Source organism: Microvirga antarctica, assembly GCF_017921815.1.
Classification (GTDB): domain Bacteria; phylum Pseudomonadota; class Alphaproteobacteria; order Rhizobiales; family Beijerinckiaceae; genus Microvirga; species Microvirga antarctica.
The window spans coordinates 1-57671 of the sequence record NZ_JAGEMM010000005.1 but is presented as its reverse complement, the minus strand read 5'-3'; the positions used below and the strand labels follow the sequence as shown (position 1 = coordinate 57671).

52 protein-coding genes (1 of these 52 running past the window's edge) are annotated in these 57671 nt (G+C 66.3%); 17 read left to right on the top strand and 35 right to left on the bottom strand.

Annotated elements, in window-relative coordinates; all coding sequences use genetic code 11:
* From gyrB to J4G32_RS15080, 13 genes are all read right to left on the bottom strand, one after another.
* Positions 1–1886 carry the 5' portion of a DNA topoisomerase (ATP-hydrolyzing) subunit B gene (gene gyrB, locus J4G32_RS15140; protein WP_210496166.1) on the bottom strand. It extends 541 nt beyond the left edge of the window, so 1886 of the gene's 2427 nt are visible here — the first part of the coding sequence; the start codon lies at positions 1884–1886; the stop codon falls past the left edge of the window.
* 153 nt (positions 1887–2039) lie between these two features.
* Positions 2040–2657 (bottom strand): LysE family translocator, encoded by a 618-nt coding sequence (locus tag J4G32_RS15135; protein WP_210496165.1) that lies wholly within the window; start codon positions 2655–2657, stop codon positions 2040–2042.
* Positions 2658–2709: 52 nt separating this feature from the next.
* Entirely contained in the window at positions 2710–3039 is a 330-nt protein-coding gene (locus J4G32_RS15130; protein ID WP_210496164.1) for a DHCW motif cupin fold protein, read from the bottom strand.
* 46 nt (positions 3040–3085) lie between these two features.
* Entirely contained in the window at positions 3086–4237 is a 1152-nt protein-coding gene (recF, locus tag J4G32_RS15125; protein WP_210496163.1) for a DNA replication/repair protein RecF, read from the bottom strand.
* 91 nt (positions 4238–4328) lie between these two features.
* A complete protein-coding gene (gene dnaN / locus J4G32_RS15120) occupies positions 4329–5447 on the bottom strand; it encodes a DNA polymerase III subunit beta (RefSeq protein ID WP_210496162.1) in 1119 nt (372 codons plus the stop codon).
* Positions 5448–5621: 174 nt separating this feature from the next.
* Positions 5622–7124: a chromosomal replication initiator protein DnaA gene (gene dnaA, locus J4G32_RS15115; protein WP_210496161.1), complete on the bottom strand. Its 1503-nt coding sequence runs from the start codon at positions 7122–7124 to the stop codon at positions 5622–5624.
* A 777-nt stretch (positions 7125–7901) separates the two neighbouring features.
* Positions 7902–8168, bottom strand: coding sequence for a 30S ribosomal protein S20 (gene rpsT / locus J4G32_RS15110; RefSeq protein ID WP_210496160.1), 267 nt, complete (start codon positions 8166–8168; stop codon positions 7902–7904).
* 171 nt (positions 8169–8339) lie between these two features.
* A complete protein-coding gene (locus J4G32_RS15105) occupies positions 8340–9131 on the bottom strand; it encodes a TSUP family transporter (RefSeq protein ID WP_210496159.1) in 792 nt (263 codons plus the stop codon).
* 9 nt (positions 9132–9140) lie between these two features.
* Entirely contained in the window at positions 9141–9914 is a 774-nt protein-coding gene (locus tag J4G32_RS15100) for an enoyl-CoA hydratase (RefSeq protein ID WP_210496158.1), read from the bottom strand.
* 96 nt (positions 9915–10010) lie between these two features.
* Positions 10011–10805 (bottom strand): DUF2189 domain-containing protein, encoded by a 795-nt coding sequence (locus J4G32_RS15095; protein ID WP_210496157.1) that lies wholly within the window; start codon positions 10803–10805, stop codon positions 10011–10013.
* A gap of 162 nt (positions 10806–10967) precedes the next feature.
* On the bottom strand, positions 10968–12062 hold the full coding sequence (locus J4G32_RS15090) for an NAD(P)/FAD-dependent oxidoreductase (RefSeq protein WP_210496156.1): 1095 nt from the start codon (positions 12060–12062) through the stop codon (positions 10968–10970).
* Positions 12062–12484, bottom strand: coding sequence for a hypothetical protein (locus J4G32_RS15085; RefSeq protein ID WP_210496155.1), 423 nt, complete (start codon positions 12482–12484; stop codon positions 12062–12064). Before J4G32_RS15085 ends, J4G32_RS15090 begins: the two co-directional genes overlap by 1 nt.
* A 38-nt stretch (positions 12485–12522) precedes the next feature.
* Complete coding sequence (locus J4G32_RS15080) at positions 12523–14133, bottom strand: phosphoenolpyruvate carboxykinase (RefSeq protein WP_210496154.1); 1611 nt, start codon at positions 14131–14133, stop codon at positions 12523–12525.
* 352 nt (positions 14134–14485) lie between these two features.
* Here J4G32_RS15080 and J4G32_RS15075 point away from each other — a divergent pair, with 352 nt between their 5' ends.
* From J4G32_RS15075 to trxA, 12 genes are all read left to right on the top strand, one after another.
* Entirely contained in the window at positions 14486–15184 is a 699-nt protein-coding gene (locus tag J4G32_RS15075; protein ID WP_210496153.1) for a response regulator transcription factor, read from the top strand.
* A gap of 24 nt (positions 15185–15208) precedes the next feature.
* The gene (locus J4G32_RS15070; protein ID WP_210496152.1) at positions 15209–16981 is read left to right on the top strand and encodes a sensor histidine kinase; all 1773 of its coding nucleotides are present in this window, start codon (positions 15209–15211) and stop codon (positions 16979–16981) included.
* A 5-nt stretch (positions 16982–16986) separates the two neighbouring features.
* Entirely contained in the window at positions 16987–17445 is a 459-nt protein-coding gene (locus J4G32_RS15065; protein ID WP_210496151.1) for an HPr kinase/phosphorylase, read from the top strand.
* Between the two features lie 90 nt (positions 17446–17535).
* On the top strand, positions 17536–17937 hold the full coding sequence (locus J4G32_RS15060) for a PTS sugar transporter subunit IIA (RefSeq protein WP_210496150.1): 402 nt from the start codon (positions 17536–17538) through the stop codon (positions 17935–17937).
* Positions 17938–17942: 5 nt separating this feature from the next.
* Positions 17943–18257: an HPr family phosphocarrier protein gene (locus J4G32_RS15055; RefSeq protein ID WP_210496149.1), complete on the top strand. Its 315-nt coding sequence runs from the start codon at positions 17943–17945 to the stop codon at positions 18255–18257.
* A gap of 94 nt (positions 18258–18351) precedes the next feature.
* A complete protein-coding gene (gene ahcY / locus J4G32_RS15050; RefSeq protein ID WP_210496148.1) occupies positions 18352–19782 on the top strand; it encodes an adenosylhomocysteinase in 1431 nt (476 codons plus the stop codon).
* Positions 19783–20110: 328 nt separating this feature from the next.
* Positions 20111–22705: a sensor histidine kinase gene (locus J4G32_RS15045; RefSeq protein WP_210496147.1), complete on the top strand. Its 2595-nt coding sequence runs from the start codon at positions 20111–20113 to the stop codon at positions 22703–22705.
* A 48-nt stretch (positions 22706–22753) separates the two neighbouring features.
* Positions 22754–24319 (top strand): tRNA (adenosine(37)-N6)-threonylcarbamoyltransferase complex ATPase subunit type 1 TsaE, encoded by a 1566-nt coding sequence (tsaE, locus tag J4G32_RS15040; RefSeq protein WP_210496607.1) that lies wholly within the window; start codon positions 22754–22756, stop codon positions 24317–24319.
* 14 nt (positions 24320–24333) lie between these two features.
* On the top strand, positions 24334–25068 hold the full coding sequence (locus J4G32_RS15035) for a nucleotidyltransferase family protein (RefSeq protein WP_281413579.1): 735 nt from the start codon (positions 24334–24336) through the stop codon (positions 25066–25068).
* Positions 25065–28226 (top strand): double-strand break repair protein AddB, encoded by a 3162-nt coding sequence (gene addB / locus J4G32_RS15030; protein WP_210496146.1) that lies wholly within the window; start codon positions 25065–25067, stop codon positions 28224–28226. Before J4G32_RS15035 ends, addB begins: the two co-directional genes overlap by 4 nt.
* Positions 28223–31666: a double-strand break repair helicase AddA gene (gene addA / locus J4G32_RS15025; protein ID WP_210496145.1), complete on the top strand. Its 3444-nt coding sequence runs from the start codon at positions 28223–28225 to the stop codon at positions 31664–31666. Before addB ends, addA begins: the two co-directional genes overlap by 4 nt.
* Positions 31667–31768: 102 nt before the next feature.
* Positions 31769–32089, top strand: a complete 321-nt coding sequence (gene trxA, locus J4G32_RS15020) for a thioredoxin (RefSeq protein WP_210496144.1) — start codon at positions 31769–31771, stop codon at positions 32087–32089.
* Positions 32090–32157: 68 nt separating this feature from the next.
* Here the strand turns inward: trxA and J4G32_RS15015 are convergent, their stop codons facing one another.
* The 11 genes from J4G32_RS15015 to J4G32_RS14965 all read right to left on the bottom strand — a co-directional run bounded on the left by J4G32_RS15015 (position 32158) and on the right by J4G32_RS14965 (position 42906).
* Positions 32158–33483 (bottom strand): bifunctional folylpolyglutamate synthase/dihydrofolate synthase, encoded by a 1326-nt coding sequence (locus J4G32_RS15015; RefSeq protein WP_210496143.1) that lies wholly within the window; start codon positions 33481–33483, stop codon positions 32158–32160.
* 67 nt (positions 33484–33550) lie between these two features.
* Entirely contained in the window at positions 33551–34411 is an 861-nt protein-coding gene (accD, locus tag J4G32_RS15010) for an acetyl-CoA carboxylase, carboxyltransferase subunit beta (protein WP_210496142.1), read from the bottom strand.
* A 101-nt stretch (positions 34412–34512) separates the two neighbouring features.
* Positions 34513–35352: a tryptophan synthase subunit alpha gene (trpA, locus tag J4G32_RS15005; protein ID WP_210496141.1), complete on the bottom strand. Its 840-nt coding sequence runs from the start codon at positions 35350–35352 to the stop codon at positions 34513–34515.
* 79 nt (positions 35353–35431) lie between these two features.
* Positions 35432–36652, bottom strand: coding sequence for a tryptophan synthase subunit beta (gene trpB, locus J4G32_RS15000; RefSeq protein ID WP_210496140.1), 1221 nt, complete (start codon positions 36650–36652; stop codon positions 35432–35434).
* A gap of 55 nt (positions 36653–36707) precedes the next feature.
* Positions 36708–37370, bottom strand: coding sequence for a phosphoribosylanthranilate isomerase (locus tag J4G32_RS14995; RefSeq protein ID WP_210496139.1), 663 nt, complete (start codon positions 37368–37370; stop codon positions 36708–36710).
* A gap of 12 nt (positions 37371–37382) precedes the next feature.
* Entirely contained in the window at positions 37383–38330 is a 948-nt protein-coding gene (lhpI, locus tag J4G32_RS14990) for a bifunctional Delta(1)-pyrroline-2-carboxylate/Delta(1)-piperideine-2-carboxylate reductase (RefSeq protein WP_210496138.1), read from the bottom strand.
* Between the two features lie 7 nt (positions 38331–38337).
* Positions 38338–38685, bottom strand: coding sequence for a lipopolysaccharide assembly protein LapA domain-containing protein (locus J4G32_RS14985; RefSeq protein ID WP_210496137.1), 348 nt, complete (start codon positions 38683–38685; stop codon positions 38338–38340).
* 47 nt (positions 38686–38732) lie between these two features.
* Positions 38733–39041 carry an integration host factor subunit beta gene (ihfB, locus tag J4G32_RS14980; protein WP_210496136.1) on the bottom strand — a complete coding sequence of 103 codons (309 nt, stop codon included), beginning with the start codon at positions 39039–39041 and terminating at the stop codon, positions 38733–38735.
* Positions 39042–39067: 26 nt separating this feature from the next.
* Positions 39068–40030: a signal peptide peptidase SppA gene (gene sppA / locus J4G32_RS14975; protein ID WP_210496135.1), complete on the bottom strand. Its 963-nt coding sequence runs from the start codon at positions 40028–40030 to the stop codon at positions 39068–39070.
* A gap of 207 nt (positions 40031–40237) precedes the next feature.
* Positions 40238–41944: a 30S ribosomal protein S1 gene (gene rpsA, locus J4G32_RS14970; protein ID WP_210496134.1), complete on the bottom strand. Its 1707-nt coding sequence runs from the start codon at positions 41942–41944 to the stop codon at positions 40238–40240.
* Positions 41945–42273: 329 nt separating this feature from the next.
* Complete coding sequence (locus tag J4G32_RS14965; RefSeq protein ID WP_210496133.1) at positions 42274–42906, bottom strand: 2-hydroxychromene-2-carboxylate isomerase; 633 nt, start codon at positions 42904–42906, stop codon at positions 42274–42276.
* Positions 42907–43101: 195 nt separating this feature from the next.
* Between J4G32_RS14965 and J4G32_RS14960 the strand changes: the two genes are divergently transcribed.
* Together J4G32_RS14960 and J4G32_RS14955 are read left to right on the top strand one after the other, a co-directional pair.
* Positions 43102–44334, top strand: a complete 1233-nt coding sequence (locus J4G32_RS14960) for an argininosuccinate synthase (protein ID WP_210496132.1) — start codon at positions 43102–43104, stop codon at positions 44332–44334.
* 2 nt (positions 44335–44336) lie between these two features.
* Positions 44337–44879, top strand: coding sequence for an MOSC domain-containing protein (locus J4G32_RS14955; protein ID WP_210496131.1), 543 nt, complete (start codon positions 44337–44339; stop codon positions 44877–44879).
* Positions 44880–44897: 18 nt separating this feature from the next.
* On the opposite strand, the gene mazF is transcribed toward J4G32_RS14955, so the two are convergent.
* Positions 44898–45248: an endoribonuclease MazF gene (gene mazF, locus J4G32_RS14950; protein ID WP_210496130.1), complete on the bottom strand. Its 351-nt coding sequence runs from the start codon at positions 45246–45248 to the stop codon at positions 44898–44900.
* Positions 45238–45480 carry an AbrB/MazE/SpoVT family DNA-binding domain-containing protein gene (locus J4G32_RS14945; RefSeq protein WP_210496129.1) on the bottom strand — a complete coding sequence of 81 codons (243 nt, stop codon included), beginning with the start codon at positions 45478–45480 and terminating at the stop codon, positions 45238–45240. The genes mazF and J4G32_RS14945 overlap by 11 nt, the downstream gene beginning before the upstream one ends.
* Before the next feature lie 276 nt (positions 45481–45756).
* On the opposite strand from J4G32_RS14945, the gene typA reads away from it, so the two are divergent.
* On the top strand, positions 45757–47589 hold the full coding sequence (typA, locus tag J4G32_RS14940) for a translational GTPase TypA (RefSeq protein ID WP_210496128.1): 1833 nt from the start codon (positions 45757–45759) through the stop codon (positions 47587–47589).
* A gap of 72 nt (positions 47590–47661) precedes the next feature.
* Here typA and J4G32_RS14935 read toward each other — a convergent pair whose 3' ends face one another.
* From J4G32_RS14935 to ubiE, 8 genes are all read right to left on the bottom strand, one after another.
* On the bottom strand, positions 47662–47883 hold the full coding sequence (locus J4G32_RS14935; protein WP_210496629.1) for a hypothetical protein: 222 nt from the start codon (positions 47881–47883) through the stop codon (positions 47662–47664).
* 3 nt (positions 47884–47886) lie between these two features.
* Positions 47887–48201: a hypothetical protein gene (locus J4G32_RS14930; protein WP_210496127.1), complete on the bottom strand. Its 315-nt coding sequence runs from the start codon at positions 48199–48201 to the stop codon at positions 47887–47889.
* 130 nt (positions 48202–48331) lie between these two features.
* Complete coding sequence (gene cysK / locus J4G32_RS14925; RefSeq protein WP_210496126.1) at positions 48332–49294, bottom strand: cysteine synthase A; 963 nt, start codon at positions 49292–49294, stop codon at positions 48332–48334.
* 74 nt (positions 49295–49368) lie between these two features.
* Positions 49369–49818, bottom strand: a complete 450-nt coding sequence (locus tag J4G32_RS14920) for an RrF2 family transcriptional regulator (protein WP_210496125.1) — start codon at positions 49816–49818, stop codon at positions 49369–49371.
* Positions 49815–50282, bottom strand: coding sequence for a dUTP diphosphatase (dut, locus tag J4G32_RS14915; RefSeq protein WP_210496124.1), 468 nt, complete (start codon positions 50280–50282; stop codon positions 49815–49817). Before dut ends, J4G32_RS14920 begins: the two co-directional genes overlap by 4 nt.
* Positions 50279–51490 (bottom strand): bifunctional phosphopantothenoylcysteine decarboxylase/phosphopantothenate--cysteine ligase CoaBC, encoded by a 1212-nt coding sequence (coaBC, locus tag J4G32_RS14910; RefSeq protein WP_210496123.1) that lies wholly within the window; start codon positions 51488–51490, stop codon positions 50279–50281. The genes dut and coaBC overlap by 4 nt, the downstream gene beginning before the upstream one ends.
* A 2-nt stretch (positions 51491–51492) precedes the next feature.
* Positions 51493–53055 carry a 2-polyprenylphenol 6-hydroxylase gene (ubiB, locus tag J4G32_RS14905; RefSeq protein WP_210496122.1) on the bottom strand — a complete coding sequence of 521 codons (1563 nt, stop codon included), beginning with the start codon at positions 53053–53055 and terminating at the stop codon, positions 51493–51495.
* 1 nt (position 53056) lies between these two features.
* Entirely contained in the window at positions 53057–53806 is a 750-nt protein-coding gene (ubiE, locus tag J4G32_RS14900) for a bifunctional demethylmenaquinone methyltransferase/2-methoxy-6-polyprenyl-1,4-benzoquinol methylase UbiE (RefSeq protein WP_210496605.1), read from the bottom strand.
* 94 nt (positions 53807–53900) lie between these two features.
* On the opposite strand from ubiE, the gene mutM reads away from it, so the two are divergent.
* Positions 53901–54812, top strand: a complete 912-nt coding sequence (mutM, locus tag J4G32_RS14895; protein WP_210496121.1) for a bifunctional DNA-formamidopyrimidine glycosylase/DNA-(apurinic or apyrimidinic site) lyase — start codon at positions 53901–53903, stop codon at positions 54810–54812.
* Here mutM and J4G32_RS14890 read toward each other — a convergent pair.
* Positions 54790–56205 (bottom strand): sodium:proton antiporter, encoded by a 1416-nt coding sequence (locus J4G32_RS14890; RefSeq protein WP_210496120.1) that lies wholly within the window; start codon positions 56203–56205, stop codon positions 54790–54792. The two genes, mutM and J4G32_RS14890, sit on opposite strands and share 23 nt — an antisense overlap.
* A 181-nt stretch (positions 56206–56386) precedes the next feature.
* On the opposite strand from J4G32_RS14890, the gene J4G32_RS14885 reads away from it, so the two are divergent.
* The gene (locus tag J4G32_RS14885) at positions 56387–57178 is read left to right on the top strand and encodes a class II glutamine amidotransferase (protein WP_210496119.1); all 792 of its coding nucleotides are present in this window, start codon (positions 56387–56389) and stop codon (positions 57176–57178) included.
* Positions 57179–57671: the final 493 nt, after the last annotated feature.

Below are 57671 nucleotides of genomic sequence, written 5' to 3'. Positions count from 1 at the left end.
ACCACATCCGGACGCAGCGCGCTGGCGATGGCCGCCTGCTCGACCGCGCGCCGGTCATAGCGCGAATGCAGGCTCTGCAGCACCTGGCGGACGAGGCGGGCCTCCTCGATCAGGCCTTTCAGCTGCTCGCCCTGGAAATCCAGGCCGGATTCCAGCCGCAGGAAAGCGTTGTCGATGCCGGAATCGATCAGGAAGTCTTCGAGTGCGCGCTCGTCCTTGAGATAGAGCGCCTGCTTGCCGCGCGTCGCCTTGTAGAGCGGCGGCTGGGCGATGTAGAGGTGCCCGCGCTCGATCAGTTCGGGCATCTGGCGGAAGAAGAACGTCAGCAGCAGCGTGCGAATATGCGAGCCGTCCACGTCCGCGTCCGTCATGATGATGATGCGGTGGTAGCGCAGCTTGTCGGGGTTGAATTCCTCACGGCCGATGCCGGTGCCGAGTGCGGTGATCAGCATGCCGATCTCCTGGCTGCCCAGCATCTTGTCGAAGCGCGCGCGCTCCACGTTGAGGATCTTGCCGCGCAAGGGAAGCACGGCCTGGAAGGCGCGGTCGCGGCCCTGCTTGGCCGAACCACCGGCGGAATCGCCCTCGACGAGGAGAATTTCGCATTTCGACGGATCGCGCTCCTGGCAATCGGCGAGCTTGCCGGGAAGGGACGCGATGTCGAGCGCGCCCTTGCGCCGTGTCAGCTCACGCGCCTTGCGGGCGGCCTCGCGGGCGGCGGCTGCTTCCACCACCTTGCCGACGACGCTGCGCGCCTCGGCCGGATGTTCCTCGAGCCAGTTGTTGAGCGCTTCGTTGACGACGTTCTCGACTGCCGGCCGCACCTCGGACGAGACGAGCTTGTCCTTCGTCTGCGAGGAGAATTTCGGATCGGGCACCTTGACCGACACCACCGCCGTCAGGCCTTCGCGGCAATCGTCGCCGGTAAGCGAGACCTTCTCGCGCTTGGTCAGGCCGGAGGATTCCGCATAGCCGTTGACCTGGCGCGTCAGCGAGGCGCGAAAGCCCGCCAGATGCGCGCCGCCATCCCGCTGCGGGATGTTGTTGGTGAAGCAGAGCACGCTCTCGTGGTAGGAATTGTTCCACCACAAGGCGACCTCGACGCCGATGCCGTCGCGCTCGGAGCGGATCACCACCGGCTCGCTGATCAGCGGGGTCTTGGCGCGATCGAGATAGCGCACGAAGGCCTCGATGCCGCCCTCGTACATCAATTCCTCGCGCTTGCGCTCGGCGTGGCGGTTGTCCGTCAGGATGATGCGGACGCCGGAATTGAGGAAGGCCAGCTCCCGCAAACGGTGTTCCAGCGTTTCGTAATCGTATTCCACCATCGTGAAGGTGTCGGTGGAGGCGAGGAACGTCACTTCGGTGCCCTGGCGCCCTTGAGCGTCGCCGATGACGGCGAGCGGCGAGACCGCGACGCCATGGCGGAATTCCATTGCGTGCTCTTTGCCGTTGCGGAAGATCCGCAGCTTCAGGTAGCTCGAGAGCGCGTTGACCACGGAGACGCCGACCCCGTGCAGGCCGCCCGAGACCTTGTAGGAATTCTGGTCGAATTTCCCGCCCGCATGGAGCTGGGTCATGATCACTTCGGCGGCCGAGATGCCCTCGCCCGTGTGAATATCGACCGGAATGCCGCGCCCGTTATCGGTGACGGTCACCGATCCGTCAGCGTTCAGCGTCACCGTCACCTCGGTGGCATGACCCGCCAGCGCCTCGTCGATGGCGTTGTCGACCACCTCGTAGACCATGTGATGGAGGCCGGAGCCGTCGTCGGTGTCGCCGATATACATGCCGGGCCGCTTGCGCACGGCATCGAGGCCCTTGAGAACCTTGATGGAATCGGCCCCATAGGCATCGACATTCATGTGGATCGCGGGTTCGGCCATGGAGAGTCCTTGTGGAGCGCGGCGGAGACCATGCGCACTCGGTCTTTGATTCGTCAGATCAACTATTTAGTCACTCATCGTTGAAATTTCACCCCCGCGCGCCTACGCGCGCGGGAAAAGCGTGGGAAAACGACAAGAGCCGGCCTTATCCGCTCACCGCGCCGCGATGGCGACCGCCGCGCCGGCCATCACGGCGCCGGTGCTCTTGTTGAGCCGCCTGATCGCCGTCGCGCTGGTGAACAATCGGCGCGCCCGCACGGCGAGCAGGATATAGCCGGCAAACACCACCGTCAGCACGACCATCGTGGCGGCGACGAGTTCGGCGTAGCCCAGCGCGCTGAGCTGCGTGAGGTCGATGAGGGTCGGCAGGAGCGCGAGGTAGAACACCATCGGCTTGGGGTTGCCGAGCGTCACTGCGATACCGCCGAGAAAGAGCCGGAAGGGCCGTTCGGCCGGCGCTTCGCCGACGGCCACATCGTGCGGCACGACCGGGGCCGTCCAGAGCCTGTAGGCGAGGTACAGGAGGTAGGCGGCGCCGGCCCATTTCACCACCAGAAAGACCCCGTGGAAGGCCTGCGCCAAGGCGGCGAGGCCGACGACCGCGAAGGTCAGCCAGACCACGTCGCCGATGGCGACCCCGAGGCTGAACGCCATCGCACCGCGGGCGCCCCGGCCCAGCACGCGCGCCACGATGGCGGCGATGCCCGGTCCGGGCGAAGCCGCGGCGATGAAAAGGGCGGTCGAGAAGACGAGCAGTCCAGCCAGATCCATGAGGCGTTCTCCCGCCGCGATCTTACGGCATCGCGGGCCAGACGGGTATGGGTCAGTCGACGATGAAGAGGCTAGCGCCCTTTTCGGTGCGCGACCGGTGCGGCTCGGCATTGTCGGCGACCTGATAGCTCTGGCCGGCTGTGAGCGTGAACACCCGGCCATCCTCCAGCTCGGTGACCAGTTCGCCCGCAAGAACCAGCAGGATGTGGCCCTTGCTGCACCAATGGTCGGCCAGGTAGCCGGGCGAGTACTCCACCATCCGCACCCGCACGGTGCCGAAATGCTGCGTGCGCCACAGGGCGTGGCCCTCCTCGCCCGGATGGGTGGTCGGCGCGACGCACGACCAATCGGTCGTGCCGAAGGGGATATCGTTCATTTTCATGGGAGAGGTCGTAGCGGCTTGCGGACGCCGACGCCAGCCCGCGGGCTCATGCCGAGAGCGGCACCACTTGCCCCGGGGTGACGTGCAGGAGGTCGGCCCGGCCCCGCAATTCGACAAAGAGATCGGGATCTGCCCCGGTCATCCAGACCTGGCCGCCCAGCGCCTCGAGCGCCGCAAACAGCCCGGCGCGCCGGCGCGGATCGAGATGGGCCGCGACCTCGTCGAGGAGGATGAACGGGGCGATCCCCGTCATGCTGCCGACGAGTTGCGCATGGGCGAGCACCAGGCCGATGAGCAGCGCCTTCTGCTCGCCGGTCGAGGCGAGATGGGCCGGAATGTCCTTCGGGCCGTGGCGCACCAGCATGTCGGTGGCCTGCGGCCCCACGAGGGTGCGCCCGGCCGCCCGGTCGCGGGCGCGGCCTTCCCGCAGGATCGCCCGATAGCGGTCCTCCGCATCGACAGCGGCATGGGACGCCACCAGGCTGTCGATGTCGCCCTCGAGGCTCAGGGTCGCAAAGGGAAACGGCGAGGTGTCGTCGCGGGTCGCCAGGATCAGGGCCCCCAGCCGATGGACGGTCTCCTGCCGGGCGGCCGCGACCGCGATCGCGAGTTCCGCGACCTCGCGCTCGATCGCGTCGAGCCAGAGCCGGTTGTCCGGAGTCTCATCGAGGATGCGGTTGCGCGAGCGCAGCGCCCGTTCGAGCGCGCTCACCCGCGCCCCGTGTTCGGAATCCACCGCCAGAACGAGCCGGTCGAGGAAGCGCCTGCGGTCGCCGGCAGCGCCGCGAAACAGCGCGTCGAGATCAGGCGTCAGCCAGACGATGCGCAGGTATTCGGAAAACGCCGCCGCCGACGAGACGCCGGCGCCCGCCACCCGGCAAACGCGCGACGGTCGCGCGTCCGGGGCCGTCCGCTCGAGGCCGGTGCCAAGACGCGTTTCGCCGATCGGCGCGTCGAGGCTGACCGAGACGGCAAATCCCGCCGGAACGTCGTGCCGGATCATCTGGGCGAGATCGGCGCGCCGCAGGCCGCGGCCGGGCATGAAGAGCGACAGGGCTTCGAGCAGATTGGTCTTGCCCGCGCCGTTCTCGCCCACAAGCGCGACGAGCGGGCGCGTCACCGAAAGGTCCAGGCTCGCATAGGTGCGAAAATCCTGGAGAATCAGGCGCGTGATGAGCGTTGCGGAGGAAGCGGGCATGATGATGTCATGCCCTTTTCCCGGACGCGGACCGAAAGATCAAGCGCCTCGCCGTCGCGCCGGGACCCGGCGCGACGGAGGCCGCGTGGTCCTAGACGCGCATCGGCATCAGGACATAGAGCGCCGAGGCGCCCTCGCGGTCCTGGACGATGGTGGGCGAGCCGGGATCGGCGAGCTTGAACAGGGCGGTGTCGCCGTCGAGCTGGGCCGTGATGTCGAGGAGATAGCGGGCGTTGAAGCCGATATCGATCGGCGCCGCATCGTAATCGACCTCGATTTCCTCGGTGGCGCTGCCGGAATCCGGATTGGTGACGGTCAGCGTCAGCCGGCCATCACCGAGCGCCAGCTTCACGGCGCGGCCGCGCTCCGACGAGATGGTCGAGACGCGATCGACCGCCTTGGCGAAATCGCTCCGCTCCACGGTCAGCAGCTTGTCGTTGCCGACCGGAATCACCCGCTGGTAATCGGGGAAGGTGCCGTCGATCAGCTTGGAGGTCAGCACCACCCCGTCGAAGGTCAGCCGGACCTTGGCGGCCGAGAGCTCGATGGTGACCGTTTCGCTGCCGTCCTCGACGAGCTTGACGATCTCGGCCACGGCCTTGCGCGGAACGATGACGCCCGGCATCCCGTCCGACCCTGCGGGCGCCGGCAGCTCGACGCGGGCGAGCCTGTGGCCGTCGGTGGCGACCGCCCGCAGCATCGTCGCGCCGCCCACATCGATGGTGTGCAGGTAAATGCCGTTCAGATAATAGCGCGTCTCTTCGGTCGAGATGGCGAATTGCGTCTTCTCGATCAGGCGCTTGAGGTCGGTGGCCGACAGCGTGAAGCGGTGCGGCATGTCGCCCGCCGCGAGATCCGGGAAATCGCTTTCCGGCAGCGCCTGCAACATGAAGCGCGAGCGGCCGGAGCGAATCTGCATCTGGCCACTGTCGCCGCTCATCTCGAGGGAGACCTGCGCCCCGTCGGGCAGTTTGCGCACGATATCGTAGATCATGTAGGCCGGAACGGTCGTCGAGCCGGGCTCCGAGATATCGGCCGGCAGCGTTTCCGTGACCTCGATGTCGAGATCGGTGGCCTTCAGGCGCAGCAAGCCGTCTTCCCCGCGCAGCAGCACGTTCGACAGGATCGGAATGGTATTGCGGCGCTCGACGACGCGGTGCACGTGCCCAAGCGCCTTCAGCAGAGCGGCTCGCTCAACAGTAACTCTCATCGACCAACACCCGTTTTCGTTGGAATTATTGGCTCAAACCCCGGCATCCGTCATCCAGCAGCCGGACAGATCAAGCGGGGCGGCAAGAGTGACGAAGGTTCACCCCAAAAGCAAGGCCGTGGAGGGGTTTCCTCAACAAGCCACCGAGGTTGCCCCGTCGACGGTGCCGGCTCCCTATTCCTGAAGCATGCGTTTGAGCAATTCGACCTCGTCGCTCAAGGTGTTGTCCTCGCCCAGCGCCTTCTCGATCTTGCGGACCGCGTGCAGGACGGTGGTGTGGTCCCGCCCGCCGAAGCGGCGGCCGATTTCCGGCAGGGATCGCAGGGTCAGCACTTTCGACAGGTACATGGCGATCTGCCGTGGCCGGACGACGGCGGCGGTGCGGCGCTCCGACAGGATGTCCGACCGGGAGACGTTGTAGCGCGAGGCCACGAGCTTCTGGATGTCCTCGATCTTGACCCGCTTGGGCTCGCGGTTGCGCACCAGATCGCGGATCGCGACCTCGGCCGTCTCCAGCGTGATGGCCGATCCCGACAGGGTCGCGTGGGCCAGCAGGCGGTTCACCGCGCCTTCGAGGTCACGTCCGTTCGCCGTGATGGCGTGGGCCACATAGGCAATCACATTGGCGCCCACATCGAAGGTCGGATGGACGATCTTCAGCGCCTCGATGCGGGTGGACAGGATCGAGGCGCGCAATGCCTCGTCGAGACCGCCAACCTCGACCACCAGCCCGCCCGCAAGGCGCGAGCGGACCCGCTCGTCGAGCGCCTCGAGATCGGTCGGCGGCCGGTCCGCCGCCACGACGATCTGGCGTCCCGCATCGATGAGGGCGTTGAGGGTGTGGCCGAATTCCTGCTGGATCTGCTTGCCCTGGATGAATTGCACGTCGTCCAGAATGAGCAGGTCGATGCCGCGCAGGCGTTCCTTGAAGGCCAGCGAGGTCTGCGCCTTCAACGAGGCCACGAACCCATACATGAAGCGGTCGGCCGTCAGATAGATGACCCGTCGCCCCTGCGAGCGGACCTCATGGCCGATGGCGTGCAGAAGGTGGGTCTTGCCGAGGCCGACGCCCGCATGGAGATAGAGCGGGTTATAGATGGCCTGCCCGTTCTGATGGTGGGCGACCCGGTCGGCTGCCGCATGCGCCAGGGCGTTGGAACGGCCGACGATGAAGCTGTCGAAGGTCAGCCGGGTGTCGAGCGGCGCGCCACCGAGTTCGCCGGATTCGTTGCGCTCCTCGGGGATCGCGGCAAGCGACAGGGGTTTGACCTCACCGATCGGCTTGGCGCCTGCCAGAGCAGGGCCTGGACCGAGCCGGGCGATCTCGGCCGGGCGGCGCAGGGCGGACTGATCGCGGCCGACGCCGCTGCGGACGGCGACGATCACGCGCTCGAGATGGGGAGCCTCGGTGCGGTAGAGCGCAAGCACACGGTCGGAATAATGCGATTCGATCCAGCTCTTCAGAAAACGGGTCGGGACAGTCAGATAGGCGCAGCCATCGACGACGGTATCCAGTTCCAGACGGCCGAACCAGCTCGAGAAGATATCCTCGCCCAGCTCCGCCCGGAGCCGGCGCTTGACGCGTGTCCAGGTCTCCGTCGCTCCCTGGTCTGCCGCACCCGCAACGCCGCTCTCGCTGGCCGCCGCAAAGGTGCGGTGATCCTCGCTCCGAAACATCAAGATTCCTCCCCTAAGGGCCGCCGCAACGCGCGATGGTCCTTACGCCCCATATTGATCGTCAAAAACACAAAGAAACTGCCCCGCCCAGGTTGTTCAAGCACCTGACGCCACAACTTTACCGAAGATGATCTCTTAACTATTCCGTCGGGCCGTCCGCTGCGGAAGCCCTGCGTCAAAGCCCGTCAAGTTTTATCAAGAGAAGCCATCAGGCGGTGCTGAGCCAAGTCTTGCTTCGTATTCACATGAAACAACGCTCTATCCCCGCAACTGAGCTGTATACCTTGCAACTTGATTGGATAACTTCGCGGCGGACCGCTGAAGTGAGGTGACCTTACACAGGGGGTCGGGGGGGTGCAACACGCCCGAGGCGGATCGGACTGCGCGCGACGGGTCGCAGATGCCCACAGCGTCGTCCACAGCTTTTCCCGGGCTTCCATAAAGTGCTGACTCCGCAACTGATTCAGTGTTCCGCCGACCCCCCTGAGACCCTCCTCAAAAAAGGTTTTCGGGTGATGTTGAATCAGAGGCGATTCGGGTCCGGGCCGCACGTGATTCCGATGCGTTGCGAACCTTTGCCTGCTAAACTGTTGAATATATTCGGGCTTTCGTGCGCGATTGAAACTCGCAGAGGGCAAAAATCACCCCTTGAAGAGACCATGAAGTCAAGGGGCATTGTGGACAAATCGGCAGGTTGGAAAGCCGGCTCCAGACAAGCAAAAACCCGGCGCGAAGGCCGGGTTTTCAGGTCGTCTCGATGTCCCAATGGGACGAAATTCAGGCCGTCAGCGCTTTCACGCGGCTCGCCAGGCGCGAGACCTTCCGCGAGGCGGTGTTCTTGTGAAGGATGCCCTTCTGGGCGGCCCGCATCATCTCCGGCTCGGCCGCGCGAAGGGCCGCGGCCGCATCCGTCTGGTTGCCGGTGGCGAGCGCTTCCTCAACCTTGCGGATGAAGGTGCGAACGCGGCTGCGACGCGACTTGTTGACCGCGGTACGCTTCGCGATCTTGCGGGTCATTTTCTTGGCCGACACGGTGTTGGCCATGGGCCTGTCCTCGTCTTTAAAAATCCGATACGCGAAACCAGGCTCGATGTGGCCCTGGCGGCGGTCGGTTGATTGCATGGAAACCGGAAAGCCCGCTTCAAGCGCGGGCTCGTGTGGGGCGGCTTATAGCCAAGAGACCGCGGAACGTCAACGGCGACCCGGCAGGGGGCGTCAAAAAAGCGTCGCGAGCGCCCGCCGCCACGGATTGGCCGGGTCGAGCAGCAGCCGCAAGGCCATCAGGCTCGACACCGCCACCAGCAACGGGCGGATGATCCGGACGCCGAAGCGCAGGGCCATGCGCGACCCGAGTTGCGCGCCGATGAGGGAAGCGCCCGCCATCACCAGGCCCAGGGGCCAGACCACCGCACCGGTCGCCGCGTAAAGCAGCAGGGACCCGAAATTGCTGGCGAAGTTCAGCAGCTTGGTATGGGCGGTCGCGCGCACGACGCCGTAGCCATGCAGCGTGACGAAGGCCAGCATGTAGAAGGAGCCGGCCCCCGGCCCGAAGATGCCGTCGTAAAAGCCGATGGCCACCGGCGCCGTCAGCCCGAACGTCAGCGCTGTCATGCGGGCCGCCGCATCCGCATCCTGGAGCTTGCGCGAGAGCGCGAAATAGATCGCGATGACGATCAACAGAACGGGAATCAGGAGATCCAGCACCGCGCGGGGCAGAAAGCGGACGCACAGCGCGCCTGCGATCCCGCTCAGAAAGGCCATCAGGGTGAACCGCCAGGCGCTTTTCCAGTCGATCATTCCCTTGCGCCAGAACGTCCAGGTGGCGGAAGCGGCCGCGACCGAACCCTGCACCTTGTTGGTGGCGATGGCCTGGGCGGGATCGAGGCCCGCCAGGATGAGGGCAGGCACGGTGAGGAGGCCGCCGCCCCCCGCAATGGCGTCAACAAAGCCCGCCAGCAGGGAGATCGCGGCGAGCGCCGCGAGCGTGTCGAATCCGAGGTCGCCCATGGATAAGGGTCAACGCGCCTTGAACTGGGCCGGACGCTTTTCGACGAAGGCTTTCATGCCCTCGCGCTGGTCGTCGGTGCCGAACATGGAATGGAACACCCGGCGCTCGAAGCGCACGCCTTCCGCCAGCGAGGTTTCATCGACCCGGCCGATGCTTTCCTTGGTCATCATCACGGCGGCCGGCGACATGGACGCGATGGTCTCGGCGGTCTTGATGGCCTCTGCCAGAAGGTCGGCCGTCGGCACCACGCGCGCGACGAGGCCCGCTCGTTCGGCTTCTTCTGCTCCCATCATCCGCCCGGTGAGGCACATCTCCATCGCCTTGGCGCGGCCGATGAGGCGGGTGAGGCGCTGGGTGCCGCCCATGCCGGGCATGACGCCCAGCTTGATCTCCGGCTGGCCGAACTTCGCGTTCTCGGCAGCGATGATGAAGTCGCACATCATCGCGAACTCGCAGCCCCCGCCCAGCGCGAAGCCGGCAACGGCCGCGATCATCGGCTTGCGTTGGCTCGCAACCGCGTCCCAGCCCGAGAAGAAGTCGCCCAGATAGGTATCCGGATAGGTGAGATCGGCCATTTCCTTGATGTCCGCACCGGCCGCAAAGGCCTTCTCGGATCCGGTCACGACAATGCAGCCGACACCCCGGTCGGCCTGGAACGCCGCCAGTGCGGAGAGCACATCGGCCAGCACGGCGGAGTTGAGCGCGTTCAAGGCCTGGGGCCGGTTCAGGGTGATGAGGCCCACGGAGCCGCGAGTCTCGACGAGGATGGTCTCATAGGTCATGCATCTGCCCCCGGGAATGATCGCTCACCGGTAGGCGAGGCATCGCATCCGGGCAAGAAAAATCAGGTCCCGGCAGGCGTGCCGCCGCGCACCTGATCAGGGGCCGACAATGCGCCGGTAGAGATGCCACGTGGCGTGGCCGAGGATGGGGAGCGTTACCGCCAGGCCGAAAAAGAACGGGATGAAACCGATCAGCAGAAAGGCCGACACGATCAATCCCCAGACGATCATCGTGCCGGGGCTGGTGGCAAAGGCCCGGATCGATGTCTGGATGGCGGTGGCGATCCCCACATGGCGATCGACGAGCATCGGGAACGAGACGACGCTCAGCGCCAGAACCGCCATGCTGAAGACGAACCCGATGGCATTGCCGACAATGATCAGCGTCCAGCCTTTCGGAGTGGTCAGAACCTCCCGCACGAAGGCCGTCAGCGAGGCGGGCGTCGCGGACCCGAAGATGGATTGGTAGAGGGCCTGCGCGACCCCGAGCCAGACGAGGAAGATCGCCAGAAGCAGCAGGCCCAGCAGGGCAATGGAGCCGATCGCCGGCGACCGGACGACCTGGGTGGCGGCCGAAAGCGGGATGTCGCCGCCCTGTTCACGGAGCCTGCTGAGTTCGTAAAGCCCGATCGCCGCCACGGGACCGAGCAGCCCAAACCCAGCCATGATCGGGAACAGCAGGGGCAGGATGTTGTTGCCGAAGATCATCGCCGCGAGCAGGACGCCCAGGATCGGGTAGATCACCGCAACGAAGAGGGCGTGGGTGGGCATTGCGCGGAAATCGTCGACGCCCAGTCGGAGGGCGTCGCGCAGGTCGGCGGTTCGGATGTGCCGGATGTGGGGGATTTCGAGATCCAGGCCGGCCGTGGGCATCGTCGTGAGCTTCGCCATGTCACACCTCGCAAGGAAGACCGGATGGCGGGTTCGGGAGGATGGACGCTGCCCTCACGGTCGACCCGTCCGGCGTTTCGCAACCTTGAGTATTCTAACGCGCCAGCAGGCCGTTTGATCCGTCGATCTGGGGCGAGGCGTTCACTTTTCGCGGACGCGATCCTACGCCTCGAGGCGACGTGCCACATCCTCGGCAATAGCGAGCGACGCGGTCAGGCCCGGGCTCTCGATTCCGAACAGCTGGACCAGCCCGGACAGCCCGTGCTCGGCGGGGCCGTCGATTCCGAAATCAGCAGCGGGCTCGCCCGGGCCCGTCAGTTTCGGCCGGATCCCCGCATAGTCGGGAAACAGCGCGTCGTCAGGCAGACCGGGCCAGTAGCGGCGGATGGATCCGGTAAAGCGCGGCGCGCGGGCCGGGTCGACCGCATAGGCCTCCGCGTCGATCCACTCGACATCGGGGCCGAAGCGTATCCGGCCGGCCAGATCAAGAGTCACATGGATGCCCAATCCGCCCTCCACCGGGGCCGGATAGATCAGCCGAGAAAATGCGGGTTTGCCGACGCACCCGAAATAATGGCCTTTGGCCAGAACCAGTCGCGGCACCCGCGCTGCCGGATACGCCGCGATGCTACGGGCCAGCGCCTGCGCGCCGAGGCCGGCGGCGTTGACGACCGCATCCACCGCAACGACAGCCGGCTCGTCACCCCCCACATGGGCCTGCCAGCGGGAACCCTCGCGGTCGATGCGCGACACCGGCGCGCGAAACGCAATCATGCCGCCCGCATCCTCCAGGTCGCCCTGCAGGGCGAGCATCAAGGCGTGGCTGTCGACGATCCCGGTCTCTTGCGACAACACCGCGCCGGTGCAGGCGAGATGGGGTTCGAGGGCTTTTGCAGCCGCGCCGGACAGGCAGGACAGACCCTCGACCCCGTTTTCCAGGCCCTGGGCATAAATCCCCTCGATCTTCTGCTGTTCGAGCGGATTGGTGGCGACGATCAGCTTGCCGCAGCGCCGATGCGGCACTCCGTGGCTGGCGCAGAAATCGTAGAGCATGCGGCGCCCCGCGACGCAGTGCCGGGCGCGCAGGGAGCCCGCGGGATAATAGAGCCCGCCATGGATCACCTCGCTGTTGCGCGACGACACCCCGTTGCCGATCCCGCCGGTCGATTCGGCCACGATCACCGCATGGCCGCGCTGCGCGAGCGCGCGGGCGACCGCAAGGCCGACGACGCCGGCGCCGACAACCAGCACCTCCATCAGGCCTGCTCGCGGGCTGTGGAATCCGTGGCCCACAGGAACGCGCCAAGCAGGAGCGCGGCGAGAAAAGCCGCCACCACCGCGCCGGCGATCGAGGCCTCGCCGCAGCCCTCAAGGCGGGCGGACAGCATCAGGCGATCCGGGAACACATTGTCGCCAAGGGCCGTGACGGCCTTCACGGCCGCCACGAGCCCGGCAATCAGCGCCATGCCGCGCAGGCGGGGAAACCGCGTCGCGGTGAGGATCGCCAGGGCGATCAGCCCGAGGGTCAGGGGCGACAGCAGCCGGTCGCCCACATGACGCCAGACAGAGGCATGCAGAAGCCGGTCGAAATCGGATCCGAGCAGCTTTTCGCAGACCTCGGCGGCGGCCGGCCCGACGGACAGCAGGAGCGCGAGAAGAATGGCCGGAAGGCGGTTCATGGCCGCCTTCCGGGGAACCGGATCAGCACAGCGCGCCGTCAGGCGGCGATGGAGGCGTGCGGGGCGGCAGCCCGCACATCGGCATCCACATGGTCTTCGAACCGTTTGAAATTCTCGTTGAACATGGCGACCAGGCGCTTGGCCGACTGGGCGAACGCCGCCTTGTCCTGCCAGGTTTTCACCGGGTAGAGAATGTGCGGCTCGACGCCCGGCACCGAGGTCGGCACGGCGAAGCCGAAATACGGATCCCGGCGGAAATCGGCGCGCGACAGGGAGCCTTCGAGGGCCGCCGAGAGCAGGCGGCGGGTGACGCGGATCGGCATCCGCCGGCCGGTGCCGTATTGGCCGCCGGTCCAGCCGGTATTCACCAGCCAGCAATCCACATGGTGCTTGGCGATGAGGTCGCGCAGCAGGTTGCCGTAGGCGGAGGGGTGGCGCGGCATGAAGGGCGCGCCGAAGCAGGTCGAGAACGTTGCCTCGGGATCCTTCACGCCCTTCTCGGTGCCGGCGACCTTCGCCGTGTAGCCCGACAGGAAGTGATACATCGCCTCGGCGGGCGTCAGCTTGGCGATCGGCGGCAGCACGCCGAAGGCGTCGCAGGTCAGCATGACGATGTTTTTCGGGATGCCCGCCCGACCGGTGATGCTGGCATTGGGAATGAAATCGAGCGGATAGGCGCAGCGCGTGTTCTCGGTCTTCGACGCATCGTCGAAATCGGGCTCGCGGGTGATCGGGTCGACCGTCACGTTCTCCAGCACGGTGCCGAAGCGCTCGGTGGTGGCGAAGATTTCCGGTTCGGCCTCCCGCGAGAGGCGGATGGTCTTGGCGTAGCAGCCGCCTTCGAAATTGAAGACGCCGTAAGGGCCCCAGCCGTGCTCGTCATCGCCGAGAAGAATGCGGTCCGGGTCGGCCGACAGGGTGGTCTTGCCGGTGCCGGACAGGCCGAAGAACACCGCCACATCGCCCCCATGGCCCACATTGGCCGAGCAATGCATCGGCATCACCGATTGCGGCGGCAGGGCAAAGTTGAGGTAGGTGAAGACCGATTTCTTCATCTCGCCCGCATAGGAGGTGCCGCCGATCAGCACGATCTTGCGGGTAAAGTCGCAGGCGATGACCGTGTCCGAGCGGCAGCCGTGACGCGCCGGGTCGGCCTTGAACGACGGCAGATCGATGATGGTCAGATCCGGCACGAAGCTTTTCAGGTCGCCCATTTCGGGCCGGATCAGCAGGTTGCGGATGAACAGGGAATGCCAGGCAAATTCGGTGAAAACGCGCGCCTTGACCCGGTAGGACGGGTCGGCGCCGCCATGCAGGTCCTGCGCGAACAGCTCCTTGCCCTCCGCATGGGCGAGGAAGTCCTGGAGCAGCACATCGAACTGGTCCGGCGAAATCGCCCCGTTATTGTCCCACCAGACCGTGTCCTCGGTGGTGGCGTCGCGGACGATGAACTTGTCCTTGGGCGAGCGGCCCGTATGGATTCCCGTCTCGGCCAGAAGGGCGCCGCCCTTGGCGATTTCGGTCTCGCCCCGCTTGAGGGATTGCTCGTAGAGCGCGGGCGCCTCCAGGTTCCAGAAAACGGTCTTGAGGTTGCTGAAGCCGCTGGCCTCAGCGCCGTGTGCGCTATTGAAGACGCCGATAGTGTCCACTGAGACTTCTCCTGATCACCGGATTGAAAACCGGTCCGGGCATAGGCCAGATAGGCTGAACGCAAGCTCTTGAAGAGGCGGGACGATGCCCGGCGACGGCTTTTGTTTCAGACATCGGGCAGCCTCGTCAACACGCCTGTTCCATTTCGTTCTATTTCGCCTACCCCAACGTCACTTCCGACCGTTCATCTCTCGTTCCAGCAGGGGACCTATGGTGCGGACCTAGCGCAGGAGCGGCCGGAACCTTACTTATGCCATGAGAAAGGCGCAGTTCGGCATGCTTTGGGGCCTTGTGCGTTACTTGGGCCACGACGGCGTGGCCATCATCCGCGTTCTGTTTAAGGAAGTGTTCATGCCAACGATCGCTCTTGTCGACGACGATCGCAACATTCTAACGTCCGTTTCCATCGCCCTCGAGGCCGAGGGCTACCGGATCCAGACCTACACGGACGGTGCGTCCGCCCTCGACGGCCTGAAGCACGCCCCGCCCGATCTGGCGATCTTCGACATCAAGATGCCGCGCATGGACGGCATGGAATTGCTGCGTCGGCTGCGCCAGAAATCCGACCTGCCGGTGATCTTCCTCACCTCCAAGGACGAAGAGATCGACGAGCTGTTCGGTCTCAAGATGGGCGCCGACGATTTCATCCGGAAGCCATTCTCCCAGCGCTTGCTGGTCGAGCGCGTGAAGGCCGTTCTGCGGCGCTTTGCGCCCCGCGACCAGTTGCAGACCCGCGAGGCCGACGCCAAGGCGCTGGAGCGCGGCCAGCTCAAGATGGACCCGGAGCGCCATGCCTGCACGTGGAAGGGCGAGCCTGTCACGCTGACCGTGACGGAGTTTCTCATCCTGCAGGCGCTGGCGACCCGCCCCGGCGTGGTCAAGAGCCGCAACGCCCTGATGGACGCGGCCTATGATGACCAGGTCTACGTCGACGACCGCACCATCGACAGCCACATCAAGCGCTTGCGCAAGAAGTTCAAGTCCGTTGACGACAGTTTCGAAATGATCGAGACCCTCTACGGCGTCGGCTACCGCTTCCGGGAAGGGTGACGCGGGGTCTCGCGTGAGAGTGGCATGAAGGCTGATCTCAACCTCGCCGAGGCCGGGGCCGACGAGCTGCCGGCCCCGCGCGGCGCCATGGCGCGCCTGAAGGCCTTCGGCCGGGCGCTGGCGCAATGGATGTCGTCCAGCCTCACGCGCCGGATCGTGGTGCTCAATCTTGCCGGCCTCGTGGCGCTCCTAGTGGGGTTTCTCTACCTCAACCAGTTCCGCCAGGGGCTGATCGAGGCGCGGGTCCTCAGCCTGGTGACCCAGGGCGACATCATCGCGGGCGCCATCGCGAGCTCGGCCACGGTCGAGACCGACACGATCACCATCGACCCCGACCAGCTTCTCCAGATGCAGGCCGGCGATACCGCCCGGTTCAACGACGATGCGCCCTCGGCGCTGGAATTCTCGATCAATCCGGAGCGGGTCGCGCCCCTCCTGCGGCGGCTCGTGACCCCGACCCAGACCCGCGCGCGCATCTTCGACCGGGAAGGCTCGCTCCTCCTCGATTCCCGCACGTTCTACTCCCGCGGCGACATCATGCGGATGGATCTGCCGCCGGTGACCGACGACGATCTCAGCTTCATCGAGCGCACCTGGCACAATCTGCGGACCCTGTTCCGCACCAAGAAGCGCCTGATCCTCGAGGATGTGGGTCCCAGCAACGGCAAGACGCTGCCGGAGGTCCAGCGCGCGTTCTCGGGCGAACGCTCGAGCGAGGTGCGCACCAACGCGCGCGGCGAGACGATCGTCTCCGTCGCCGTGCCCATCCAGCGCCTGCGCACGGTGCAGGGCGTCCTGCTGCTGTCGACCCAAGGGGGCGACATCGACACCATCATCGCGTCCGAGCGTTTCGCGCTGCTCCAGGTCTTTCTTGTGGCGGCGGTGGTGATGATCGTGCTGTCGCTGTTTCTCGCCGGCGCCATCGTCGGCCCGGTCCGCCGCCTCGCCGAGGCGGCGGAGCGCGTGCGACGCGGCACAAGGTCCCGCCAGGAGATCCCCGATTTCACCGGCCGCTCGGACGAGATCGGCCATCTCTCGGGCGCGCTGCGGGACATGACGGGTGCCCTCTACAACCGGATCGACGCCATCGAAAGCTTCGCGGCCGATGTGGCCCACGAGCTTAAAAACCCCCTGACCTCCCTCCGCAGCGCCGTCGAGACCCTGCCGCTCGCCCGCAACGACGAGTCGCGCGGACGACTGATGTCGATCATCCAGCACGACGTCCGGCGTCTCGACCGCCTGATCAGCGATATTTCCGACGCCTCTCGCCTCGATGCCGAACTGGCGCGGGCCGATGCGGAACCGGTCGACATGCAGCGGCTGCTGGTGGCTGTGGTCTCCGTCGCCAACGAGCGCCGCCATGCGGGCGATCCGGCCATCACGCTGATGGTCGACCCGGCCCCGCGCGACGCCTATCTGGTGGTGGGCCACGACAGCCGCCTCGGGCAGGTGTTCAACAACCTCATCGACAATGCCCGCTCGTTCTCGCCGCCCGACAAGCTGGTCAAGATCCACATGCGCCGACGCCGGAGCGAGATCGAGATCCTGGTGGACGATTGCGGGCCGGGGATCGAGCCCGATGCCTTGGATCGCATCTTCGAGCGCTTCTACACCGACCGTCCGGAACAGGGCTTCGGCCAGAATTCCGGCCTCGGCCTGTCGATTTCGCGCCAGATCATCGAAGCCCATCGCGGCACCATCCGGGCCGAGAACCGTCCCGGGCCTGCCGGCGAGGAGCCTCTCTCGATGGGTGCCCGTTTTATCATCCGTCTGCCGGCGGTCGGCAAAAAAGGATAGTGGCCGTGTCCGTGACCGTCACCGTTCACGCGACGGCGCTCGTCATCGGCGAGGCGGGGATCCTGATCCGCGGCGAGGCGGGCGCGGGCAAGTCGTCGCTCGCCCGGCAGCTTCTCCACGAGGCAGCGGGACGCGGACTGTTCTCGCGGCTCATCGGCGACGACCGGGTCATCCTGTCGCCCTGCCACGGACGGGTGATCGCCCGCCCGGTGGCGGTCATTGAAGGCGCCATCGAAATCCGCGGCATCGGAATTGCCATGCGCCGGAGCGAGCCGGCTGCGGTGATGCGGTTGGTGGTGGATCTGTCATCGGGCGCGCCGGAACGGATGCCGGAAGCGGGCGATGAAACGATTGCGGTCTGCGGCGTTCTGCTCCCTCGCATCCGCGCGGGTTTCGGCTCACTGATCAGCGATGTCATCTTCCAACACGCGAGTGGCAATTGCGACGCCATCGTGACACTGTGATGAAGATTTTATCGGAAGTGCCCTTGCGCTTGGCTTCGCAGTGCACAAAATAGCGGCTCCGCTCTCAGGAGCGATCGGACCAGAAACATTATGATTGGCATGGTGCTCGTCACCCACGGGCAACTCGCGACGGAGTTCAAGGCCGCGCTCGAGCACGTTGTGGGGCCTCAAGAGCAACTCGAGACGATCACGATCGGACCTGACGACGATATGGAGACGCGGCGCAAGGATATCATGTCCGCCGTCGTCCGCGTCAATTCTGGCAACGGCGTCGTTGTCCTGACCGACATGTTCGGCGGGACGCCCTCGAATCTCGCTTTGTCCTGTATGAACGGTCACACCGTCGAGGTGGTGGCGGGCATCAATTTGCCCATGCTCATCAAGCTTGCGAGCGTCCGCGACGAGGAGAACCTCGAGGATGCCGTGTCGCACGCCCAGGAGGCGGGCCGCAAATACATCAACGTCGCGTCGCGCGTGCTCACCGGGAAATGACTGCGATGGATCTCGACGACGATTGTCCGCCGGCCCCGATCCCCGAGGGTGCCAACCATCGCGAACTCCCCATCATCAACCGCCGCGGGCTGCATGCCCGCGCCTCCGCGAAATTCGTCCAGACGGTCGAGAAATTCGATTCCGACGTCACCGTGACACGCTGCGGCGAGACGGTGGGCGGCCGCTCGATCATGGGCCTGCTGACGCTGGCGGCAGCCCAAGGCACCACCATCACGGTCACGGCCAAGGGACCGGACGCCGTTCCTTGCCTCATCGCCATCGGCGACCTCCTCGCCAACCGGTTCGGTGAGGACGAGTAGGTAGCCATATAAAGATATCTTTATATCTTGATTGCCTCTGAGGCTCTCCTCTGCTAGAGACGCGCCAGTCAAACGACGCTGAAAAGAGAGTGCTATGAGCCAAGCTGCCGTGAAAGGCGCGTCCGACGCGCAGGATTATATCGTCAAGGACATCGGTCTCGCGGAGTTCGGCCGCAAGGAGATCTCGCTCGCCGAGACCGAGATGCCCGGCCTGATGGCGGTGCGTGAGGAATACGGCCCGTCGCAGCCCCTCAAGGGCGCGCGGATCGCCGGCTCCCTGCACATGACCATTCAGACGGCGGTGCTCATCGAGACCCTGAAGGCGCTCGGCGCCGATATCCGCTGGGTCTCGTGCAACATCTACTCGACCCAGGACCATGCGGCCGCAGCGATTGCCGCCTCCGGCATCCCGGTCTTTGCCTACAAGGGCGAAACACTTTCCGAATACTGGGATTACACCGCCCGCCTGTTCGATTGGCATGGGGGCGGCGTGCCCAACCTCATCCTCGATGATGGCGGCGACGCCACGATGCTGGTCCATCTCGGCCTGCGCGCCGAGCAGGGCGATGTGGCGTTCCTCGACAAGCCCGGTTCGGAAGAAGAAGAAATCCTGTTCGCGCTGATCCGGCGCCTGCTCAAGGACAAGCCCAAGGGCTGGTTCGCGGAGCTCGCCAAGGCCATCAAGGGCGTGTCGGAGGAGACCACCACCGGCGTGCACCGCCTCTATGTGATGGCCAAGGAAGGCAAGCTCCTCTTCCCGGCCATCAACGTCAACGACTCGGTCACCAAGTCGAAATTCGACAACCTCTATGGCTGCCGCGAGTCGCTGGTGGACGCCATCCGCCGCGGCACCGACGTGATGATGGCCGGCAAGGTCGCGATGGTCGCGGGCTTCGGCGACGTGGGCAAGGGCTCGGCCGCATCCCTGCGGCAGGCCGGCTGCCGCGTCCTCGTCTCGGAGGTCGATCCCATCTGCGCCCTGCAGGCCGCGATGGAAGGCTATGAGGTCACGACGATGGAAGATGCAGCGTCCCGCGCCGACATCTTCGTCACCGCCACCGGCAACAAGGACATCATCACCCTCGACCACATGCGGGCGATGAAGGACCGGGCGATCGTCTGCAACATCGGGCACTTCGACAACGAGATCCAGATCGCGGGCCTCAAGAACCTGAAGTGGCAGAACATCAAGCCGCAGGTCGACGAGATCGCGTTCCCGGACGGCCATCGCATCATCCTCCTGTCGGAGGGGCGCCTGGTGAATCTCGGCAACGCCATGGGACACCCGTCCTTCGTCATGTCGGCGTCCTTCACCAACCAGACGCTGGCGCAGATCGAGCTGTGGAACAACGCCGGCAAGTACGAGCGCAAGGTCTACACCCTGCCCAAGCATCTCGACGAAAAGGTCGCGACCCTTCATCTCGAGAAGATCGGCGTCAAGCTGAGCAAGCTCAGCAGCGAGCAGGCGGCCTATATCGGCGTTTCCGAGAGCGGTCCCTTCAAGCCGGATCATTATCGTTACTGATCGGCCAATCTGCGCTTTACATCCCGAAGGGCCCGGCAATGCCGGGCCCTTTTTTGTGCTGGCCCGTCATCGTCTGCGGCGAAATCGGCCGCTTGCCACAGATCCGTCAACTGTTTGTCCACAGGTTCTCCCCGGTCGGTTTAAGCCGCCCTTAACCCTCTTCCTGGCGGAGTCACCGGTGGTCTAAGGTGGGGGCGATTCGTTCCGATCCGTCGAATGTGCCCGGTCGGCGGTCCAGTTCATCGCGTCACGAGCGTCCCGCCGGCAGCAAAGCCGGCCCGCGTCACGAAAAACGCCCCATACGGGGTTCCAAAGGAGTCGTTGGAGAATGCGCGGCACGGTCTGGCGCGGGGAGCACCCTCGCAGAGGGGGGACGGCGGCGAGACGGCTCGTGGCCTGCGCGCGGACGACGCTGTCCGCCACGCTTCTGGCCGGATCGTCCTTCAAGGCGCTGGCCCTGGACATCGCCATCCCGTTCACCGGCCGCACCCTGGCGGTGCCCGACAAGCCGGGCGATCTCGCCCGGGTTCTCCAGCGTCTCGACCTTCACAACGCCTATTTCGGGCTGTTTCTCGGCCTCGTGGCGTTCTCGGCGGCCGCCGCAGTCCTGCTGGTGCGCGAGAAGCGTCTTGGGGCCCGGCGCGAGCGGGCGCTGCGGGCGGAGATTGCCGAGCTGCGCGGGGCGGACGATCTGGCGCGGCTTCTCATGGGCTCCGAGCGGCAATTGCTGGTGAGCTGGCAGGGCCGCGACGGCGAACCCCGTTTCGAGGGCGATCCGTCTCTCGTGGCAGACGGTGCGCCGGCCCAGCGGGCGCTGGCCTTCGGCGCCTGGCTCAGCCCCACCGACGCGGCAGCGGTCGATTCCGCCCTCGATCGTCTCAAGCAGCGCGGCGAGGCCTTTCGCCTGACCGCCCGAGCCTCCGGCGACCGCTTCATCGACGTCGAGGGACGCACGATCGGCGGCCGCGCCATCCTGCGTCTTCGAGACGTCACCGGCGACCGGGCCGAACTGCTGCTCGGACGCGCCGATCTTTCGGCGGCCCAGGGCGATCTGCTGGCCATGACGAGCCTGCTCGACGCGGTCGCGCATCCGCTCTGGATTCGCGACGGGGACGATGTGCTGGTCTGGGCGAACCACGCCTATCTGCGCTCGGTCGAGGCGGCCGACATCGCCGATGCGACGAACCGTTCGCTCGAACTCTTCGACCGCTCGACCCGCGAGGAGGCCGGGCGCAAGCGCAAGGCCGGCGCGACCTATGCGGCCCGCGTCACCACGGTGATGGCCGGCAAGCGCACGGTCCTCGACGTGGTCGAGCGCCCGACCGGCACCGGCAGCGCGGGCATCGCCGTCGATGTGTCGGAACTCGAGGCGGTGCGGATCGACCTGCAGCGCCAGATGGACGCGCAGCTGCGCACCCTCGACCAACTCCCGACCGCCGTGGCGATTTTCGATGCCGGCCAGAACCTGATCTTCAGCAATGCGGCCTACCAGCAATTGTGGAGCCTCGATCCGGCCTTCCTCGCCTCGCGGCCGAGCGACAGCGAGGTGCTGGATCGCCTGCGCACCGCCCGCAAGCTCCCCGAGCAGGCGGATTTCCGCGCCTGGAAGGCCGATATCCTGTCGGGCTACCGGGCGGTGGAATCCAACGAGACCTGGTGGCACCTGCCGGACCGGCGCACGTTGCGGGTGGTCGTCAATCCGAACCCGAAGGGCGGCGTCACCTACCTGTTCGACGATGTCAGCGAGCGCGTGCAGCTCGAATCCCAGGTCACCGCGCTGACCCGCGTCCAGAGCGAGACGCTGGACACCCTCAAGGAAGGCGTCGCGGTGTTCGGCTCCGATGGCCGCCTCAAGCTGCACAACCGCGCCTTCGCCGATTTATGGGAGCTGCCCGCATCGCTGACGACCGAGCATCCGCACATCGATGCGATCATCCGCGCCTGCCGCCGCCTCGCGCCGCAGGACGAGATCTGGGTCGAGTTGCGCGGCGCCGTCGCGGGACTGGCGGATTCGCGCACCGGGATGGATTGCCGGATGGATCTCAGCGACGGTTCGGTGCTCGAATGCGCCGCCCAGCCGCTGCCGGACGGCGCGACGCTGCTGACCTTCATCGACGTCACGGCCAGCGTCAGCGTGGCGCGCGCGCTGACCGAGCGCAATGACGCCCTCGAACGCGCCTCGCGCCTGCGGGACGAGTTCGTCCACCACGTCTCCTACGAGCTGCGCTCGCCGCTGACCAACGTCATCGGCTTCGCCCAGCTCCTGGGCGACGAGACGGTCGGGACGCTCAACCCGCGCCAGCGCGACTATGCGGATCACATCATGCGCTCCTCGGGCGCGCTGCTGGCGATCCTGAACGACATCCTGGATCTCGCCTCCATCGATACCGGCTCGCTCGAACTGAGTCCGGAACTGGTAGACATCCGCTCAACGATCGAGGCCGCCATGCGCGGGCTCGAGGACCGCCTGGCCGAGGCGTCCCTGCGCGTCGATATCGACGTGCCGGACGATATCGGGTCCTTCACCGCCGATGGAAAACGCATCCGGCAGATCCTCTTCAACCTCCTGTCCAATGCGGTCGGCTTCTCGTCTCCCGGCCAGACGATCCGGGTGCTCGCCCGCAAGCGCGGCCCGGAGGTGATGTTCGAGGTCAAGGACGAAGGGCGCGGCATCCCGCCGGAGGTGAAGGCGCGCATCTTCGAGCGGTTCGAGAGCCACACGCTGGGCACGCGCCATCGCGGCGTGGGCCTCGGCCTGTCTATCGTGCGCTCCTTCGTGGAGCTGCACGGGGGCCGGATCGAACTCGTGTCGGCGCCTGGCATGGGCACGACCGTCACCTGCACGTTTCCGGCCGAACGCCATGAATCGCCGTCGGATGGCCGATCCGCTCAGAATGCGCTACCACCGCTCGCCGCCGAATAAATTGACCGGCCGCTCCACATTCGACGAAGGTGAGACAGATTGGACCTCATGCACGCGCAGGATTCATCGCAGCCCGGTTGGACGATCTCGCTGGACGACCATGCGGCGACGGAGCGTTTCGCCCGGATTCTCGTGGACGAACTGCGCGCTGGCGATCTCGTCACGCTGTCGGGCGGCCTCGGGGCCGGCAAGACGACGCTGGCGCGCGCGCTGATCCGGCTCCTCGCGGAGGACCCCGATCTTGAGGTTCCAAGCCCCACCTTCACGCTGATGCAGACCTACGATTCGCCCGCGTGTCCCATCGTGCACGCGGATTTCTATCGTCTGGGCGGCGGTCAGGAGCTGGTTGAACTCGGCTGGGAGGACGCGACCGACGCCGCCATCACGCTGGTGGAATGGCCGGAGCGCGCCGACGACGCCTTGAAGGCGGAACGGCTTCACATCACGCTGGAATTCGCGCCCGGCACCGCCGGCCGTGGCCGCATCGTCTCCTTGAGCGGGTCCGGCTCCTTTGCTGCCCGCCTTCGCCGTCTGCGGGCCTTTCAGGGGCTGGTGGAGCAGAGCGGCTGGGCCGATGCGACGCGCGCGCCCATGCCGAGCGACGCCTCCGTGATTCGCTCGTATGAGCGTCTGGTGAAGCCGCGCGGCGACACCGCGCTTCTGATGATTTCCCCGCCGCGGCCGGTCGGCCCGCCCGTGCGCCGGGGCCGTCCCTACACCACCATCGCGAAGCTCGCCGAGACGGTCCACGCTTTCGTCGCCATGGATCGCGGCCTGCGGGCACTGGGGCTGAGCGCGCCTCGCATCTATGGCGAGGATCTCGAGGCTGGTCTTCTGCTGGTGGAGGACCTTGGCGCCGAGCCCGTCGTCGACGAGGCCGGCCCCATCCCGGAGCGCTATGCGGAAGCGACCCGGCTTCTGGCCAAGCTTCACACCAGCGCGCTGCCGCATGTGCTGCCGGTGACCGAGGGCCAGGAGCATGCGCTTCCGCCCTACGATCTCGAGGCCCTGCTCATCGAGGTCGAGCTGCTGACCGACTGGTATGTGCCGCACATCATCGGCACCCACCTGTCGGGCTCGGCCCGGGCGGAATTCGTCAATATCTGGACCGAAACCCTGCAGGAAATCCTGGCTGCGCCCGCCACCTGGACCCTGCGCGACTACCATTCGCCCAACCTGATCTGGCTGCCGGAGCGCGAAGGGCTCGCGCGGGTCGGCCTCATCGATTTCCAGGATGCGGTGCTGGGCTCGCCCGCCTACGACGTCGCTTCCCTGCTGCAGGATGCCCGGCAGACCGTCCCGCCCGATCTCGAACTCAAGCTCATCGGCGTCTATGCGCGCGAGCGCCGCGCGGTGGATCCGGGCTTCAACGTGGCGGCTTTCGCCCGCGCCTACGCCATCATGGGCACCCAGCGCGCCACCAAGATCCTGGGCATTTTCGCGCGGCTCGACCGGCGCGACGGCAAGCCCCATTACCTGCGGCATCTGCCGCGCATCGAGGCCTATCTCATGCGCAATCTCGCCCATCCGTCGCTCTCCAAGCTGAAGGCATGGTATGAGAATTACCTGCCGCGGCTGATCCCGCATCCGGACGATTCGCCCCCCGCCGCCTGAACCCGAGCCGCCCCTTGTCCCCCATCCTGCTGAACGCCCCCACCACCGCCATCGTGCTTGCCGCGGGTCTCGGCAAGCGCATGCTCCCGCTCACCGCCACGATGCCGAAGCCCCTCGTCAAGGTCGGTGGCCGGACGCTGATCGATTTCGCCCTCGACCGGCTGGATGAGGCCGGGATGGATGTGGTGGTGGTCAATGTCCACCATTTCGCCGACATGCTGGAGGCGCATCTCCGGCAGCGCCGGAGCCCGGCCATCGTCATCTCGGACGAGCGCGAGGCGGTTCTCGAAACCGGCGGCGGCGTCAGGAAGGCCCTGCCCTTGTTGGGCGGCGCACCGTTCATCACCTTCAATTCGGATTCGATCTGGGTCGAGGGCGGAAGGCCCAATCTCGGGCGGCTGATCGCGGCCTGGGACCCGGACAGCATGGACATCCTGATGCTGATCGCGCCGCGCGAAACCAGCGTCGGCTATGACGGCATGGGCGATTTCAGCATGGCGGCGTCGGGCCGCCTCGCGAGAAGGCCATCCGGCGGCAGCGTGCCGTACGTGTACGCGGGCGTTGCCATCGTGAAACCCGAATTGGTCCATGGCAGCCCCGAAGGGCCGTTCTCGGCCAATCTCTTCTACGATCGGGCGATCGCCCGGGACCGCCTTTATGGTCTGCCGCTCGACGGGCAATGGCTGCATGTGGGCGAACCGCACGCCATCGCCGAGGCGGAAGTCTGCCTGTCCGCCGGGGTGCGATGAGGGAGCAGGCCGCGCACGTCTTCTCCATCGCGCCGGGCAGCCCCTTTCTGCCGACCCTCGTCGATGCGCTGTTCGACGGCCGCCTTGTGGGAAAACTGGGCGACGATCCGGCGGCGCTTGCCGATATCACCATCTATGTGCCGACCCGCCGGGCGACGCGGGCGCTGATTGCGCTCCTGGCCGAGCGCGGCGGCGGACGGGCGCAGCTTCTGCCCCGCATCGTGCCGCTCGGTGAAGCCGACGGGGCGGAGTTCGAATTGTCGGGGCTGGAGGGCACGCCGCTTGAGGGGGCGGCTGCTCTCAAGCCCCCCATTCCGCCGCTCGAACGGCGGCTGATCCTGACCCGCCTGATCCAGCGCTGGTCGGCCGAGGTCGACCGCACCCTGCTGCAACTCGGCCCCGACGTCCCGTTCCTGGTGCCGGGCTCGCCTGCCGATGCGGTCAATCTGGCGGCCGATCTCGAAACCCTGATGGATTCCTTCACCACGGAAGGGATCGACTGGCAGGCCCTCGACCGCGCCGTCGAGGCGGATTTCTCGGAATATTTCCGCATCACCCGCAACTTCGTGCAGATCGTCAGCGAATACTGGCCGCAGATTCTCGCCGACCGTCAGGCGAGCGATCCGGCCGTCCGGCGCGGCGCGCTGATGGACGCGGAAGCCCGGCGGCTCACCCGCGATTGCCCGTCAACGCCGATGATCGTGGCGGGCTCGACCGGCTCGATTCCCGCCACCGCCAATCTCATGGCGGCCATCGCCCGCCTGCCCCGGGGCGCGGTCGTGCTGCCGGGGCTCGACACCGATCTCGACGACGAGAGCTGGGCCATGATCGGCGGCCTGGGCGACGAGGATACCGACCCGGTCCATACCCACCCGCAGGCGATCCTGCGGCGGCTGGTCGAATCCCATCTCAAGGTCGCGCGCGCCGACGTCGTGGTGCTGGGCGACCCGCAGGAAGGCGCCAGGGCCCGGCTCCGGGTCCTGTCCGAGGCCCTGCGCCCGGCCTATTCCACCGACCGGTGGTCGGCGATACCCACCGATGAGCGCCTGGCCCTCAGCGCTGCGGGATGCGACGGCCTTGCCGTGGTGGAGGCAGCCGACGAGCGCGAGGAGGCGCTTGCCATCGCGGTAGCCCTGCGCGAGGTGCTGGTCGATCCGCACCGGACCGCAGCCCTGGTCACCCCCGATCGGGCGCTGGCCGCACGGGTTTCGGCCGAGCTCGACCGCTGGGGGATCGCGGTCGAGGATTCGGCCGGCTGTCCGCTCTCCGACACCCCGGCGGGGCGGCTCGCCCGCCTGGCGGCTGATGCGGCGGCCGACGATCTGCGGCCCCTGTCGGTGCTGGCCCTGCTGGCGCATCCGCTGTTCCGCCTCGGATGGCCGCGCGAGACCGTGGAGCTGGCCTCCTCGGTTCTCGAGATCGGCGTCCTGCGGGGTCCTGCGCCGGGCGAGGGCCTGTCCGGCATGCGGGCGACGCTTGCGGTCAATCGCGCGGACACAAGCCGTCGTCTGCCGCGCGCCCGTCGGAATCTGTCGCCAGAGGAGTGGGATCTGGCCGATGCCCTGCTGGAGCGGCTGGAAGCCGTCTTTTCGGAATTCTCGCCTTTGACCAAGGGCGAAGACGACCTCGACCTCATCGCCCTGACAGAGGTTCATCGCAGCGCGGTGGAACAGCTTGTGGCCGGGCCCGAATCCGAACCGGAGGCGGGACGGGACGATCCCTCGCTCGAGGCGCTGTGGGGGCTGTTCGATGACCTCGCCCTGTCGGAGATTCGCGCCGAGGACGATCAGCCGCTGGTCGGGCGGTTTGCCGATTATCCGGCCTTCTTCACCACGCTCGCCCGGCAACTGACCCTCAGCCCGTCACCAAAATCGACCCACCGGCGCATCAAGATCCTGGGGCTGCTCGAGGCGCGGCTGCTGTCGGTCGACCGCATGGTGCTGGGCGGACTGGACGAGGGCACCTGGCCGCCGCGCACGATCACCGATGCGTTTCTCAACCGTCCCATGCGCGCCCGTGTCGGCCTCGCCCCGCCGGAGCGCCGCATCGGCCAGACCGCGCACGACTTCGTGCAGGCCCTGGGCACCCGGGATGTGATCATGACACGGGCGCAGAAGCGCGACGGCTCTCCCATGGTGCCGTCGCGATTCCTCCAGCGGCTCAAGGCCTTCACCGGTGAGGCCACCTGGGCGCGCGTCACGGAAGAGGGCGCGCGCTATCGGCACTGGGCGCAACAGATCGACCGGCTTCCCCCAGCACCGCCGCTCCGCCGGCCCCGGCCCCTTCCCGATGCCGCGCTCTTTCCGCGCGCGCTCAGCGTGACGGAAATCGAGATCCTGGTGCGCGATCCCTATGCGATCTTCGCCCGGCACATCCTGAAGCTCGATGCGCTGGACGGGATCGCGGTGGCGCCGGGGGCCGCCGACCGGGGGACGATCATTCATGACGTGCTTGGCGGGTTTGCCCAGGCCCACCCGCGCGCCCTTCCGGCCAACGCTCTCGAGGATCTGCTGGCTCGCGGCGTTGCGGAGTTCGCGCCCGTCGCAAAAGCGTTCCCGGAACTTCATGCCGAGTGGTGGCCGCGCTTCGTGCGGCTGGCGACCGATTTCGTCCAGTGGGAAAGCGCCCGCCGCCCCGATCTCGTAGAGGTCTACGCGGAATGCGCGGGCGCGCTCGCCATTCCGCTGGCCGACGGGACGATCTTCACCCTGCGGGCGCGCGCCGACCGGATCGAACATCGCCGCGATGGCTCCTTCATCATCGTCGATTTCAAGACCGGGCAGCCGCCCGGATTGCGCGAAGTCTATGCGGGTTTCTCGCCACAGCTGACGCTGGAGGCCGTCATGCTGATGCGGGCCGCCTTCAAGGGCCTGCCGCGGGCGCGCGAAGCACCCGATCTTCTCTACATGCACACGACCGGCGGCCGCCAGCCCATGGTTCCGCGGCGCATCGAGCCGACGCGGGACGAAACGCGGCCGGTCGCCAAGATCATCGACGAGCATGCGCGCCGGTTCGAGGGCATGATCGCCCGGTTCGCCCGGGGCGAGGCGCCCTATCTGTCGCGGCCGTTCCCGAAATATGCGCGCCGCTATTCGGATTACGACCATCTGGCGCGGGTCAAGGAATGGTCGCTGGTGAGCGGCGAGGGGCTCGAATGAGGAGCGATCTCGTCATTCCCGACTACACCAGGGAGGCGCAGCGCCGCGCCGCCGATCCGCGCGCCTCGGCGTGGGTGTCGGCCAATGCGGGCGCGGGCAAGACCAAGGTGCTGACCGACCGCGTGGTGCGGCTGCTGCTCGACGGCTGCGCCCCCGGCCGCATCCTGTGCCTGACCTTCACGAAGGCTGCGGCCGCCAACATGGCGATCCGCGTGTTCGAGCTGCTCGGCAAGTGGGTGACGCTCGACGACGAGGACCTGGTGACGGAACTCACCGAACTCGAAGGAAGGCCTCCGACGCGCGCGCAGGTGCGGCTTGCCCGGACCCTGTTTGCCCGGGCCGTGGAGACGCCGGGCGGGCTCAAGATCGACACGATCCATGCCTTCTGCGAGCGGCTGCTGCATCTGGTGCCGTTCGAGGCCAATGTGCCGGCGCGGTTTTCCGTGCTGGACGAGAACCAGACCGCCGAAATGCTGGCGACCGAGACCGCAAACGTGCTGGCCGATTCGGCAAGCGGGGCCTATCCGCAGCTTCACGACGCGCTGGCGATCGTCAGCGTCGAGGCGGCCGGCGATAAGCTCTCGGCAGCCTTGAGCGCGGCACTTCGCTGCAAAGCGTTCCTGCGGCAGGAAGGCGGCGTGGCGGTAGGCCTCAACCGGCTTCGCGGGGCGCTGGGCCTGGGCCATGGCGAGGATGTCGCAACGGTCGAGCACGCCATGCTGGAAGGCGGCATCCCGCCCGCCGAATGGCTGGGCCTTGCGGCCGAGCTGCGCACCGGAAAGGCGACCGACGAGGCTCGCGCGTCCGGCCTTTCGGCGGCTTTTGGCGCCCGCGCCCACGACGAGCGGCTCGCCCATTATCTCGACGTGTTCTTCACCAAGGATAGAACCCCGCGCAAATCCTCGGCCTTCCTCACCAAGGCCGTGCCCTTGTCCGTGACCGAGCGGATGCTCGCCGAGCAGACCCGCCTTGTCGGGCTGCAATCGAAAGCGAAAGCCGCGCTGGCCCTCCAGCGGACCGCGGCCTTGTTCACGTTGGCGGCCGAGATCGGCGCGCGGGTCGATCAGGCCAAGGCCCGGCATGGGGCGCTCGATTTTCAGGACCTCATCGACAAGACCCTGGCCCTGCTGTCGCGGGGCGATGCCGCGTGGGTGCTCTACAAGCTCGATCGCGGAATCGACCATGTGCTGGTGGACGAGGCGCAGGACACCAATCCCGAGCAATGGGAGATCCTTGATCGCATCACGGCCGATTTCACGGCGGGCGCCGGGGCCGGCGGCACGCGGGTCCGCACGCTGTTCGCGGTCGGCGATCCCAAGCAGTCGATCTACGGTTTCCAGGGTGCGGACCCGCAGGAATTCGAGGCCAGCCGGAAGAAGTGGAAGCGCAAGCTGGATGCTGCCGAACTCGCGTTCGCGGATGTGCGCCTGACCCTGTCGTTCCGCTCCACGCCGGCCGTTCTGTCGGCGGTCGATGCCACCTTCGCGGTCGAGTCGCATTTCAGGGGCCTGTCGTTCGAGGATCAGGCCATCGGGACGGTGCATGAGAGTGCCCGGCCGCAGGTGCCGGGACTCGTCGAGTTGTGGCCTGTCGTCACGCCGCAGGACGAGGACGAGCCCGACGCCTGGGTCCTACCCGTGGACGCGCCCGAGCAGCATGCGCCGCCGGTCGTGGTGGCAGGTCGCATCGCCGATCTCATCAAGCGCGCCATGACCATCGGCGACGAGACCGGGCGGCTGTGGCGGGCCGGCGAGGTGCTGGTGCTGGTGCGCAAGCGCGGCGCCGCGTTCGAGGCGGTGATCAGAGCCCTCAAGGAAAAGGGCGTACCGGTGGCGGGCGCCGACCGGCTCAATATCGGCGAGCACATCGCCGTCATGGATCTCGTGGCGGCGGGCCGCGCCGCGCTGTTGCCGAACGACGACCTGACGCTGGCCACCGCGCTGAAATCGCCCCTGGTGGGCCTGACCGACGACGATCTCATCCGCATCGCGTCCTCCCGCGGCGACAGCGAATCCCTGCTCGCCGCCCTTGAGCGGCACGCTCTCGATCGTGACCCGGCCGCCGCCCGCGCCTGCGAGAGCTTGCGCCAATGGCGGGAGCTTGCCCGCGAGCGCGGTCCGTTCGGGTTCTTCGCCTTCCTGCTCGGTCCCCTCCGTGGGCGGGCGCGGCTTGTGGCGCGTCTCGGCAGCGAGGCCGGGGACGCCATCGACGCGTTCCTGTCGGCCGCCCACCAATCCGAGGCTCTTTCCACGCCCTCGCTGGTGACGTTTCTCGACCGTTTTGAGTCCGCGGACCACACCATCAAGCGCGATCTCGAGTCGACCAACGACGAGGTGCGCGTCATGACCGTGCACGGCGCCAAGGGGCTGGAAGCGCCCATCGTCATTCTGTTCGACGGCTGCACCGTGCGCGGCGCCGATCCCGTCCTGCTGCAGGTGCCGACCGTCTCCGGCAGGACGCTCCCGGTCTGGTCGCCCGGGAAGGCATACGATTCCGATGTGATCGCGGCGGCGCGGGCGGTTCTGCACGACAGGGCCATGGAGGAGCATAACCGTCTCCTCTACGTGGCCATGACGCGGGCCAAGGACAGGCTGGTGGTGGCCCCCTATCTCACCGCCGGCAAGACTGTCGCGCCGCAGGCCTGGTCGGAGATGATCCGCCTTGGGCTGGGCCTCAAGCCGGGTGCTCTCGAGGACAGCGAGGGCCCGTTCGGCCCGGTCTCCACCTGGCGCGACGGGCCACCGGCGACCCCAGGGACGGCCGATCCCACGCGGGAGGATGTCGTCTGTGCGGACGTGCCTGGCTGGCTTGCCAAAAAGGTCGTGCCCGAGCCGGAGCCGTTACCGCCGATCCGCCCGTCGAGCGCGCTGGGAGCAGCCGACAGGCTCACACGGCCAGGGGACGGACCCTATGCGCCCGAGGCGAGGCTACGGGGCACGATCGTCCACGCGCTGATCGAACGCCTGCCAGATGTCCCGCCCGAGCATCGGCACGCATTGGCGCTCGGCTTTGTGAAGGCGCGGGCGCCCCGGCTTGCGCCATCCCTGCGCGACGCGTTCGCCAGCCATGCGCTGAGCGTGCTGCAGCATCCGGATCTGGCCCCCCTATTCGCCCCTGGATCTCGCGCCGAGGCGCCCATTGCCGGACAGGTGCTGACGTCTACCGGCACGCTTTTCGTCTCGGGCCAGATGGACCGGCTGGCCGTGCGCGACACCGAGGTGCTGGTGGCCGATTTCAAGACTACGGCCCGCCCCCCTCGGGAGGGCGCACCTGTGCCTGCCGCATATGTCACCCAGATGGCGCTGTATCGGGCCCTGCTGCAGGAGATCTATCCCGACAAGCGGGTGCGCGCCTTCCTGGTCTGGACAGCCGGTCCGGTGGTGCATGAATTGCAGGATGGGGTGCTCGACGCCGCACTGTCGGGCCTCAACGCCGCGTGAGGCGCGACCGGTCCTGCTTGATTCCGGGGGAGCCGGTTCTTACGTTGGCATCAATGCCCGCGGCTCGCTGCTGAGTCGCGTCCAAAAGCAAAGGTGACTGACATGGCGACCGTAAAGGTAACCGATTCCAGCTTCGGCGAAGACGTCCTCAAGTCCGCTGAGCCTGTCGTGGTGGATTTCTGGGCCGAATGGTGTGGCCCCTGCCGCATGATCGGTCCGGCCCTTGAAGAGATTTCGGCCGAAATGGGCGGCAAGGTGAAGATCGTGAAGCTGAACGTCGACGAGAACCCGCAGGTCTCGTCCGAGTACGGCATCCGCTCGATCCCGGCCCTGATGATGTTCAAGGACGGCAAGGTGGTGGCCCAGAAGATCGGCGCCGCACCCAAGGGCGATCTCGCCAAGTGGATCCAGGCCTCCGCCTGAACCCGGTTCTCGACCGATGGACGTTTGAAAGGGGCCGCAAGGCCCCTTTTTCATGCGCGGCCCCTCTCTCAGTGCGGCAGGGTTCCGTTGGCGGCGAGCACTTCGCCTGCGAGATAGAGCGACCCGCAGATGAGGATGCGCGGCGGCCGGTCCCAGACATAGTCGTGCAGCGAGGCGAGCGCTGATTCGACGCTCGCCTGGACCGAGGTCGTCAGGCCGACTTCTGCGGCGATGGCCGCCACCTCGGCGGCCGGGCGGGCGGCGATCTGGCCGCTGATCGGCACCGCGATGACCTCGCGGGCAAGGCCGATGAAATTGCGGAAGAAGGCATCGGAATCCTTGGTGCCCAGCATCCCGACGATGAGCACGAGGGGCGCATCCTTGCGCTCGCTCTGGTCCGCCATGGCGGCGGCCAGCACCCGTCCGCCATCGGCATTGTGGCCGCCATCGAGCCACAACTCGCTGCCGTCAGGCGCGAGACCCGGTAGCCGGCCCCGCGAGAGACGCTGCAACCGGCCGGGCCATTCCGCATTGGCAAGGCCGGCCTCGAAGGCTGCGGTCTCGAACTGCTCGAAGCCTGCTGCGCGCAGGGCCGCGATGGCGGTCCCGGCATTGATATATTGATGGCGGCCGATGAGCCGCGGCCGGGGCAGGTCGAGCAGGCCCTTCTCGTCCTGGTAGACGAGCCGCCCGCTTTCCTCGTGAACCGAGAAATCCTGCATGCCGACGATGATTGGCGATGCGCCAATGCGCTCGGCCTCCTGGCGCAGGGTCTGATCAGCCGCAAGATAATCCTGGGCGGCGATCACCGCCGGACAGCCGCGTTTGAAGATCCCGGCCTTTTCGCCCGCGATGCCCTCGAGTGTGGTGCCCAGATATTCCGCATGGTCATGGCCGATGGAGGTCACGACCGCGGCAGCCGGGCGATCGATCACGTTGGTGGCGTCGAACCGTCCGCCGAGCCCGACCTCGAGCAGCAGCACGTCCGCCGGCTCTTCGGAAAACAGCAGGATCGCCGCCGCTGTGGTGATTTCGAACACCGTGATGGGCAGCCCGGCATTTACCGCCTCGCAGCGGCGGAACGCTTCGACCAGCCGGTCTTCCTCGACATAATGCCCGCCGCCGAACCGGCCGAGGCGGATGCGCTCGTGAAACCGCACCAGATGGGGCGACGTGTAGACATGCACCGCCAGGCCCGCGGCTTCCAGGATCGCCCGCATGAACGCGATGGTCGATCCCTTGCCGTTGGTGCCCGCCACATGGATGACCGGGGGCAGGCGGCGTTCGGGGTGGCCCAACTGGCCGAGCAGCCGCTGGATGCGTCCCAGCGACAGATCGATGGTCTTGGGATGCAGCGCCAGGAAGCGCGCGATCAGCGCATCGGAAGAATCCATGCGAATAGCCCCCTGTCGCAGGGTCCGGCCCCAGCCGGGACCGCCGAGGCGACTTTTGTGCGAGACGTCAGGCGGCGATCGCCGGCCTCTTGGTGAAGAGGCCCGCAAGGCGCGCCACCGTGGCTTTGATGTCGTGCCGGTGCACCACCATGTCCACCATGCCGTGGTCCTTGAGGTACTCGGCCCGCTGGAAGCCGTCGGGCAGCTTTTCGCGGATGGTCTGCTCGATGACGCGCGGCCCCGCAAACCCGATGAGCGCGCCGGGCTCGGCGATATGGACGTCCCCCAGCATCGCGTAGGAGGCGGTAACGCCGCCCGTGGTCGGGTTGGTCAGCACCACGATATAGGGCAGGCGCGCCTCGCGCAGGCGGCGGATGCCGACGATCGTGCGGGGCATCTGCATGAGGGACAGAATGCCCTCCTGCATGCGCGCGCCGCCGGAGCCGGCAAAGAGAATGTAGGGGGTCTGCTTTTCCAGCGCGGTCATGGCACCTTTGACGAAGGCCTCGCCTGCCGCCATGCCGAGGGACCCGCCCATGAAGCCGAAATCCTGCACCGCAACCGTCATCGCGATGGACTCGACTTCGCCGAAACCGACCCGGAACGCATCTGGCTGGCCGGTCTTGGCGCGCGCGTCCTTCAGGCGGTCCACATAGCGCTTCTCGTCACGGAACTTGAGCGGGTCGACCGCCACCTCGGGCAGGGTCACATCCGTCCAGGTGCCGCCATCGAACATGAGGCCGAGGCGCTGCGTCGCCGAAATGCGCATGTGGTGGTTCGAACCGGGAATGACCCACTGGTTCGCCTCGACGTCCTTGTGGAACACGACCTGCCCGGTATCCGGGCACTTGATCCAGAGGTTATCGGGTGTCTCGCGCTTGAACAACGTCTTGATCTTCGGTCGAACGACTTCGGAGATCCAATTCATGTCTTTGTCCTTTCGCGTCGTTGCGGACCGGGTCCGGCTCCGGCGCCCTTGGGGCGGCGCGCGTGGATGACCGGTGAGGTCCAGCGGTGACGCCGGTTGGATTATGCGGCGGCGCGCTTGTTGACCGAGCGCACGCCTTCGCTCAATTCCTTCACCAGGGTGGTGACGGCCTCCACCGTGCCTGCCGTGGCCCGGTCATCCGCATCGAGCGTCCCCTTGAGGGCATCGATGAGGGCTGACCCGACGACGACGCCATCGGCGCCACGGGCGACCGCTGCCGCATGGGCACCGCTCTTGACGCCGAACCCGACGACGACGGGCAGGGGCGTGTGCCGCTTGATCCGCTCCACCGCCGTGGCGACCTTGCCGAAATCGGGTGTCGCCATGCCGGTGATGCCGGTGATCGAAACGTAATAAACGAACCCGCCCGTATTGGCGAGCACTGCCGGCAGGCGCTTGTCGTCAGTCGTCGGCGTGGCGAGCCTGATGAAGGCCAATCCGGCTCTCAACGCGGGCAGGCACAATTCGTCGTCTTCCTCGGGCGGCAGATCGACGACGATCAGCCCGTCGACGCCGGCAGCCTTCGCGTCAACCAGGAATCGGTCGCGACCATAGGTGTGGATCGGGTTGAAATACCCCATGAGAATCACCGGGGTCTGGGCATCCTCGTCCCGGAACCGGCGGACCAGCGCCAGGGTCTTGACCGTGTCCTGGCCCACCTTCAGGGCCCGCAGGCCGGCCGCCTGGATCGCCGGGCCATCGGCCATGGGATCGGTGAAGGGCAGGCCGAACTCGACGATGTCGGCGCCGGCCTTGGGCAAACTCTTCAGGATCGCCAGCGACGTCTCCGGATCCGGATCGCCCGCCATCACATAGGTGACGAGGGCGGCGCGGCCTTCCGCGCGGCACTTCTCAAAACGGGCTTCAATGCGTGTTGTCATGGGCGGTCCCATAGCACGGTCTGGCAAAAGTTGACAAAAGTCGGCACGCCCGGCCCCTACGGAACGGGTCGCGTCGCTCTCAGGAGAGACGGGCCCCGAGGATCTCGGCGATCTGCGGGATGTCCTTGTCGCCACGGCCGCTGATATTGACCACCATCAGGTGATCCTTGGGCTTTGCGGGAGCGAGATCCTTGACCCGCGCGAGCGCATGGGCGGGTTCGAGCGCCGGCAGGATGCCTTCGAGCCGGGCGCAGAGCTGGAACGCCTCCAGCGCCTCCTCGTCGGTGGCCGAGATGTAATGCACCCGGCCCATATCGTGCAGCCAGGAATGCTCGGGACCGATGCCCGGATAGTCGAGCCCGGCCGAGATCGAATGCGCGTCCTGGATCTGGCCGTCATCGTTCATGAGCAAGTACGTGCGGTTGCCGTGCAGCACGCCCGGACGGCCGCCCGACAGGGAGGCGGCATGGAGCTTGTCGAGGCCGTGGCCCGCCGCCTCCACGCCGTAGATCTCCACCTCCGGATCGTCGAGGAAGGGGTGGAACAGGCCGATGGCATTGGAGCCGCCGCCGATGCAGGCGACCAGCGAATCCGGCAGCCGTCCCTCGGCCGCCATCATCTGGTCGCGGGTTTCGGTGCCGATCACGCTCTGGAAATCGCGCACCATGGCGGGGTAGGGATGCGGGCCAGCGACGGTGCCGATGCAATAAAACGTATCGGCCACGTTGGTGACCCAGTCGCGCAGGGCCTCGTTCATGGCGTCCTTCAGGGTGCGGGTGCCCGAGGTCACCGGCACCACCTTGGCGCCCAGCATGTTCATGCGGAAGACGTTGGGCTGCTGGCGCGCCACGTCGACCTCGCCCATGTAGACGATGCATTCCAGCCCGTAGCGCGCGCACAGGGTGGCGGTCGCGACCCCGTGCTGGCCGGCGCCGGTCTCGGCGATGATGCGCTTCTTGCCCATGCGGCGGGCGAGAAGAATCTGGCCCAGCACGTTGTTCACCTTGTGGGCGCCGGTGTGGTTCAGCTCTTCGCGCTTGAAGTAGATTTTCGCCCCGCCGAAATGCTCGGTCATGCGTTCGGCGAAATAGAGCGGGCTCGGACGACCAATGTAGTGGGTCATCATGCTCGACATCTCGGCATGAAAGGCCGGGTCCGCCCTGGCGTCCGCATAGGCCTGCTCGAGATCGAGCACCAGGGGCATCAGCGTTTCGGCGACGAAACGGCCGCCGAAAATACCGAAATGCCCGCGCTCGTCGGGTCCGGTGCGAAAGGAATTGGGTTGGGGCTGATTTGTCACGCCGATCCTGCCTTACGCTGCTGCCGCATCGTCAAAAAAGCCGATGCGCGAATGGTCAAATGGCCGGTACGGCAAATGCCGCCCTGGCCGCCTTCACGAATGCCCCGATGCGATCGGGGTCCTTGACGCCGGGCCCGCTTTCCACCCCCGACGACACATCGACCGCGTCGGGCCGCGTCAGCCTGATCGCCTCGGCCACGTTGGCGGGATCGAGGCCCCCTGACAACATGAACGGGAGCGTCCGGTCAAGGCTGTCGATTAGGCCCCAGTCGAACGACAGGCCGTTGCCGCCCGGAAGCGCGTCGGATTGCCTGGGCGGTTTGGCGTCGAGCAGAAGATAGTCGGCAGACGTCAGATAACCAGTGGCGGCCGCGAGATCCTGTGCGGTGGCAATTCCCAGCGCCTTGAGAACCGGCCGCCCGAAGCGGCGGCGGATGAAGGCGACACGCTCGGGGCTCTCGCTGCCGTGCAGTTGCAGCATGTCCGGATCCAGCGCCTCGATCGCGCTGTCGATTTCGGCATCGTCCGCATCGACGAGCAGGACGACCCGGCCGGCACGTCCTTTGGCCTGCGCCGACAGGGCGCGACCGGTCTCGAGGCTCACGTGGCGCGGGCTCTTGGGAAAGCGCACAAAGCCAACGAGATCGGCTCGCGCGGCCAGGGCGGCCTCGAGTGTCTCCGGCGTCGAGAGCCCGCAGATTTTAACGAGATGGTCCATGATGCGCGCAGTCTATGCCGTCGGGGGGAGGCTGCGCCACACCAGCATTGCCGCAGCCAGATCCTCGAGCGCCGTGCCGACCGATTTGAACAGCGTGATGGCGTTCGGATCGCGGGGCGGGACCTCTCGGCAGAGATCGGCAAGATCCCCCAGGACATCCTGTTCGCCGATCGCGCCGCTGCGGATGGCCAGCGCGACGTCGCCGCCTTCCGACAGGGCAGCTGTCGTGTCCACATAGATCGCAGCGCGCTGCAGGGCCGCGTCATCGGCTTCGCGCATGTGCAGATTGAAAGCGCCCACAAGATCGAGATGCGCGCCGGGCTTCAGCCATTCTCCCTTGACGATCGGATCAGCCGACAAGGTCGCGCAGGACACGAGATCCGCCTGCCGGATGGCCGCCTCGAGGTCCTCCGTCGCCGTCACCGGAAGACCTTCCGCGCGCAGGGCGGTGGCAAGCGCCTGTGCGCGCTCCGGGCGATGGTTCCACACCCTGATGTCGCGAAGCGGTCGCTGGCTTGCATGGGCGCGGATGAGAAAGGGTGCGAGCGATCCGGCGCCGACCATCACCATGCGGCTGGCATCCGGCCGGGCGAGAGCGCGTGACGCGAGCGCCGAAGCGGCCGCTGTCCGCCAAACCGTCAGGCGGGTCCCGTCGAGCGCTGCGCGGGGCTCGCCGGTGGCGCCGTCCATCAGCAGGTAGGTACCCAGCACGCTGGACAGATTGCGCGCGCCGTTCTCGGGAAAGACCGACACGATCTTCACGCCCAGAAAACCCTCTCGCGCTGCCACGCCCGTCCATGCCGGCATCAGCAGAAGCGTTGCGGCCGACCCGTCGCGTGCGATCTCATGGTGGTGGCGGACCGGTGTGGCGATATCGCCGCGGAACGCCTCGGCGAGCGCCTCGATCAGAGCCGGAAAGGTGAGGACACGATCAATCTCGGCTGCGGTGACGACGCGCATGATCAGTCTAGAGACGGCTGGAAGGCGACGGCGGGACCGCCGGAAGCGTGCCGCGCGGTGTGTCGGCCTTGAGCCGGTCGGTCTCATAGCGCAGGCTCGTCGCCTCGCGCCGGTAGCGGCGGCGTTCGCGCCGGTGTTTGCCCTGGGCGAGCCAGGCGGCGATGCCGCCGATCACCACGCCGAGCATGACGGCGGCGAAGATCACCGCAAAGAGCGGCAGCGGCACCGCGAATTCGGGCGCGGTCTGCGAAAACGGATCGAGCGACAGGGTCACGATCTGCCGGTTGGCGACCGCGAGCAGCACGATCAGGATCGCGATGGGCAGAAGGACAAGCGCCTTCAGGAAGCGAATCACAGGCAATCCTCTTGAACGTCCGGTCTGTCGAATGACCGGCCTTCTTTCTACTGGGCGGCGGTCTTCAGGACCTTCTGCGGCAGGTTCAGCCGCTGCCGCATTTCCTTCCCGGTCTTGAAGACCGGCACGACCTTCTCGGAGATGGACACCGATTCGCCGGTGCGGGGATTGCGCCCCGTTCGCGCGTCGCGCTTCTTCACGGAGAACGCGCCAAAGCCCCGCAATTCGACGCGGTCGCCACGGGCAAGGGCATCGGCGATCGTGTCGAGAATCGCGTTCACGATATTCTCGACGTCACGTTGATACAGATGCGGGTTTTGCTCAGCGAGTTTGAGCACCAGTTCGGATTTGATCATCTATCGGCTATATGTTTGACGCTGCTTTATTTTTCGGAAGGGTGCCAGACCGCCAGGAGACCGTCAAGCTGAGCCGACTGCGCGCCGGAGGCGGCCCGCCGAAACACCTCGCTCACCCCTGACAGACCGACCAGATCGGAACCCCATGCGGCCATGGTGAAAAGCGAGAGGGGGCTGTCGTCGCGGGGTTTCCAGTCCCGAATCGGCAGGTTCGCGCGCAAGCCCTTCTCGCGTTCCATCCAGGCGACCGCATCGCGTTCGACGCCGACCGAATCGACGAGCTTGAGCGGCACGCCCTGGTGGCCGCTGAACACCTGCCCGGTGGACGCGACGGCCAGTTCCGCATCGCTCAGGCCGCGCCGTTCGCGCACGAGTCGCTTGAACCACTCGAAGGTGTCCCGGACGACCGAATCGATGGCGGCGCGGGCCTCCGGGCTCGTCGGCTGGAACGGGTTGGGCTCGGCTTTCAGAGGAGCCGATTTGATCGTCTCCATCTTGACGCCGACGCGATCCAACAGGGCGGACACGTCCGGGTATTGAAACAGCACGCCGATGGAGCCCACCAGCGAGGTCTCGCGCGCCACGATGTGGTCGGCGGCGATTGCCGTGATGTAGCCGCCCGACGCCGCCGTGCCGTCCACGAACGCCACCACGGGCTTGCGGGCGGCCAGGCTGCGGATATTGCGGAAGAGCTCTTCCGAGCCGGTGGTGGTGCCGCCCGGGCTGTTGATGGACACCACGACTCCCACGACGGACCGCGCCCTGCCGACCCGCTCCATGAGATCGGCCATCGCCTGATTGCCCGTGATGACGCCGGTGACGGAAATCCGCGCCACATGCGGCCCCGCCTCCGTCCAGCCAAGGCGACGGGATGCGAAGAACCCGGCCGTCCCGATGGCCAGCACCAGGGCGAGAATGCCGACCACGCGCCAGAAGCTGAGCTTGCGGCGAAGGCGGCGGCGGTCGGCAATGGCTTCGGCGTCGATCATGGATGGGTCTCGTCGAGTCGATGGGCGGGCGTTCGGGCGCACCCTAGAGCGGTTTTCGATTCTGTTGAAACGAATTTCCACGAAGCCTGCTCCGCGGCGCGGCCCGGCGGATTTGTTTGGCGGCAACAAAAAACCCGCGCGATGACTCGCGCGGGTTGAAAGCGTGCCCCGGGAATGTCCCCGGGGCGACAGGCCGGTGAGGCCCGCTCACTTCTTGTCGGTCTTGGCCTTGTTCAAAGCCGCGCCGAGGATGTCGCCCAGCGATGCGCCGGAATCGCTCGAACCGAACTGCGCAATCGCTTCCTTCTCTTCCGCGACCTGGAGGGCCTTGATCGAGAGGGTGACGCGGCGCGCCTTGCGGTCGAACTGCGTGACGCGGGCATCGAGCTTCTCGCCGGGGGCGAAACGCTCGGGGCGCTGGTCGCCACGGTCGCGGGCCAGCTCATTGCGCTTGATGAAGGTCGAGAGGTCGGTGTCGACGATCTTCACCTCGATCCCGCCATCCTTCACCTCGAGAACCTCGCAGGTGACGATCTGGCCCTTCTTGATCTCGCCGGCTTCCGCGAAGGGGTCGCCCCCGAGCTGCTTGATGCCGAGCGAGATGCGCTCCTTCTCGACGTCCACGTCGAGAACCTGGGCGCGGACCATGTCGCCCTTCTTGAAGTCGTCGATGACCTGCTCGCCCGGACGGTTCCAGTCGAGGTCCGAGAGGTGGACCATGCCGTCGACGTCGTTCTCGAGGCCGATGAAGAGACCGAACTCGGTCTTGTTCTTCACTTCGCCTTCGACTTCGGAGCCGACCGGATGCAGTTCGGCGAACGCCTCCCACGGGTTCTGAAGCGTCTGCTTCAGGCCGAGCGAGATGCGGCGCTTCACCTGATCGACCTCGAGGATCACGACCTCAACCTCCTGCGAGGTGGAGATGATCTTGCCCGGGTGGACGTTCTTCTTGGTCCAGGACATTTCGGAGACGTGGATCAGGCCTTCGATGCCCGGCTCCAGTTCCACGAACGCGCCGTAATCGGTGATGTTGGTGACGCGGCCCTTGAGCTTTGCTCCGACCGGGTAGCGGGCGGCGATGCCCTCCCACGGATCGGCGAGAAGCTGCTTGATGCCCAGCGAGATGCGGTGCGTCTCGTGGTTGATCTTGATGATCTTGACCTTGACGGTCTGGCCGATGGTCACGACCTCGGACGGATGGTTCACGCGACGCCAGGCCATGTCGGTGACATGGAGCAGGCCGTCGATGCCGCCGAGATCCACGAACGCACCGTATTCGGTGATGTTCTTGACCACGCCGTCGATGACCTGACCCTCTTCGAGGTTGGCCACGAGCTCGGAGCGCTGCTCGGCGCGGCTCTCTTCGAGAACGGTCCGGCGCGACACGACGATGTTGCCGCGGCGACGATCCATCTTGAGGATCTGGAACGGCTGGCTGACGCCCATGAGCGGGGTGACGTCGCGCACGGGGCGGATGTCGACCTGCGAGCGCGGCAGGAACGCCACGGCGCCGTCGAGATCGACCGTGTAGCCGCCCTTGACCTGGTTGAAGATGACGCCGTTGACACGCTCGCCGGCCTCGAAGGCCTTCTCGAGCTTGACCCAGCTTTCTTCGCGGCGGGCCTTGTCGCGGGAGATGACGGCCTCGCCCAGCGCGTTCTCGATGCGCTCGACATAGACTTCAACCTCATCGCCGACGCTGACCGTCTGGTCCCGGTTGGGGCCCGCGAATTCCTTGAGGGCGACGCGCCCTTCCGTCTTGGCGCCGATATCGATGACCGCGACGTCTTTTTCGATCGCGACCACGATGCCCTTGACGACTGAGCCTTCGCTGATCTCGTTCGTCAGAAACGACTCTTCGAGCAGGGCTGCGAAATCGTCACGGCTCGGCGAATATTGTGTAGCTGCAGACATTGGTTCTCCTGAACGGCCCAACTTTAAGGGGCTCCACCGGCGGCTCGTGTGACGGGCCGCTTCCAGTCGCCGTTGCCGGGGATGCCCCTGTCGGGCCAGGTCCCCGGCATGCCGCCGCGAAGGGCGGGCCGGTGTGTCTCAATCGACGGCTGGAAACGCTTTTCCTTCAGGACTGGGCATGACCGGGACGCGCTGTCGCGTCGCCCCGTGGATCATGCCCGCTGGCGTCTTGTCGGATAGGAGCGTCGTTTACTGCAAAATGCGAGCGGAAACAAGCGCACGGGAGCGCCTGTCGCCCTGAGCTTGTTCCGCAGCGACGGCTGGCCTCCTCAGACCGGGAAATCGGCCCGCCGCGCCCGGTCGTCGACCGCCCATTCCAGCGCGCGTTCGAGCCTGTCGTTGCCCCAAAACATCTCGCCGTCCTCGGCGATCAGGGTGGGGGCGCCAAACACGCCGCGCGCCTGCGCCTCCTCGCCGATCCGCCGCAGGCGCAGCTTGTTGGTGTCGGCTTCCGCGTCCGCAAGAACGGCCGTTGCATCGAGACCCAGCCCCGACAGGATATCGGCGATGACCTCCCGTTCGGCGATATCGCGCCCGTTGCCGAACTCTTCCGTGAAGGCGATGCGCGTGAAGGCCGGCGTCCAGCCCCGGTCCGATCCGACCAGGGCCACCCGGGCGGCCAGCAGGCTGTTCTGGGGGAAGGGGTTGGGACGGTAGAACGGGATGCGCAGGCGGGCCGCCTCCCGCTCCATGTCGCGCCACATGTAGCGGCCACGGCCGGGAAAGAGGTTGAAGGGCGAGGAGGTCCAGCCCTGGGCTGCGAAGATCGGCCCGAGCAGGAACGGCCGAAAGAGCACGTCCACCCCGGCCATTTCGGTGGCGGCCTCGATGCGCATGGCCGTCAGGTACGAGTAGGTCGAGGCGAAATCGTACCAGAATTCAAGGGTCGGGCGCTGGGCCATGGGCATCTCCTTAAGCCGCGCACCGTCATCCGTTTGGCGGGCCGGAGCAAGGGTTGTGGCGGCATGGGAGCACGGCGGCCCGGGAATGACGGCAAGGCCGGGGCAGCCTGCCGGATGGGTCTGGCCCGTTCCCCATTGCACCGGCCCGGCTTCCCGGCTAAGCCGCGACACGTCATTCATTGCTGGAACACACCCATGGCTCAGACGCGCGTCAAAAAGGTCGTGCTCGCCTATTCGGGCGGCCTCGATACCTCCATCATCCTCAAGTGGCTGCAGACCACCTATGGCTGCGAGGTCGTGACCTTTACGGCCGATCTCGGCCAGGGCGAGGAACTGGAGCCCGCGCGTCAGAAGGCGCTGCTGCTGGGCATCAAGCCAGAAAATATCTTCATCGAGGACCTGCGCGACGAATTCGTGCGCGACTACGTCTTCCCGATGTTCCGGGCCAATGCGCAATATGAAGGGCTCTACCTGCTGGGCACCTCCATCGCCCGCCCGCTCATCGCCAAGAAGCAGATCGAGATTGCCGAGCGCGTCGGCGCCGATGCGGTGGCCCACGGCGCCACCGGTAAGGGCAACGACCAGGTCCGGTTCGAGCTCGGCTATTATGCCCTGAAGCCCGACGTCACCGTCATCGCGCCCTGGCGGGAGTGGGACCTGCGCTCCCGCGAGCAGCTCATCGCCTTCGCCGAACAGAACCAGATCCCGATCGCCAAGGACAAGCGCGGCGACGCTCCGTTCTCGGTCGATGCCAACCTCCTGCACGCCTCGTCCGAGGGCAAGGTGCTGGAGGACCCGGCGGTCGAGGTGCCGGACTATGTCTATTCGCGCACCAACGATCCGGAATCCGCCCCCGACACGCCGACCGTGATCAAAATCGAATTCCTCAAGGGCGACCCCGTCGCCATCGACGGCCAGAAACTGGGCCCGGCCGACCTCCTGGCCAAGCTCAACGCGTTGGGCCGCCTCAACGGCATCGGCCGGCTCGATCTGGTGGAAAACCGCTTCGTCGGCATGAAGAGCCGCGGCATGTACGAGACCCCGGGAGGCACCATCCTGGCGCTGGCGCATCGGGGCATCGAGTCGATCACCCTCGACCGCGGCGCGGGCCATCTCAAGGATGAGCTCATGCCGAAATACGCCGAGCTGATCTATAACGGCTTCTGGTTCAGCCCGGAGCGCGAGATGCTGCAGGTGCTGATCGACAAGAGCCAGGAATTCGTCACCGGCGAGGTCACGCTCAAGCTCTACAAGGGCGGCGTCCACCTCATCGGCCGCGAGAGCCCCTACTCGCTCTACGACCAGGACCTCGTCACCTTCGAGGAAGGCGCCGTCGCCTACGACCACCGCGACGCGGCGGGCTTCATCAAGCTGAACGCGCTGCGCCTGCGGACGCTGGCACAGCGGAAGAAGAAGCTCGGGTTGTAACCATGAATGCGGTCGTCGCCGCCGTCAGCCTCGGCCCGGGCCACACGTTCAGCAAAGCCAATGCACCATCCATCCGGCTTCTGGCCGGGCTCGGAGTGGCGGGTGACGCCCATGCGGGCGAGACGGTCAAGCACCGCTCGCGGGTCGCCAAGGACCCGACCCAGCCCAACCTGCGGCAGGTCCATCTGATGCACGGCGAGTTGCTGGATGAACTGGCCGCGCAGGGCTTTTCGGTCGCGCCCGGCGACATGGGCGAGAATGTCACGACACGCGGCATCGACCTTCTGGGCCTGCCGACCGGGACCGTCCTCAGCCTCGGGTCAACAGCCCGGGTTCTGGTGACCGGCCTGCGTAACCCCTGTCTCCAGCTCGACCGCTTCCAGCCCGGCCTCATGGCTGCGGTCCTCGACCGCGACAGCAACGGCGCCCTGATCCGCAAGGCTGGCGTAATGGCAATCGTGCTGGCCGATGGCGAAATTCGATCCGGTGACCGGATCCAAGCCGCATGGCCGGCTGAACCGCATCGGCCACTGCAGCCGGTCTAGAGGCTGCAGTGGAGGCGGTCAGGCAATCTGAAGCAGCGCCTTTATCTTCGCCCGCGCGTGCGAAACGACGGGCGCTGGCGCGGTGGCGATAAACGCTGCGTCACGGTCTACCCAGGAAAGGCTCTTGACCTGATCCGAGAGGACAAAGCCCGTGACAGACGCACCGGTCGGGAGCGGAACCTCGAAGGGGTATCCCTTGCCCTGGTTGGTGATCGGGCAAAGGACGCAAAGGCGGGACAGCGCGTTGTAGCTGCGAGGCGACAAAACAAGCGCCGGGCGGCGGCCATTCTGCTCACGGCCCGCCTGGGGATTGAAAGTCAACCAGATGAGGTCTCCCGCATCGGGGCAATAGGCCGAACTAGAACTCATTGCCGACCGCCACACCGGTGTCAGTCTCATCATGGATGGTCTTGGGTGTCATTTCCGCCAGGAGATCTGCGAGAGTGTAGACCGGTACATTCTCCGCAGGAGTGATGACTAACCTACCGTTCTCGATCGTGAGATCGGCGGAAGTGCCTTCGACCGCGTGAATTTGGCGCGCGAAGGCACTTGGGATGCGGAGCGCAACGCTGTTGCCCCATTTCGCAAAATGAACGATCATCGCCTTCTCATACCTGCCCACCACACTTGTATCTACAATGAAGATACCTCATCTGACGGTGAGATCAAGGTCATCGTCAACCTTCGGCGAGACGCTTGGCCCGTAGGATCAAGCCCCCGCCCCCCCTCTTGCCAGAATCTCCCGCCCGCCCTATTGCGGCCGCTCTCTCGGCACTATATTGCAACGCAACAGATTTCCGCCCGGTTCGAGCCAGGGGCGCGGGGAGTATCCACCGCGAACCGGGCCATTTTGCTTTGAAAGCCTCGAAAGACTCTCATGAAGCTGCGCAACATTGCCATCATCGCCCACGTCGACCACGGGAAAACCACCCTCGTCGACAAGCTCCTGTCGCAATCGGGAAGCTTCCGTGAGAACCAGCGCGTGGAAGAGCGCGCGATGGATTCCAACGACCTCGAGAAGGAGCGCGGCATCACCATCCTGGCCAAGGCGACATCGGTCGTCTGGAAGGACACCCGCATCAACATCGTCGACACCCCCGGCCACGCCGATTTCGGCGGCGAGGTCGAGCGTATCCTGAGCATGGTGGATGGCGCGATCGTGCTGGTGGACGCGGCCGAGGGGCCGATGCCGCAGACCAAGTTCGTGGTGTCCAAGGCCCTCAAGATCGGCCTCAAGCCGATCGTGGCCATCAACAAGATCGACCGTCCGGACGCCCGCCACATCGAAGTCGTCAACGAGGTGTTCGACCTCTTCGCGGCGCTGGACGCCACTGACGAGCAGCTCGATTTCCCGATCCTCTACGGCTCGGGCCGCAACGGCTGGATGGCCGAGGCGCCCGAAGGGCCGAACGACCAGGGCCTCGCGCCGCTCTTCGACATGGTGCTCCGTCACGTGCCGCCGGCCAAGACCGAAGAGGGCCCGTTCCGGATGCTGGGCACCCTGCTCGAGGCCAACCCCTTCCTGGGACGCATTGTCACGGGGCGCATCTCGTCGGGCTCGGTGAAGCCGAACCAGTCGATCAAGGTCATCGATCGCGAGGGCAAGCTGGTCGAGACCGGCCGCGTCTCCAAGATCCTGGCCTTCCGCGGCCTTGAGCGTCAGCCGATCGAGATCGGCGAGGCGGGCGATATCGTGTCCATCGCGGGCCTCGTGAAGGGCTCCGTGGCCGACACCTTCTGCGCCATCGAAAACGAGATCCCGATCCAGGCCCAGCCGATCGATCCCCCGACCGTCACCATGTCGTTCCTCGTCAACGATTCGCCGCTTGCCGGCACCGAGGGCGACAAGGTCACGAGCCGCATGATCCGCGACCGCCTGTTCAAGGAAGGCGAGGGCAACGTCACGCTGAAGATCGAGGAGGCGTCCGACAAGGATTCGTTCTTCGTGTCAGGCCGCGGCGAGTTGCAACTGGCGATCCTCATCGAGACCATGCGCCGCGAGGGCTTCGAGCTCGCCGTCTCCCGTCCCCGCGTGGTGTTCACGAAGGACGAGGCGACCGGCGAATTGCTCGAGCCTATCGAGGAAGTCGTCATCGACGTGGATGAGGAATATACCGGCGTCGTCGTGCAGAAGATGTCCGAGCGTCGCGCCGACATGCTGGAAATGCGTCCCTCCGGCGGTAACCGTCAGCGTCTGGTGTTCTACGCTCCCACCCGCGGCCTCATCGGCTATCAGGGCGAGCTGATGACGGACACCCGCGGCACCGCGATCATGAACCGGCTGTTCCATGCCTACGAGCCCTTCAAGGGCGAGATCGCCGGCCGCCGCAACGGCGTGCTGATCTCCAACGACAGCGGCGAGGCCGTGGCCTACGCCCTGTGGAACCTCGAGGATCGCGGCCCGATGATGATCGAGCCGGGCTGGAAGGTCTATCAGGGCATGATCGTCGGCGAGCATAACCGCGAGAACGATCTCGAGGTGAACGTCCTCAAGGGCAAGAAGCTCACCAACATCCGCACCACCTCGAAGGACGAGGCCGTGCGCCTGACGCCGCCGATCCGAATGACCCTCGAAAAGTCGCTGGCCTGGATTCAGGAAGACGAACTGGTCGAGGTCACGCCGAAATCCATCCGCATCCGCAAGACCGTTCTCGACCCCAACGAGCGCAAGCGCGCCGAGCGCTCGTCGAAGGAAGTCGTCCCGGCCTGAGCATTTCGTCAGTCATGAAAAAGGCCGCCCTCGGATCCCGCGGGCGGCCTTTTTTTGTCTGATGGCTGGCTGTCAGCCGCCGGTTGAACCGGTTGCGTCCGGATCGCCAGCATCCGCGAGACTCCCGGCGCCCGGGGTCGCCTCCTCGTTGGTCAGGTGCGGCTTGGCGTGGGGTCCGGCAGCGGGCTGGATATGAGACGAGGGCGTCTTGCCGGATTGGGGCGACGTGTTGGAACTCTCACCTTCAGGCTTGTCGTCTTTTGGGATCTCGCCCTCTTTTGGCATCTGGCCCATGGGTCAGCCGCCTTTTTTCGGCGGGGTCTTTCCCGTGGCCGCGTCGACCATGGCCTGCTTTTCTTCAGGGGTCAGGCTGGCATCCGACAGATGGCGGGTGGTCTCGGGAGTTTCGGCCGCCGTCAGCGCGGAGTGATCCTCGTCGCGGTTGTTGCCCTGGATCGCCTGACGAAACGCGTAGGCCTCTCCACCCGGTTCGTCCCACACCTCGCGCATGGTGGCGTTGGCCTCGGCTCCGTCCAGACGATGGCTGTCCGCGACAGGCTCGCGGTCGGTCGTCTTCGTGCCGGTGGCGGGCTGCGCTTTTCGGTCGCTCATCCTGGACTCCCTGGGTTGTTGTCAGAACAACCCGACCAGGCATCAGAAGTTCTGGTCAAGCTTATGGCGACCGCGTTCCGTCGATACAAAAAGGGCGGCCGAAGCCGCCCCTTGAGAGCCCTCGCGTGACTTACAGTCCTTCGAACAGGGCACTGGAGATATAGCGCTCCGCAAACGAGCACGCGACCGTGACGATCCGCTTGCCCTTGAATTCCGGCCGCGCCGCGAGCTCAAGCGCCGCCGCCACGTTGGCGCCGGTCGAGATGCCGCCGGGAATGCCTTCCAGCTTGGACAATTTGCGGGCGGTCTCGAAAGCGGTCTGGTTGCCGACCGTGACGATCTCGTCGATGACCGAGCGGTCGAGCACGTCGGGGACGAAGCCTGCGCCGATGCCCTGGATCTTGTGCGGGCCGGGCTGGCCGCCGGACAGAACCGGGGAATCCTCAGGCTCAACCGCGATGATCTTCAGGTTCGGCAGGCGGGGCTTCAGCACCTGGCCGACACCGGTGATCGTGCCGCCGGTCCCCACGCCCGCCACGAAGGCATCGAGTTGTCCGTTGGTGTCGTTCCAGATCTCCTCGGCGGTGGTCCTGCGGTGGATGTCCGGGTTGGCCGGGTTCTTGAATTGCTGCGGCATCACCGAATTGGGGATTGTCGCCAGCAGCTCTTCGGCCTTGGCGATGGCGCCCTTCATGCCGAGCGGGCCGGGCGTTAGCTCAAGCTCCGCGCCGAGGAAGGCCAGCATCTTGCGGCGTTCGATCGACATGGTCTCGGGCATGACGAGGATCAGGCGGTAGCCGCGTGCAGCCGCCACGAAGGCAAGCGCGATGCCGGTATTGCCGGATGTAGGCTCCACGAGTGTCGAGCCGGGCTTGATGGCGCCGGAGGCCTCAAGAGCGTCGATCATGTTGACGCCGATGCGGTCCTTGACGCTCGCAATCGGATTGAAGAACTCGAGCTTCACCAGAATTTCCGCATCCACGCCGTATTCCTTCGGCAGCCGATTGAGGCGAACCAGCGGCGTGTTGCCGATCGTGTCGGTGATGGAGCCGTAGATCCGGCCGCGGCCGGGCTTGGATTCGGTGTCAGCCATGAATGTCTCCTGATAGGCGTGCTACGTTCTACCGTGTTTCACATGTAGTGTCGATAAACCCGGTAAATCACATTTCAAATCGTGAAATCGATGGGCATCCGAATGTCGATCGCGCCGGCAGCCTGGGCCCGCGCACACAGTTCCTCAACGGTAACGGCGTCCAGATAGGCGAGAAATGACTCGATGCCCTGGGCCACGAGAGGGTCAATGACCCTCTCGGCGAGCTTCGAAACCGGGACCGCAGAGGGAGCCTCTTCATCCGGCGCCGCCATGGCGATCCGGACGATCTCGCCCGCCGTGATCCGCCGACGTTCCCGCGCCAGTTCATACCCGCCGCGGGGTCCCCGTACGCCTTTCAGGATCGCCGCGCGAACGAGGGCCTGCAGAACAGGCTCGAGATGGCGGGGGGGCAGGTCGTGGCGGGCGGCCAGCGCCTTCGCGGAAACCGCCTGCGGACGGGCATAGAGCGCGATATCCGTGACCGCCGTGATCGCCAGACGCGAGCGCCGCGACAGGAGGTTCATGAACCGCCCTGCGACAGGCCGGTCGATCCAAAACCGGATGCGCCGCGCGACGTCTCCGGGACGGTCTCGACCGGGACGACGGCCACCTGCGTGACGGGGGCGACGACCATCTGGGCCATCCGCATCCCGCGGGCCACCGTGAAGTCAGAGGCGCCGAAATTCACCAGAATGACCTGCACCTCGCCGCGATAATCCGAGTCGATGGTGCCGGGCGTGTTGAGCACGGTGACGCCATGCTTGAGCGCCAGCCCTGAGCGAGGCCGGATCTGGGCCTCGAACCCGGGTTCAAGCGCGAGGACGAGGCCGGTCGGGACCAATGCGCGTCCCATTGGCGGGATGACGATGGGTAGGTCGACGGGCAGCGCCGCGACGAGATCCATGCCGGCAGCGCCCTCGCTCTCGTAGCGCGGCAGGGGAAGGTCCTGCGCATGGGCAAGGCGGCGAACGAGCAGACGCCCGGTCATGATGGCGACGACTTCAGGAGGGCGCCGACCGCGCTCACGAGGCGGCTGGCAACCTCGGCTTTCGACAGGGTCGGCCAGGTCTCGATGCCGGTGGGGCCGACGAGATGCACCGTATTCATGTCGCCGCCCATGACGCCGCCTTCCGCCGACACGTCGTTGGCGACGATGAGATCGCAGCCCTTGCGGGCGAGTTTGGCCTTGGCATTCGCGATGACATTCTGGGTCTCGGCCGCGAAACCCACGACGAGTTCGGGACGGCCTTGCGTGCGGTGCGCGATGGTGGCGAGGATGTCGGGATTTTCGGTCAGCGAGAGGGGCTGCAGCGCGCCGCCATCCTTCTTCATCTTCTGAGCGCCGGCATGGACAACGCGCCAATCGGCGACCGCTGCGGCGAAGATGCCGATATCGGCCGGCAGCGCCATTTCGACCGCCGCCAGCATGTCGCGCGCACTTTCCACATGAACGGTGGTGATCCCGGCCTGATCGGGCAGCGAGACGGGCCCCGAGACCAGCGTCACGCGTGCACCTGCGGCGGCAGCAGCGCGCGCGATGGCGTGGCCCTGCTTGCCCGACGAGCGGTTCGCGATGTAGCGCACCGGATCGATGGGCTCGTGCGTCGGCCCGGAGGTGATGAGCACGTGCCGTCCAGCGAGCGGTCCGGTCGGCGCCAGAACCTGGCGGACCGCATCGGCGATTTCGAGGGGCTCGGCCATGCGGCCCGGGCCGGTCTCGGCCTCGGCCATGGCGCCGTCATTGGGGCCCACCACGCGCACGCCGTCAGCCTGCAATGTCGCGAGATTGCGCTGCGTCGCGGGATGCTGCCACATGCGCACGTTCATGGCGGGCGCCAGGAGGATCGGCAGGGTGGTGGCCAGCAGAACAGTCGACGCGAGATCGTCCGCGTGGCCTCCCGCCATACGGGCCATGAGATTGGCCGTGGCCGGGGCGACAACGACAATATCCGCATCCCGCGCCAGACGGATATGGCCGATATCGGCCTCGTCTTCGCGGTCGAACAGGTCCGTATGGCTGCGTTGCCCGGAGAGGGCGGAGGCGGCGAGCGGCGTCACGAAAGCCTGCGCACCCGCTGTCAGGATGCACCGCACGGAGGCGCCGCGTTCGCGCAGGCGCCGGATGAGGTCGAGCGCCTTGTAGGCGGCAATGCCGCCGCCGATCACCAGAAGGACGCGCTTTCCGGCCAGGACCATGGTCAGAACTCTCCGAACGCGATGATCATCAGGGACAGCGCGATGATCCACAAGGCCGCCGTGTTCCAGCCGTGTCCGCGGGATCGCCCCGCGACCCTGCCCGCATCGTCCCGCGCGAGGTTCCTGGCCGTCAGATCGTCGACACGGGCCAGGATCCGTTGTGCCCTCAGGGCCATGTCGGGCAGGTCGGCGGCAAGGCCCGCAAGCGTCATCAGGCCCTTGCCAGCCTCCTCGATGCGACCGACCGGTCCGATATGGCGCTCCATCCAGGTCCGCACGACGGGCTCGGAGGTCGTCCACATATCGAGTTTCGGATCAAGATTGCGCGCGACGCCCTCGACCACCACCATGGTCTTCTGCAGCATGACGAGTTCGATGCGCGTCGCCATGTCGAACAGCGCGGTGATCTCGAACAGCAGGGTCAGGAGCTTTGCCATCGAGATTTCGTCTGCGCGGCGGTCGTGAATGGGCTCGCCGATCGCGCGGATCGCCTGGGCAAAATCCTCGACCGAATGATGCGGCGGCACGTAGCCGGCCTCGAAATGCACCCGCGCCACGCGCAGATAGTCGCGCTGGATGAACCCGAGCAGGATCTCGGCGAGGAACCGGCGTTCCTTCATGCCGAGCCGGCCCATGATGCCGAAATCGACCGCCACGAGACGGCCTTGGTCATCCACGAACAGATTGCCGGGATGCATATCGGCGTGAAAAAAACCATCGCGGATCGCGTGCCGCAGGAACGACTGGATGACCGTGCGGCCGAGCGCAACCCGGTCGAGCCCGGCAGCCTCGATGGCCGCCACGTCGTTGAGGCGGATACCGTCGATCCAGGTGATGGTCAGCACGTCCCGGGCGGTGAGGTCCCATTCGGGTTTCGGGACCCGGAAATCGAGATCGTCCTTGGTGTTCTCGGCTAGCTCCGAGACGGCCGCCGCCTCGAGCCGCAGGTCCATTTCCACCGAGACGGAACGGGCCAGTGCATCGACGATCTCGACCGGTTTCAGCCGCCGGGCATCCGGCACCCAGCGCTCGAACAGGCGGGCCGCCGCCCGCATGGCCTGGAGATCGCGCGCAAAGCCTTCGCGGACGCCGGGTCTCACCACCTTGACGGCGACCGTCAGGTCGCCCTCATTCGTGCGGATCACCGCCTTGTGGACCTGTGCGATGGAGGCCGCCGCCAGCGGTTCGCTGAACGCCACGAACATCTCGCTCAGCGGACGGCCGAGCGCGCTTTCAACCACGCGCACGGCCTCTGCCCGGGGAAAGGGCGGCATGCGGTCCTGCAGGCGCTCCAGATCGAGGGCCGCCGCCGCGCCGACGATATCGGGGCGGGTGGCCAGAAACTGCCCGAACTTCACATAGGACGGCCCGAGACGTGTGAGCGCCGTCGACAGACGCGCGGCACTGTCGCCCCCGCTGCGCCGCTCGATCATCCGTGCGACGCGCAGGCCCAGCCGCGCCGAGGGCGGCAGGGCGTTCGGATCGATGAGGGAGAGGGCGCCTTCTCGCGCCAGGACGAAACCCGCGCGGGCGTTGCGGGCCAGATGGACGAGGCTGCCGATCACGTCAGATCTTCCAGCCGGAATGAATGTTGACGACGCCGCCGGTCAGCGCCCGGTGCGTGACGCGTTTGAACCCTGCCGCCTCGATCATCCGGGCGAAGGCCGCGGGCGTGGGGAACCGGCGGATCGATTCCACCAGATACTGGTAGGATTGCGAATCCCCGGTCACCATCTCTCCCAGCTTGGGAATGACGTTGAACGAATAGGCGTCGTAGATGCGGTCGAGCAGGGGCACGTCGACTTTTGCAAATTCGAGGCACAGAAAACGGCCGCCGGGCTTCAGGACCCGATGGGCCTCGCGCAGCGCCGCGTCGATGCGCGGCACGTTCCTGATGCCGAACGCGATCGTGTAGGCATCGAAGGACTTGGATGCGAGGGGCAACTCTTCGGCATTGGCCTCGACGAAATCGATCCGGTCGGCGAACCGGTCGCCCGCGCGCTCCTGCCCGACCTTGAGCATGTCGCCGTTGATGTCGAGCACGGTGACGTGCGTCTGGGTTCCGCCGGCCTCAAGAATGCGGAAGGCGACGTCGCCCGTGCCGCCAGCAACGTCGAGATGACGGAAGGGCCGGTCCCGGGGCGGCCGGACGGCCGTGACGAGGGCACTCTTCCAGAGCCGGTGGAGGCCTGCCGACATGAGGTCGTTCATGAGGTCGTAGCGGCTCGCGACCGAGTGGAACACCTCGTTGACCTTGCCCTGCTTCTCCTCGAGCCGCACGGACTGGAAGCCGAAATGGGTCTTCTCGTCGGTCATGGTCGTCACGCCTCACATCATCTGTGTGGCGATCCATAGCGGAAGCGCGCCCGAAACGCTATGTGAAGGCCGTCGCGAACCCGAGAGATGGTTGATGCCTGAACTGCCCGAAGTGGAAACCGTCCGGAGGGGTCTGGAGCCCGCCATGGTGGGTGCGCGCTTCACGGAGGTGGTGCTGCGCCGACCGGACCTGCGCTTCCCGTTTCCCGAGCATTTCGCCGACCGCCTGCTTGGCCGCGAGATCACGGCGTTGGGCCGGCGGGCCAAATATCTGCTGGCCGACCTGTCGTCGGGCGAGGTGCTGGTCATGCATCTGGGCATGTCCGGTCGATTCCTGGTGACAAATGGCGGCACGACGATCGCCCCGGGCGAATTCGCCCTGCCGGCTGGGGATCTCGCCACGCACGATCACGTGGTCTTCCGGCTCTCGAATGGTGCGACCGTGACCTATAACGATGCGCGACGGTTCGGCTTCATGGATCTGATCCCGCGCGCCGAACTCGAGACCAGCCGCCATTTTGTGGGGATGGGAATCGAGCCTCTCGGCAACGAACTCTCGGGCGAGACCATCGCGCGGCTCTTTGCCGGCAAGCGCACGCCGCTCAAGGCGGCGCTGCTGGATCAGGGCCTGATCGCCGGGCTCGGCAACATCTATGTGTCGGAGGCGCTCTTCCGGTCCGGCCTCCATCCGGAGGCAGCAGCGGGCTCGCTTGCTACCGCCGCGGGCAAACCGACGCAGAAAGCGCATCTCCTTTCCGACTCCATTCGGGACGTGCTGAACGAAGCCGTCGTGGCGGGAGGCTCGACCCTGCGGGATCATGCCCAGGTCGATGGCACGCTCGGCTATTTCCAGCACCGCTTCCGGGTCTATGACCGGGAAGGCGAGGCCTGCGTCACGCCTGCCTGCACGGGCGTCGTCCGGCGCATCGTGCAGTCCGGCCGCTCGACCTTCCTGTGTCCGCACTGCCAGCGGGCAGCCCGCCTCAGAAGAACACGAGCGTCGTGATCAGGAAGACCGGCAGCAGGATCGTGCAGGACCACAGCAGGTAGCCGAAGAAGCTCGGCATCCTGACGCCGCCTTCACGGGCGATGGCGTAGACCATGAAGTTCGGCGCGTTGCCGATATAGGAATTGGCCCCCATGAAGACGGCGCCGGCCGAGATGGCCGTGAGAGTCACAGCGCCCGCCGTCATCAGCCGCTGCGCGTCGCCGCCGGCGAGCTCGAAGAACACCAGATAGGTCGGGGCGTTGTCGAGAAACGACGACAGCCCGCCCGCGAGCCAGAAATAGGCGGCGTTGTTGGGGCTGCCGTCGGAATGCGTGACCAGCCCGACAAGGGGCGCGAAGAGCCCGTCGGCGCCCGCCCGCAGCATGGCCAGCACCGGGATGATGGTGATGAAGATCCCGGCGAACAATTTGGCGACCTCGACGATCGGCCCCCATGAAAAACCGTTCTCCGTCCGCAACGCGGCGGGTGTCGCCCGGAGAGAGACAACCGCCACGGCGATCATGGTCAGGTCGCGCAGCAGGTTGGAAAATTCGATCTCGCTGCCCAGCACCGTGATCCGGCCGAGATCGAGCGTTGCGCTCATGAGGATGGCGGCAATGACGACTGCCAACAGCCCGAGATTGACCGCGCCCACGACCCGGATGGGTGAATCCGGCGTGGGGTCGGGCCGGATGACACCCTCCTTCCGGTAGATCGCCCAGTCGACCACAAAGAAGAGGGCCAGCAGGATGCCGGCGACGAACAGCGTCTCGCGCCACAGGTTCTGCGTCGTCCAGAAGAAATCGACCCCGCGCAGGAAGCCGAGGAAAAGCGGCGGGTCGCCGAGCGGCGTCAGCGAACCGCCGATATTCGACACCAGGAAGATGAAGAAGACGATGACGTGAACGTTGAAGCGCCGGTTGTCATTGGCCCTCATGACCGGGCGGATCATGACCATCGAGGCGCCGGTGGTGCCGATGAGGCTCGCGAGAACCGCCCCGATGGCGAGCAGCGCCGTGTTGGCGACGGGCGCCCCGTGGATATTGCCCCGGATCACGATCCCTCCCGACACCGTGAACAGCGCCACCAGCAGAAGAATGAACGGGATGTATTCGAGGAAAGCGGTGTGCGCGAGGGCCTGCACGGCCGTGGCAGGGCCGATGAAGAGCATCATGGGACCGAGGACAAGCACGGCCCAGAGGGCAGCGATCTTCCCCTGGTGGTGCTCCCAGGCATGGGCCGCCAGCAAGGGCATCAGCGCGATGGACAGCAGGATCCCGACGAAGGGCAGGGCCCACAGGGCACCCAGGGTGCGACCGTCGAGTTCGGCCGCCGAAGCGGCATTCGGCAGGGCTGCGAACAGGACCGCCAGGCCCACCGCCGCAAGCCGGCTCGTCGCCGGTCGAACCATCTCACACCCCCCGTGGCTGCCGGCTGTCCCGGCTCGTTGCGCCTGCGCTCGGTTCTTAAGGGAAGCCCGCATGGGCCGCAACGGCCGGGCCGTTAACCGGCTGTTCACCCTGATCCGCACAGGTTAGATTGACACAACAGGACATGAAAGGCGCCTTGAGAGCGCCTTGGGGACCACCGGAATGTGCCGTTTCCTTGCCTATCGGGGAGAGCCGATCTTTCTCACCGACCTCGTCTGTGCGCCGTCTCATTCGCTTGTTCACCAATCGCTTCACGCAGCAGAGGCGAAGACCGAGACCAACGGGGACGGGTTCGGCCTCGGCTGGTATGGCGAGCGCAGCGTGCCGGGCCTCTACCGGGAAGTCCGACCGGCCTGGTCGGACGAAAATCTCCGCAGCCTCTGCGATCAGGTCCGCTCACGCCTGTTCTTCGCCCATGTGCGCGCCTCGACCGGCACCGCGACGACCCGCGCCAATTGCCACCCTTTTGCCAATGGCCGGCACCTGTTCATGCATAATGGCCAGATCGGCGGCTATCATCGGATCAAACGCCGCCTTGAAGCGCTGATTCCCGATGAGCTGTATGACGCCCGCGTGGGAACCACGGATTCGGAGGCGATCTTTCTGCTCGCCGTCGCCAACGGCCTGTCGAACGACCCCGTCGACGCCATGGCCCGAACGCTCAAGCAGGTGCGCAGCCTGATGGCGGAGGCGGGGATCGAGGAGGCTCTCAAGTTCACCGCCGCGGTCGCGGACGGCGAAAGCCTGTGGGCCTTCCGCTGGTCCTGCGACGGGCAGCCCCCGACCCTCTATTTCCGCGAGGCGGAAGGCAGCCTCCTGGTTGTCTCGGAACCCATCGACAAGGACGCGAGCACGTGGCGCGAGGTCCCCAAGGGCTGCAGCCTGGTGGCGCGGGCCGGAGCGGCCACGCAGGTGCGCTGCCTCAACGAGACCATGGCGCAGATCGCCGCCTGAGCGCGACGGCACGCTGTCGGATCGTGGCCCTCCAGGAGGCCATATTTGCACTTGCATTGCCGGCGAAATGGGGTATTCCTCCGGCCCCTGCCACAGGGGGCGCGAGGGCGCGAAAGATGCCCTGAGGCGTCCCGACAGACAGGGCGAGTGCAAGCGGTATCCGCGCGCTCCACATCTGACACATCAAAGTATCCGACTGATCGGCCTGCGTAACCTGATTCGTCGTCCAGGCTATTCGCGGCGGGTCATCCTGTATCGTTTCGGTTCCCGTACGCGCCAAGCCCGTGCCCGCACGCGGTTTGACTGTCCGTGACGGGCTGAAAGCCTGCCGGACGAAAAAATATGATCGCGGCCGCATTTTTGTGTTTGACACGACGTGATGAGCGGCTTTATAAAGCGGCCATCGACGGGGCGCCGCACTGGTTTTGGTTTTGGTTGCTTTGTTTGAATTATCTTAGAATTTGGCGGCATTGTCCGGGACATGTTTTTTTCC

Bases quoted from the DNA above. Each gene is read 5' to 3' on its own strand.
- J4G32_RS15100 (WP_210496158.1), bottom strand. From the start codon at position 9,914: ATGACCTATGAGACCATCCTCGTCGAGACTCGCGGCTCCGTGGGCCTC.
- ihfB (WP_210496136.1), bottom strand. From the start codon at position 39,041: ATGATCAAATCCGAACTGGTGCTCAAACTCGCTGAGCAAAACCCGCAT.
- J4G32_RS15095 (WP_210496157.1), bottom strand. From the start codon at position 10,805: ATGGCGAAGCTCACGACGATGCCCACGGCCGGCCTGGATCTCGAAATC.
- J4G32_RS15090 (WP_210496156.1), bottom strand. From the start codon at position 12,062: ATGGAGGTGCTGGTTGTCGGCGCCGGCGTCGTCGGCCTTGCGGTCGCC.
- J4G32_RS14965 (WP_210496133.1), bottom strand. From the start codon at position 42,906: ATGGCCCAGCGCCCGACCCTTGAATTCTGGTACGATTTCGCCTCGACC.
- mutM (WP_210496121.1), top strand. From the start codon at position 53,901: ATGCCTGAACTGCCCGAAGTGGAAACCGTCCGGAGGGGTCTGGAGCCC.
- coaBC (WP_210496123.1), bottom strand. From the start codon at position 51,490: ATGGTCCTGGCCGGAAAGCGCGTCCTTCTGGTGATCGGCGGCGGCATT.
- J4G32_RS15130 (WP_210496164.1), bottom strand. From the start codon at position 3,039: ATGAAAATGAACGATATCCCCTTCGGCACGACCGATTGGTCGTGCGTC.
- dnaA (WP_210496161.1), bottom strand. From the start codon at position 7,124: ATGTTTCGGAGCGAGGATCACCGCACCTTTGCGGCGGCCAGCGAGAGC.
- J4G32_RS15075 (WP_210496153.1), top strand. From the start codon at position 14,486: ATGCCAACGATCGCTCTTGTCGACGACGATCGCAACATTCTAACGTCC.
- J4G32_RS15055 (WP_210496149.1), top strand. From the start codon at position 17,943: ATGGATCTCGACGACGATTGTCCGCCGGCCCCGATCCCCGAGGGTGCC.
- J4G32_RS15135 (WP_210496165.1), bottom strand. From the start codon at position 2,657: ATGGATCTGGCTGGACTGCTCGTCTTCTCGACCGCCCTTTTCATCGCC.
- J4G32_RS14995 (WP_210496139.1), bottom strand. From the start codon at position 37,370: ATGGACCATCTCGTTAAAATCTGCGGGCTCTCGACGCCGGAGACACTC.
- J4G32_RS14930 (WP_210496127.1), bottom strand. From the start codon at position 48,201: ATGAGCGACCGAAAAGCGCAGCCCGCCACCGGCACGAAGACGACCGAC.
- J4G32_RS14885 (WP_210496119.1), top strand. From the start codon at position 56,387: ATGTGCCGTTTCCTTGCCTATCGGGGAGAGCCGATCTTTCTCACCGAC.
- dnaN (WP_210496162.1), bottom strand. From the start codon at position 5,447: ATGAGAGTTACTGTTGAGCGAGCCGCTCTGCTGAAGGCGCTTGGGCAC.
- ubiE (WP_210496605.1), bottom strand. From the start codon at position 53,806: ATGACCGACGAGAAGACCCATTTCGGCTTCCAGTCCGTGCGGCTCGAG.
- addA (WP_210496145.1), top strand. From the start codon at position 28,223: ATGAGGAGCGATCTCGTCATTCCCGACTACACCAGGGAGGCGCAGCGC.
- tsaE (WP_210496607.1), top strand. From the start codon at position 22,754: ATGCACGCGCAGGATTCATCGCAGCCCGGTTGGACGATCTCGCTGGAC.
- trxA (WP_210496144.1), top strand. From the start codon at position 31,769: ATGGCGACCGTAAAGGTAACCGATTCCAGCTTCGGCGAAGACGTCCTC.
- addB (WP_210496146.1), top strand. From the start codon at position 25,065: ATGAGGGAGCAGGCCGCGCACGTCTTCTCCATCGCGCCGGGCAGCCCC.
- trpA (WP_210496141.1), bottom strand. From the start codon at position 35,352: ATGACAACACGCATTGAAGCCCGTTTTGAGAAGTGCCGCGCGGAAGGC.
- dut (WP_210496124.1), bottom strand. From the start codon at position 50,282: ATGACCGGGCGTCTGCTCGTTCGCCGCCTTGCCCATGCGCAGGACCTT.
- cysK (WP_210496126.1), bottom strand. From the start codon at position 49,294: ATGGCTGACACCGAATCCAAGCCCGGCCGCGGCCGGATCTACGGCTCC.
- rpsT (WP_210496160.1), bottom strand. From the start codon at position 8,168: ATGGCCAACACCGTGTCGGCCAAGAAAATGACCCGCAAGATCGCGAAG.
- J4G32_RS15105 (WP_210496159.1), bottom strand. From the start codon at position 9,131: ATGGGCGACCTCGGATTCGACACGCTCGCGGCGCTCGCCGCGATCTCC.
- J4G32_RS14890 (WP_210496120.1), bottom strand. From the start codon at position 56,205: ATGGTTCGACCGGCGACGAGCCGGCTTGCGGCGGTGGGCCTGGCGGTC.
- J4G32_RS14935 (WP_210496629.1), bottom strand. From the start codon at position 47,883: ATGGGCCAGATGCCAAAAGAGGGCGAGATCCCAAAAGACGACAAGCCT.
- lhpI (WP_210496138.1), bottom strand. From the start codon at position 38,330: ATGCGCGTCGTCACCGCAGCCGAGATTGATCGTGTCCTCACCTTTCCG.
- J4G32_RS14955 (WP_210496131.1), top strand. From the start codon at position 44,337: ATGAATGCGGTCGTCGCCGCCGTCAGCCTCGGCCCGGGCCACACGTTC.
- J4G32_RS14920 (WP_210496125.1), bottom strand. From the start codon at position 49,818: ATGAACCTCCTGTCGCGGCGCTCGCGTCTGGCGATCACGGCGGTCACG.
- J4G32_RS15015 (WP_210496143.1), bottom strand. From the start codon at position 33,483: ATGGATTCTTCCGATGCGCTGATCGCGCGCTTCCTGGCGCTGCATCCC.
- J4G32_RS15060 (WP_210496150.1), top strand. From the start codon at position 17,536: ATGATTGGCATGGTGCTCGTCACCCACGGGCAACTCGCGACGGAGTTC.
- rpsA (WP_210496134.1), bottom strand. From the start codon at position 41,944: ATGTCTGCAGCTACACAATATTCGCCGAGCCGTGACGATTTCGCAGCC.
- accD (WP_210496142.1), bottom strand. From the start codon at position 34,411: ATGAATTGGATCTCCGAAGTCGTTCGACCGAAGATCAAGACGTTGTTC.
- J4G32_RS14945 (WP_210496129.1), bottom strand. From the start codon at position 45,480: ATGATCGTTCATTTTGCGAAATGGGGCAACAGCGTTGCGCTCCGCATC.
- mazF (WP_210496130.1), bottom strand. From the start codon at position 45,248: ATGAGTTCTAGTTCGGCCTATTGCCCCGATGCGGGAGACCTCATCTGG.
- J4G32_RS15070 (WP_210496152.1), top strand. From the start codon at position 15,209: ATGAAGGCTGATCTCAACCTCGCCGAGGCCGGGGCCGACGAGCTGCCG.
- J4G32_RS15045 (WP_210496147.1), top strand. From the start codon at position 20,111: ATGCGCGGCACGGTCTGGCGCGGGGAGCACCCTCGCAGAGGGGGGACG.
- sppA (WP_210496135.1), bottom strand. From the start codon at position 40,030: ATGATCGACGCCGAAGCCATTGCCGACCGCCGCCGCCTTCGCCGCAAG.
- typA (WP_210496128.1), top strand. From the start codon at position 45,757: ATGAAGCTGCGCAACATTGCCATCATCGCCCACGTCGACCACGGGAAA.
- recF (WP_210496163.1), bottom strand. From the start codon at position 4,237: ATGCCCGCTTCCTCCGCAACGCTCATCACGCGCCTGATTCTCCAGGAT.
- J4G32_RS14960 (WP_210496132.1), top strand. From the start codon at position 43,102: ATGGCTCAGACGCGCGTCAAAAAGGTCGTGCTCGCCTATTCGGGCGGC.
- J4G32_RS15085 (WP_210496155.1), bottom strand. From the start codon at position 12,484: ATGAACCGCCTTCCGGCCATTCTTCTCGCGCTCCTGCTGTCCGTCGGG.
- ahcY (WP_210496148.1), top strand. From the start codon at position 18,352: ATGAGCCAAGCTGCCGTGAAAGGCGCGTCCGACGCGCAGGATTATATC.